The organism is Streptomyces sp. NPDC093261 (assembly GCF_044753645.1).
Taxonomy (GTDB): domain Bacteria; phylum Actinomycetota; class Actinomycetes; order Streptomycetales; family Streptomycetaceae; genus Streptomyces.
Genome location: NZ_JBIVNO010000015.1, coordinates 145,238 through 200,793, shown reverse-complemented (window position 1 = coordinate 200,793; position 55,556 = coordinate 145,238). Strand labels below are relative to the sequence as shown.

45 protein-coding genes and 1 pseudogene (1 of these 46 cut by a window edge) are annotated in these 55,556 nt (G+C 71.7%); 22 read left to right on the top strand and 24 right to left on the bottom strand.

Annotation, left to right across the window (positions count from 1 at the left end; genetic code table 11):
- Positions 1-390 precede the first annotated feature (390 nt).
- Both ACIP94_RS27980 and ACIP94_RS27975 read left to right on the top strand, forming a co-directional pair.
- Complete coding sequence (locus tag ACIP94_RS27980) at positions 391-1,461, top strand: ATP-dependent DNA ligase (protein WP_402431352.1); 1,071 nt, start codon at positions 391-393, stop codon at positions 1,459-1,461.
- A 67-nt stretch (positions 1,462-1,528) separates the two neighbouring features.
- On the top strand, positions 1,529-2,500 hold the full coding sequence (locus tag ACIP94_RS27975; RefSeq protein ID WP_402431388.1) for a DUF3048 domain-containing protein: 972 nt from the start codon (positions 1,529-1,531) through the stop codon (positions 2,498-2,500).
- 37 nt (positions 2,501-2,537) lie between these two features.
- Here ACIP94_RS27975 and ACIP94_RS27970 read toward each other — a convergent pair whose 3' ends face one another.
- Together ACIP94_RS27970 and ACIP94_RS27965 are read right to left on the bottom strand one after the other, a co-directional pair.
- Positions 2,538-2,870, bottom strand: a complete 333-nt coding sequence (locus ACIP94_RS27970; protein WP_402431349.1) for a hypothetical protein — start codon at positions 2,868-2,870, stop codon at positions 2,538-2,540.
- A 220-nt stretch (positions 2,871-3,090) separates the two neighbouring features.
- The gene (locus ACIP94_RS27965) at positions 3,091-5,769 is read right to left on the bottom strand and encodes an ATP-binding protein (protein WP_402431346.1); all 2,679 of its coding nucleotides are present in this window, start codon (positions 5,767-5,769) and stop codon (positions 3,091-3,093) included.
- Between the two features lie 282 nt (positions 5,770-6,051).
- Between ACIP94_RS27965 and ACIP94_RS27960 the strand changes: the two genes are divergently transcribed.
- Positions 6,052-7,065 carry a DUF2510 domain-containing protein gene (locus ACIP94_RS27960; RefSeq protein WP_402431343.1) on the top strand — a complete coding sequence of 338 codons (1,014 nt, stop codon included), beginning with the start codon at positions 6,052-6,054 and terminating at the stop codon, positions 7,063-7,065.
- Between the two features lie 145 nt (positions 7,066-7,210).
- Here ACIP94_RS27960 and ACIP94_RS27955 read toward each other — a convergent pair whose 3' ends face one another.
- Positions 7,211-7,825 (bottom strand): TetR/AcrR family transcriptional regulator, encoded by a 615-nt coding sequence (locus ACIP94_RS27955; RefSeq protein WP_402431340.1) that lies wholly within the window; start codon positions 7,823-7,825, stop codon positions 7,211-7,213.
- A gap of 204 nt (positions 7,826-8,029) precedes the next feature.
- Here ACIP94_RS27955 and ACIP94_RS27950 point away from each other — a divergent pair, with 204 nt between their 5' ends.
- Both ACIP94_RS27950 and ACIP94_RS27945 read left to right on the top strand, forming a co-directional pair.
- On the top strand, positions 8,030-8,938 hold the full coding sequence (locus tag ACIP94_RS27950) for a phosphatase PAP2 family protein (protein ID WP_402431337.1): 909 nt from the start codon (positions 8,030-8,032) through the stop codon (positions 8,936-8,938).
- Positions 8,935-9,951, top strand: a complete 1,017-nt coding sequence (locus ACIP94_RS27945) for a DMT family transporter (protein WP_402431334.1) — start codon at positions 8,935-8,937, stop codon at positions 9,949-9,951. The genes ACIP94_RS27950 and ACIP94_RS27945 overlap by 4 nt, the downstream gene beginning before the upstream one ends.
- Before the next feature lie 375 nt (positions 9,952-10,326).
- On the opposite strand, the gene ACIP94_RS27940 is transcribed toward ACIP94_RS27945, so the two are convergent.
- The 11 genes from ACIP94_RS27940 to ACIP94_RS27890 form a co-directional block, all read right to left on the bottom strand.
- A complete protein-coding gene (locus ACIP94_RS27940) occupies positions 10,327-12,378 on the bottom strand; it encodes a phosphocholine-specific phospholipase C (RefSeq protein WP_402431331.1) in 2,052 nt (683 codons plus the stop codon).
- 308 nt (positions 12,379-12,686) lie between these two features.
- On the bottom strand, positions 12,687-14,870 hold the full coding sequence (locus tag ACIP94_RS27935; RefSeq protein ID WP_402431327.1) for a discoidin domain-containing protein: 2,184 nt from the start codon (positions 14,868-14,870) through the stop codon (positions 12,687-12,689).
- A gap of 53 nt (positions 14,871-14,923) precedes the next feature.
- Complete coding sequence (locus ACIP94_RS27930; protein ID WP_402431324.1) at positions 14,924-16,516, bottom strand: glycoside hydrolase family 13 protein; 1,593 nt, start codon at positions 16,514-16,516, stop codon at positions 14,924-14,926.
- Positions 16,517-16,555: 39 nt separating this feature from the next.
- Positions 16,556-17,431 (bottom strand): carbohydrate ABC transporter permease, encoded by an 876-nt coding sequence (locus tag ACIP94_RS27925; protein WP_402431321.1) that lies wholly within the window; start codon positions 17,429-17,431, stop codon positions 16,556-16,558.
- Positions 17,428-18,384 (bottom strand): carbohydrate ABC transporter permease, encoded by a 957-nt coding sequence (locus tag ACIP94_RS27920; RefSeq protein WP_402431318.1) that lies wholly within the window; start codon positions 18,382-18,384, stop codon positions 17,428-17,430. Before ACIP94_RS27920 ends, ACIP94_RS27925 begins: the two co-directional genes overlap by 4 nt.
- 5 nt (positions 18,385-18,389) lie before the next feature.
- On the bottom strand, positions 18,390-19,736 hold the full coding sequence (locus tag ACIP94_RS27915; protein ID WP_402431315.1) for an ABC transporter substrate-binding protein: 1,347 nt from the start codon (positions 19,734-19,736) through the stop codon (positions 18,390-18,392).
- Between the two features lie 110 nt (positions 19,737-19,846).
- Complete coding sequence (locus tag ACIP94_RS27910; protein WP_402431312.1) at positions 19,847-20,845, bottom strand: LacI family DNA-binding transcriptional regulator; 999 nt, start codon at positions 20,843-20,845, stop codon at positions 19,847-19,849.
- A gap of 103 nt (positions 20,846-20,948) precedes the next feature.
- A complete protein-coding gene (locus tag ACIP94_RS27905; RefSeq protein ID WP_402431309.1) occupies positions 20,949-21,764 on the bottom strand; it encodes an ABC transporter permease in 816 nt (271 codons plus the stop codon).
- Between the two features lie 32 nt (positions 21,765-21,796).
- On the bottom strand, positions 21,797-22,687 hold the full coding sequence (locus ACIP94_RS27900; RefSeq protein ID WP_402431306.1) for an ABC transporter permease: 891 nt from the start codon (positions 22,685-22,687) through the stop codon (positions 21,797-21,799).
- A 10-nt stretch (positions 22,688-22,697) separates the two neighbouring features.
- Positions 22,698-23,912: an ABC transporter substrate-binding protein gene (locus ACIP94_RS27895; protein WP_402431303.1), complete on the bottom strand. Its 1,215-nt coding sequence runs from the start codon at positions 23,910-23,912 to the stop codon at positions 22,698-22,700.
- Between the two features lie 30 nt (positions 23,913-23,942).
- The gene (locus ACIP94_RS27890; RefSeq protein WP_402431300.1) at positions 23,943-24,980 is read right to left on the bottom strand and encodes an ABC transporter ATP-binding protein; all 1,038 of its coding nucleotides are present in this window, start codon (positions 24,978-24,980) and stop codon (positions 23,943-23,945) included.
- Positions 24,981-25,093: 113 nt separating this feature from the next.
- Here ACIP94_RS27890 and ACIP94_RS27885 point away from each other — a divergent pair, with 113 nt between their 5' ends.
- Complete coding sequence (locus ACIP94_RS27885; RefSeq protein ID WP_402431297.1) at positions 25,094-25,840, top strand: FadR/GntR family transcriptional regulator; 747 nt, start codon at positions 25,094-25,096, stop codon at positions 25,838-25,840.
- A gap of 40 nt (positions 25,841-25,880) precedes the next feature.
- Positions 25,881-26,636, top strand: a complete 756-nt coding sequence (locus ACIP94_RS27880; protein WP_402431294.1) for a cache domain-containing protein — start codon at positions 25,881-25,883, stop codon at positions 26,634-26,636.
- A 74-nt stretch (positions 26,637-26,710) separates the two neighbouring features.
- On the opposite strand, the gene ACIP94_RS27875 is transcribed toward ACIP94_RS27880, so the two are convergent.
- On the bottom strand, positions 26,711-27,379 hold the full coding sequence (locus ACIP94_RS27875; protein WP_402431291.1) for a hypothetical protein: 669 nt from the start codon (positions 27,377-27,379) through the stop codon (positions 26,711-26,713).
- A 222-nt stretch (positions 27,380-27,601) separates the two neighbouring features.
- Between ACIP94_RS27875 and ACIP94_RS27870 the strand changes: the two genes are divergently transcribed.
- The 4 genes from ACIP94_RS27870 to ACIP94_RS27855 all read left to right on the top strand — a co-directional run bounded on the left by ACIP94_RS27870 (position 27,602) and on the right by ACIP94_RS27855 (position 31,092).
- Positions 27,602-28,258 (top strand): helix-turn-helix domain-containing protein, encoded by a 657-nt coding sequence (locus tag ACIP94_RS27870; RefSeq protein ID WP_402431287.1) that lies wholly within the window; start codon positions 27,602-27,604, stop codon positions 28,256-28,258.
- Positions 28,259-28,289: 31 nt separating this feature from the next.
- Entirely contained in the window at positions 28,290-28,823 is a 534-nt protein-coding gene (locus ACIP94_RS27865) for a toxin-antitoxin system, toxin component (protein ID WP_402431385.1), read from the top strand.
- A 21-nt stretch (positions 28,824-28,844) separates the two neighbouring features.
- Positions 28,845-30,020: an MAB_1171c family putative transporter gene (locus ACIP94_RS27860; protein ID WP_402431285.1), complete on the top strand. Its 1,176-nt coding sequence runs from the start codon at positions 28,845-28,847 to the stop codon at positions 30,018-30,020.
- Positions 30,021-30,129: 109 nt separating this feature from the next.
- Positions 30,130-31,092, top strand: a complete 963-nt coding sequence (locus ACIP94_RS27855; RefSeq protein ID WP_402431282.1) for a polyprenyl synthetase family protein — start codon at positions 30,130-30,132, stop codon at positions 31,090-31,092.
- A gap of 78 nt (positions 31,093-31,170) precedes the next feature.
- On the opposite strand, the gene ACIP94_RS27850 is transcribed toward ACIP94_RS27855, so the two are convergent.
- The 3 genes from ACIP94_RS27850 to ACIP94_RS27840 are packed head-to-tail and all read right to left on the bottom strand — an operon-like array spanning position 31,171 to position 34,217.
- Positions 31,171-32,364: a DUF6545 domain-containing protein gene (locus ACIP94_RS27850; protein WP_402431279.1), complete on the bottom strand. Its 1,194-nt coding sequence runs from the start codon at positions 32,362-32,364 to the stop codon at positions 31,171-31,173.
- A 55-nt stretch (positions 32,365-32,419) separates the two neighbouring features.
- Positions 32,420-33,634, bottom strand: a complete 1,215-nt coding sequence (locus ACIP94_RS27845; RefSeq protein WP_402431276.1) for an MAB_1171c family putative transporter — start codon at positions 33,632-33,634, stop codon at positions 32,420-32,422.
- Between the two features lie 4 nt (positions 33,635-33,638).
- Entirely contained in the window at positions 33,639-34,217 is a 579-nt protein-coding gene (locus ACIP94_RS27840; protein ID WP_402431273.1) for a toxin-antitoxin system, toxin component, read from the bottom strand.
- Positions 34,218-34,838: 621 nt separating this feature from the next.
- Between ACIP94_RS27840 and ACIP94_RS27835 the strand changes: the two genes are divergently transcribed.
- On the top strand, positions 34,839-35,060 hold the full coding sequence (locus tag ACIP94_RS27835; protein ID WP_402431270.1) for a hypothetical protein: 222 nt from the start codon (positions 34,839-34,841) through the stop codon (positions 35,058-35,060).
- Positions 35,061-35,448: 388 nt separating this feature from the next.
- Complete coding sequence (locus tag ACIP94_RS27830) at positions 35,449-36,543, top strand: glutamate--cysteine ligase (protein ID WP_402431267.1); 1,095 nt, start codon at positions 35,449-35,451, stop codon at positions 36,541-36,543.
- Between the two features lie 135 nt (positions 36,544-36,678).
- Here the strand turns inward: ACIP94_RS27830 and ACIP94_RS27825 are convergent, their stop codons facing one another.
- Positions 36,679-37,380, bottom strand: a complete 702-nt coding sequence (locus tag ACIP94_RS27825) for a 4'-phosphopantetheinyl transferase (protein WP_402431264.1) — start codon at positions 37,378-37,380, stop codon at positions 36,679-36,681.
- On the bottom strand, positions 37,325-38,233 hold the full coding sequence (locus tag ACIP94_RS27820; protein WP_402431261.1) for a metallophosphoesterase family protein: 909 nt from the start codon (positions 38,231-38,233) through the stop codon (positions 37,325-37,327). Before ACIP94_RS27820 ends, ACIP94_RS27825 begins: the two co-directional genes overlap by 56 nt.
- A gap of 372 nt (positions 38,234-38,605) precedes the next feature.
- On the opposite strand from ACIP94_RS27820, the gene ACIP94_RS27815 reads away from it, so the two are divergent.
- The 3 genes from ACIP94_RS27815 to ACIP94_RS27805 all read left to right on the top strand — a co-directional run bounded on the left by ACIP94_RS27815 (position 38,606) and on the right by ACIP94_RS27805 (position 41,814).
- Positions 38,606-39,733: an ATP-grasp domain-containing protein gene (locus ACIP94_RS27815; RefSeq protein ID WP_402431258.1), complete on the top strand. Its 1,128-nt coding sequence runs from the start codon at positions 38,606-38,608 to the stop codon at positions 39,731-39,733.
- A 141-nt stretch (positions 39,734-39,874) separates the two neighbouring features.
- Positions 39,875-41,560 carry a carbohydrate binding domain-containing protein gene (locus tag ACIP94_RS27810; RefSeq protein WP_402431255.1) on the top strand — a complete coding sequence of 562 codons (1,686 nt, stop codon included), beginning with the start codon at positions 39,875-39,877 and terminating at the stop codon, positions 41,558-41,560.
- Between the two features lie 104 nt (positions 41,561-41,664).
- Positions 41,665-41,814 (top strand): hypothetical protein, encoded by a 150-nt coding sequence (locus tag ACIP94_RS27805; protein ID WP_402431252.1) that lies wholly within the window; start codon positions 41,665-41,667, stop codon positions 41,812-41,814.
- Between the two features lie 5 nt (positions 41,815-41,819).
- On the opposite strand, the gene ACIP94_RS27800 is transcribed toward ACIP94_RS27805, so the two are convergent.
- Positions 41,820-43,160 (bottom strand): 6-phospho-beta-glucosidase, encoded by a 1,341-nt coding sequence (locus ACIP94_RS27800; RefSeq protein WP_402431249.1) that lies wholly within the window; start codon positions 43,158-43,160, stop codon positions 41,820-41,822.
- Positions 43,157-43,921, bottom strand: a complete 765-nt coding sequence (locus tag ACIP94_RS27795) for a DeoR/GlpR family DNA-binding transcription regulator (protein WP_402431382.1) — start codon at positions 43,919-43,921, stop codon at positions 43,157-43,159. The genes ACIP94_RS27800 and ACIP94_RS27795 overlap by 4 nt, the downstream gene beginning before the upstream one ends.
- A gap of 241 nt (positions 43,922-44,162) precedes the next feature.
- On the opposite strand from ACIP94_RS27795, the pseudogene ACIP94_RS27790 reads away from it, so the two are divergent.
- Positions 44,163-44,429, top strand: a pseudogene (locus ACIP94_RS27790) (LamG-like jellyroll fold domain-containing protein); the annotation flags it as partial.
- Positions 44,430-44,520: 91 nt separating this feature from the next.
- Here ACIP94_RS27790 and ACIP94_RS27785 read toward each other — a convergent pair.
- On the bottom strand, positions 44,521-47,196 hold the full coding sequence (locus ACIP94_RS27785) for an FAD/NAD(P)-binding protein (protein ID WP_402431246.1): 2,676 nt from the start codon (positions 47,194-47,196) through the stop codon (positions 44,521-44,523).
- A 444-nt stretch (positions 47,197-47,640) separates the two neighbouring features.
- Here ACIP94_RS27785 and ACIP94_RS27780 point away from each other — a divergent pair, with 444 nt between their 5' ends.
- On the top strand, positions 47,641-49,044 hold the full coding sequence (locus tag ACIP94_RS27780) for a glycoside hydrolase family 16 protein (RefSeq protein WP_402431243.1): 1,404 nt from the start codon (positions 47,641-47,643) through the stop codon (positions 49,042-49,044).
- A 46-nt stretch (positions 49,045-49,090) separates the two neighbouring features.
- Here ACIP94_RS27780 and ACIP94_RS27775 read toward each other — a convergent pair whose 3' ends face one another.
- Positions 49,091-49,978, bottom strand: coding sequence for a helix-turn-helix domain-containing protein (locus tag ACIP94_RS27775; protein WP_402431240.1), 888 nt, complete (start codon positions 49,976-49,978; stop codon positions 49,091-49,093).
- Positions 49,979-50,123: 145 nt separating this feature from the next.
- Here ACIP94_RS27775 and tkt point away from each other — a divergent pair, with 145 nt between their 5' ends.
- The 4 genes in view from tkt to opcA are tightly spaced (at most 19 nt apart) and all read left to right on the top strand, a layout consistent with a single transcriptional unit that may run on beyond the window.
- Positions 50,124-52,199, top strand: coding sequence for a transketolase (gene tkt / locus ACIP94_RS27770; RefSeq protein WP_402431237.1), 2,076 nt, complete (start codon positions 50,124-50,126; stop codon positions 52,197-52,199).
- Positions 52,200-52,218: 19 nt separating this feature from the next.
- The gene (gene tal / locus ACIP94_RS27765) at positions 52,219-53,364 is read left to right on the top strand and encodes a transaldolase (RefSeq protein WP_402431234.1); all 1,146 of its coding nucleotides are present in this window, start codon (positions 52,219-52,221) and stop codon (positions 53,362-53,364) included.
- On the top strand, positions 53,361-55,124 hold the full coding sequence (gene zwf / locus ACIP94_RS27760) for a glucose-6-phosphate dehydrogenase (RefSeq protein WP_402431231.1): 1,764 nt from the start codon (positions 53,361-53,363) through the stop codon (positions 55,122-55,124). Before tal ends, zwf begins: the two co-directional genes overlap by 4 nt.
- Positions 55,121-55,556 carry the 5' portion of a glucose-6-phosphate dehydrogenase assembly protein OpcA gene (opcA, locus tag ACIP94_RS27755; RefSeq protein ID WP_402431229.1) on the top strand. Its footprint extends 500 nt past the window's final position, so 436 of the gene's 936 nt are visible here — the first part of the coding sequence; the start codon lies at positions 55,121-55,123; the stop codon falls past the right edge of the window. Before zwf ends, opcA begins: the two co-directional genes overlap by 4 nt.

Here is a 55,556-nt window from a genome sequence, read left to right as displayed (position 1 = left end):
TCGGGTCAGCCCTGGACCGGCGGCGGTGGCCCACGCTCCGGTGAGGCCTGAAGCCTTCGGCGGTGGCCCGCGCTCCGGTCAGCCATGGGCGCTCGGCGATCGCCCGGGCTCGGGTCAGCCCTGGACCGGCGGCGGTGGCCCACGCTCCGGTGAGGCCTGAAGCCTTCGGCGGTGGCCCGCGCTCCGGTCAGCCATGGGCGCTCGGTGATCGCCGGCGCTTCGGTCAGCCATGGGCGCTCGGCGATCGTCCGCGCTCCGGTCAGCTCTGGACCGGCGGCGATCGCCCGCGCTCCGGCCCTGCGGAGCGGATGGCGGACGCCGCGCCCGGCCCGGCTTGACGGGCGCGTACTCGACAGGCGGGGGCCTGGATCCGCTCCTAGAGTCAAAGCCATGGATCTGCCGGTGATGCCGCCCGTCAAGCCCATGCTCGCCAAGCCCGTGGCGAAGATCCCGCCGGGCATGCAGTACGAGGCGAAGTGGGACGGGTTCCGGGCGATCGTCTTCCGCGACGGCCCCGAGCTGGAGGTGGGCAGCCGTACGGGAAAGTCGCTGACGAGATATTTCCCGGAGTTGGTGGAGGCACTGCGGGAGCGGTTGCCGGAGCGCTGCGTGCTGGACGGGGAGGTCGTGATCGTCCGGGAGGGGCACCTCGACTTCGACGCGCTGACGGAGCGGATCCATCCGGCGGACTCCCGGGTGCGCACCCTCGCGGAGCGCACCCCGGCCTCGTTCGTGGCGTTCGACCTGCTGGCGCTGGACGACCGGTCGCTGCTCACCGTCCCGCTGAGCGACCGGCGCCTGCTGCTGGAGGAGGCGCTGTCGTCGGTGACGCCACCGGTGCACCTCGCGCCCGCGACGACGGACCGCGCGGTGGCGGAGCAGTGGTTCCGGCAGTACGAGGGCGCGGGCCTGGACGGGGTGATCGCCAAGCCACTGTCCGTGCCCTACCGTCCCGACGAGCGCGCGATGTACAAGATCAAGCACGAGCGCACGGCGGACGTGGTGGTCGCGGGCTACCGCTTCCACAAGACCGGTCCGGTCGTGGGCTCCCTGCTCCTCGGGCTGTACGACGATCGGGGCGCCCTCCAGCATGTGGGGGTCTCCGCCGCGTTCTCCATGAAACGGCGCGCGGAGCTCGTGGAGGAGCTGGCACCGCTGCGGATGGACGACGTCGGGGGCCATCCATGGGCAGCCTGGTCGCAGGAGGCGGCGCACGAGACGGCCCGGTTGCCCGGTGCGCCCAGCCGCTGGTCGGGGAAGAAGGACCTGTCCTGGGTGCCGCTGCGGCCCGAGCGGGTGGCGGAGGTGGCGTACGACCATATGGAGAACGGGGTGCGCTTCCGGCACACCGCGCGTTTCCGCCGCTGGCGCCCGGACCGCACCCCCGAGAGCTGCACCTACGCCCAGCTGGAGGAGCCGGTGCGGTACGACCTCGCGGAGATCCTCGGCACTCCCGGCTGACTCCTGACGGGTGTGGATGGGTGCCCGATCGTGTGCTTATGGGTTCGGTGTGGGCATGCGCTTCTGTATGGGCGTGCGACAGACCGCGCGGAGACGGCGCGGCAGGACGACGGTGGCGCTGCTGACCGTCGCGATCATGGGTGGCCTGGCGGCCGGCTGCGACACGGGCGGTGCTCCCACGGACCACGGGCAGGACGGCGGCCGGTCCTCCGCCCCCTCCTCGTCCTCCGGCTCGGTGCTCGCCGTGAAGGTCGACAATGCGGCGGCGGCACGACCGCAGACGGGTCTGGATCAGGCGGACCTCGTCTATGCCGAGCAGGTCGAGGGTGGGCTCAGCCGGCTGATGGCGGTATTCGCGACGAAGCTGCCGAAGGCGGTCGGCCCGGTGCGCAGTGCGCGCGAGTCGGATCTGGAACTGCTGCGCCAGTTCCACCGACCGACGCTCGCCTTCTCCGGTGCGCAGCACAAACTCCTGCCCCTGATCGACAAGGCGCCCCTGACCGCGGTACCGCCGGAGAGGAACTCCGACGCCTACTTCCGTGACGTCGGGAAGGCCGCGCCGCACAACCTCTATCTACGACCACAGAGGCTGATGAGGTCCGCGCCCGGAGCCGCCGCGCTGACCACCGGCTTCCGCTTCGGCGCCGCGCCGACGGGCGGCACCCCGCAGACCACACGCACGGTCCGCTTCCCGTCCGCCAGTTTCACGTTCAGCTGGTCCGCCGAGCGGCACCGCTGGCTGGTGGCCATGGACGGGACGCCGACGGTGACGGCGGACGGGGCGCGCGTGGCTCCGGCGACGGTGGTGGTGCAGTACGTACGGGTGCGCACATCCGGCCTCCACGACGTCCTCGGCAACAACTCGCCGTACTCGGAGACCGTGGGTTCCGGGAAGGCTCAGGTGCTGCGCGACGGACGGGTGTTCGACGCTCAGTGGCGGCGGGCGTCGGCGGCGGACGGTACGCGGTTCACGACGGCGGACGGCACACCGGTGAACTTCGCGCAGGGGCAGGCCTGGGTCATGCTCGTGAAGGAGTGAGCCGGGGCGGGCGAGCCACCACGGCCCTCGGAGCCCGCTACGCCCGACGGCCCAGCCGGCGTTCGATCGCCGTAGCGGCATCACGGCGGGCAGGGGCGAGCGCCGCCCGGGCGTCGTCGGCCGAGCCGAGTCCCAGCGCCGCCGCGATCGCCTCCCAGGCGACACCGCCTTCGATCAGCGCCTCCACGGCGGCACCGACGGCGACGACCGTGTCCCTGCGGGCCCGGTCGAGTTCGGCGAGCGCACGCAGCAGGTCGGGCGCCGTCGCAACGTCGGACAGTCCGCTCTGCGCCGCGTGCCGCGCCTGGTCGGCGGTGACCCACCACTCGGCGGCCGTGTGCGGGGAAGGAGTGACGAGGGTCCGGTCCACGGGATGCCGCCTTCCTTGCCGGGTGCGCATACGGGGGCTGCCGTGGCCGCCAGTCTAGGTCGGTGATCCGATGGGCGGTGCGCACCGTCCGCTGAACGGACCAACGCGCGCGGGCGGCGCCGACAGCCCCTCCGCGGAAGAGGAACCCGCCGGGGGGTGGCCCAGGCGCCCCTTGCCTCGGGGTCGGCCGGGGGTCAACCGCACGTGCGGCGGCCGAGCGTCACGCGAGCCCCGGGCCGCCCAGCGCCTCCTGTGCCTGGGCGGCCAGCCCGTCCGCCCCGCACGACTGCGCCAGCGTCAGCCCCCTCTTCAGCTCGGCCGCCGACCGGGTGGCCACGCCGTACTCGACGCGGGCCAGCGCGTGTTCGTAGGCGCAGGGTGACGCCTCCAGATAGGTCACCGCACGGGCGTACAGGGCAGCGGCGCGCTGCCCGGTCTCCAGGGCGGCGGCCACGCGCAGTGCCTCGCCGATCGCGGTGTCCGTGCCGGACAGCTCGGCCTGCCGGCGGGCGGTCACGGCGAGTTCGGCGGCACGGCGCGGATCGTCGGCGGCCAGCGCACGGGCGAGGTCGGCGGCCCAGGGAGCCAGCACGGTGTTGTGACCGCGCCCGGCGGCCGCCTTCTCGGCGGCCTCCAGTTCGCCCACTCCCTCCTCGGTCCGGCCGACGGCGAGCAGCAGCCGGCCGCGGACGCATCGGGTGTCGGGCAGCACGATGGTCGAGGGGTACGGCGGCGCGAAGCCATACCGCTCGGAGACCGTCCAGGCCTCATGGACATGCCCGCGGGCGAGCAGGGTGTCCACGAGCCCGCAGGTCGCCGACCAGTACAGGGGCAGTCCGCGGCCGACGCGCTCCGCGAGGCGCAGGGACTCACGCAGGGAGGTCTCCGCCTCTCCGAGCCGGCCCCGCCTGCGGTGGGCCAGTCCGACGTAGGCATGCGCCAGGGCGAGATGGCCACCGCTCCACCCGGCGGACTCGTAGGCGCGCAGGGCCTCCGTGAACAGGCTTTCCGCCCGGTCGAGGCGGTCGGTGTAGGCGTAGGCGCTGCCCAGCATCAGCTCGATGCCCCACTCGGTGTCGGTCCAGCCGAGTCCCGGGGCGAGGCGGCCGTTGACGAGGGCGCGGTCGCACAGCTCCACGACCTCCTCGGCGTTCTCGCCGTGGGTCATCGCGTCGAAGCCGCGCAGAATGAGCAGGGCCCGCTCGGAGTTGTCCTTCCCGGTGCAGGTGCGGGCGAGTTCGGCCAGCTCCCGCGAGCGGTCCGGGGAGTCCTCCTCGGCCGCGTGGATGCCCTCCCACATGTAGTGCACGGCCTGGAGACGCATCCGGGACGGCCCGGGTTCCAGGCGGGCGGCCTCCGCGTCGACGGTGCGGACCGCCTCGTCCAACTGGTCGTTGTGCAACAGGGCCTGGGAGAGGCGGCAGACCGCGTCGACGCGCACATCACCCTCCAGCCCGGGCATGGCGAGGGCCGCCTGGAGGTAGTCGATGGTGGTGGCGGGCGAGGTCAGCAGGGTGGCACAGCCCAGTTCGTAGAGCACATGGGGGTGGACCTCGGGCAGCGGCGGCTCCAGCAGGGCCCGCTCCAGACAGCGGCGGGCCGCTTCCGGGGCACCCACGGCGAGGTGTTCGCGCGCCGCCTCGCGCATCTGCTCCACGAGTTCCTCGTCGTCGTCCGGATGGACCTCGAGGAGGTGACGGGAGGCGGCCGCGGCGCCGAGTCCGGAGTCGGTGACGACCTGGGCGGCGATACCGTGCATCGCGGTGCGCAGCCCGTCGGGGATGGAGCGGTAGACGGCGCTGGCGATCAGTGGGTGGACGAACTCCAGCTCGCCGTCGGCCGCCTGACGGCCGGCCGGATCGGGCTCGGCCAGGATACGGGCCGCGCCGAGGAGTTCGGCGCACCGCACCGCCTCGTCATGGCGCATGGTGGCGAGCCGGGCCACCAGGTCCACGGTGATGCCGGTGCCGAGGATGGCAGCGGCCCAGGCGAACCGGGTGGCTTCGATGCCGAGGCTCTCCAGGCGGGCGACGAGGCCGTTGCCACGGGCCGAGCGGTTCAGGGCGCGCAGTTCGACGGCCGACGCCTCGACCGGTTCGAGCCGGCTGTCCTGCACCTTGGCGAGAAGTTCGACGGTCTCGTAGGGATTGCCGCCAGTCACGGCCCACACCTCGCGGCAGAACGGGGCGTCCGCGTGCGCGCCGAGGGTGGCGCGGGTGAGTCCGGCGGTCGCCTCGGGGGTGAGTTCGCTCAGCGTGCTGACCGGCCGGCGGGCGGCCGCGGCGATCGTGTCGAGGTAACGCGCGGTGTCCCCGGTGGCCTCGCCGGTGCGCAGGGCGACCACGACCAGGACGCGCAGCTCGTCGAGGCGCTCGCAGAAGGCGGCGAGCCAGTGCAGGGTCTCCTGGTCGGCCCACTGCGCGTCGTCGATGAGCAGGACCAGCGGCCACTCCCGTTTGGCGAGCCGGGAGACGGCGACGACCAGGCCGTCGCACACACCCTGCGGGTCGGCCTGCCGTTCGCCCGGTTCCGTTATGCCGAGAGCGGGGCCCGCGACGTCGTACCAGTCGCCCAGGTACTCGCGCGCCTCCTCCGGCATCAGGGAGAGCAGCGCGGGCTGGAGCAGTTGCCGTACGACATTGAAGGGGACGGATGTGACGGTCTCGCCCCCGCGCGTCGACCACACCGTGCAGCCGCGCCGCTCCGCGATGCGGCGTGTCTCGGAGAGCAGCGCGGTCTTGCCGATGCCGGCCTCCCCGCCGATCACCAGCAGGCTCCCCGACGCGGAGGGCGAGGTGCCGTCGCGCAAGGCGTCCACCGCCTCGGTGACGACGGCGAGTTCCGCGTCGCGTTCCCACAGGGAAGCCGAGGCGGCCGCTGCGGGCCGTGCCTCCGTCATCCCGGTACCTCCCCAGGTCGCCCAAACGACGTACAGACATCGAGCCTAGCCGTCCCCGGGCTCCGGCGGAGGCGGGTCGGGGCACCTGTTGCCGTGATGGGTGACTTGCGTTGTCCTGGGGCGACGCGAGAGGCCGCCGACCAGCCGGGGAAAGGTTTCATCGGTCAACTTCTCGTAAAGTCGGCCCCATTGGCGACCGCCGGCGGTCCGCGGGAACGGGCGGGCGGGATGGACCGGGGAGGCTCTCATCCCTCTTTCACGCATGCCTCCTACGGTGGTCCCATGACGCAGGTGACTCCTCCCGGGTGGTACCCCGACCCGGGGCAGACAAGTGACGGACCCACCACCGAGCGCTGGTGGGACGGCAGGGTGTGGACGGACCGGACCCGGCCCGCGGACCGGGCCGGCGCATGGGGTCCCCCGGCGCAGCCGCCGGGCGTCGGCGCGTATCCGGGCGGGCCGTTCGCCGCCGCACCGTATCCGGCCGTTCCGCCCGCCCCGGCGCGGCGCGGACTGCGGACCGGGATAGCCGTCGCGGCGGCGGTCGCCGTGCTCGCGGGCATAGGCGGCGGTGTCTACGCGCTCACCGCGAACAAGGGCGGCGGGAACACCGCGCGTTCCCAGGGATTCGGGGGCCCGGGCGGCTTCGGCGGTCCGGAGGGCCCGGGGGGCCAAGGGGGCCAGAACGATCCCTTCGGCGGCCGGGGCGGGTCGGGCGGCTCCGGGGGGTCGGACGGCCGGCCCGGACAGCCGGGCACCGAGGACGGGTACGCCACCGATCCGTTCAACGGCATCAGCATCCCCGTACCGGACGGCTGGAGCGGCAACCTCATCGAGGGCGGGGCGGCGATCCAGTCCAAGGACGAGTACAAGTGCCCCGGCGACACCGCGAAGACGTGCAACAGCGGCGGGGCGTACTCGGCGTCGGCGCGGGCGCAGGGGCTGACGGCCACCACGGCGGAGGCGGCGGCCAAGCAGGACATCGCCAAGAACGCCGAGGAGTCCTACGGCGGCGCGAGCTACGGCGGCATCACCTCGCACCAGGTGCTGGCCTCCAAGGCGGTGACGGTGGCCGGACAGAAGGGCTATCTGGTCCGCTGGAAGGCGGTCACCGGCAAGGGCGCGGACGGCTATGTCGAGTCACTCGTGTTCCCCTCCCCCGCCGAGCCCGGACAGCTCGTCGTCGTCCGCTTCGGCATCGACGTCGGCTCGAACGCGCCGAAGCCGTCCGTCCTCGACCAGGTCGCGGCGGGCATCAAGGCGGCCTCCGGCGGCGGCGACGGACAGAACGTCTGAACCCCGGCCGGACGTGATGCGACCGGGCGGGGCTCCCCTCCGCTCAAGAGGAACCCCACCCGGCCGGGTGCGCGCCGCCCCCGTCCCCACGGTGCGGCGCGATCAGGGCCGACGTCCGGTCATCCCACGGACGGCGGCCCGGTCTCTAGGTCAGCCCCAGCAACGGGAGCACCGCCACCTCGACGAAGCGCGCGAGGTACTCCTCGTCCGCGTACTGCCCCTCCAGCATCGGCCGGGCGCGGAGCACACCCAGCAGCTGGGCCGGGATGTACTCGAGGGCCGGGTGGTCGGCGGCCACCTCGCCGCGCTCGACACCGCGCCGGAGGATTTTCTGAAGCGCCCTGATCTCGGGCTCGACGAGCGCCTCGCGCAGCGCCTGGGCGAGTTCCTGGTCCTGCATGACGGCGGGACCGAGGGCCTGGAGCAGCTTGGTGTCACGGCGGGACCACGCGGCCGTGGCCCGCGCGGCGGCGCGCAGGTCCCCGGCGAGGGAACCGGTGTCGACGCCCGCGATCCGCACACAGCGGTTGGACCTGAGGGCGGCGGCCACGAACTGGGGCTTGGTCTTCCACTGCCGGTACAGCGTGGACTTGCTGCACCGGGTGCTGGCGGCGATGCCCTCCATGGTGACCGAGTCGTATCCGCATTCACGGATCTGCTCGAGCACGGCGTCGAAGAACTCCTGTTCGCGCTCAGGCGTGATCTTGGAGCGGCGCGAGGTGGCAACCGTCTCCGGTGCGTCCGCTGCCTGCGACGTCATGGCTGGCTCCTCCTCCGTCGTGCGCCCGGCCCGTGGGCCGCTTCACATCAGTATATCGATACGCGAGTGTACCGGTACGCGAGCGTATCGGTACACTCGCGTATCGATGAGCCTTGGACAGGACCCACTCGACTGTCGCGTGGATCCTTTCCTGGGCTCACCAGGCACCACCTCACGCAAGACCATCAGCAAAGGGGCCGGGGGATGGATTCCCGTACCGAGCCTGAAAACGAAGGGGCAGCCGCGATACGCCGGCCGCCCCTCGTTCGTGAGCTCCTGCTGGTAGGCGGGCTCTTCCTCGTCTACAAGCTCGGGCGACAGCTGGCGAACGGCCACACCGCCGAGGCCTACCGCAACGCGCACCGCGTATGGGGCTGGGAGCGCTCCCTGCGTCTGCCGGGCGAGGGCGCCGTGCAGTCCGCACTGCTGCACGGCCACACCCTCGTCCGCGCCGCGAACCTCTACTACGTGGCCGTCCACTTCACGGCCACCGCCGCCTTCCTGGTCTGGCTGTACCTACGGCGGCCCGGGCACTACCTGTGGGCCCGGCGGGTCCTCGCCCTGGTCACCGGCGCCGCGCTGGCGCTGCACCTGACGTTTCCGCTCGCCCCGCCGCGCATGCTGGACGTGGCTCACCTGGTGGACACCGGACACGTCTACGGCCCCACGGTGTACGGAGCCCACCCTGAGACCGACTCGATGGCGAACCAGTTCGCCGCCATGCCGTCGCTGCACTTCGGCTGGGCCCTGATGGTCGCGATCGGCCTGATCGTGGCCACCCGGTCGCGGCTGCGCCGGCTGTGGCTGCTGCATCCGCTGCTGACCCTGGTCGTGATCGTCGGCACGGCGAACCACTACTGGCTCGACGCGATCGTGGCGAGCGCCCTGCTCGCAATCGCGCTGGCGGTGGTCCGCACGCCGTCGCCGGCGCCGGACGGATCGCCCACGGCACCCCGCACCGTGCCCGCGCCGAGGCCCGCACCGGCCGCTCAGCGCGCGGCCTCTTCGGTGAGCACGCCGGCCACCCGGTGCTCCCTCGAACTCCTGCCCGACGCGCCGGCCGCCGGGCCCTCGGCGGCCGAGGGTCCCGGCCTGGTGGGAGCGGGCCGATGAGCGCCCCGCTCCTCGCCGTCGTCCTGTCCCTCTTCTCCGCTGTCGCCTACGCGGCCGCCGCCGTGGCCCAGGAACGACTGGCCGCCCGGTCCTCGGCCGCCGGCACGCTGCGGCTGTTCACCCACGGCGCCTGGTGGTGGGCGGTCGTCCTCAACGCCTCCGCCGCCCTGCTGCACGTCGCCGCCCTCAAGTTCGGCCCGCTGACGCTGGTCCAGCCCCTCGGCGCGCTCACCCTGGTCGCCGCGGTGCCGCTCGGCGCGCGGGCGGCGGGACGCCGGGTCAGCGCGGTGGAGTGGCGGGGCACCGTTCTCACCCTGGCCGGTCTGGCCGCGCTGCTGGTGACGGCGTCCGGACCGGAGCCCGACCATGTGCTCAGCCTGCCGGAGGCACTGGCCGTGGCGGGAACGACCGCGGGCCTCATCGGCACACTGGCCCTCCCCCACTCCGGGCCGCTGGGCGGCCGTCCCGGTCTGCGGCACGCGACCGCCTCCGGAGTGGCGTCGGGTGTCGCCTCGGCGCTGACGCAGACCGTGACGGTGGCGGCGACGGATCGCTCGCAGTCGGTGCTCAGTGTGCAGGTGGTCGTGGTGGCCCTGCTGGTCGCGGTGTTCGCGACGGGTGGTCTGCTGTTGTCCCAGACGGCCTACCGGGACGGCCTCGGCGCCCCGCTCGCGGTGGTGACCCTCGTCAATCCGGTCGCCGCCGCGGTGATCGGCCTCTCCTTCCTGGGCGAGCACCTCCAGGGCGGCGCGACGGGACTGCTGCTCACGGCGGTGGGCACGGCTCTGGCGTCCTGGGGCGTGGTGGCGCTGTCGCGGTCGGCCCCGGCCCCGGCGGCGGATGCCGACCCGTCGTTGCCCGGCCGGGGCGCCGAAGGGGCGGTGCCCGGGGCGGACGCCGACCACCCCCTGGCCGCGGTGCTCGGGCTGGAGCCCGAGCCGGTGCCTCATGAGCCGCCGTTGCTGCCCCCGCAGCCGGCGCCCCCGTCACCGGGGCACCTCACCGCGCTGTGAAACGGGTGGAGGCCGGCACGCAGGCGTACGTGCCGGCCTCCGCCGTTGTCCTGTCCGGGGTTGAGTGCGCCGGCGCCCCCGGGGCAACGGCTCGGTTCCCCGGTGGCCGTGGGCTCAGCTCGGCTCCATCCCCGGTAGTCCTGCTTGAGCTCGGTGTCCAGCCCGGCGGAGTCCGGCCTGGCCTCCGGCTACGGGGCACACCCCGCCGTCCCCGTCACACGCCACCGCCGCTGCCCCCGGGACCGCCGCCGAGGCTCGCGCGGCGGTCCCGGGTCACCGAGTCACCGAGTCACCGAGTCAGCGAGTCAGCGAGTCAGCGGTGCACGGTCACCGCTTCACCAGGTCGGCGGTTCACCGGGTCAGCGGTTCACCGCTTCACCCCGTGACGATCGCCGGGTCGCTCACGCCCGGCCGCCCGTTCTCGACGTGTCCGGCGAAGCGGCGCAGGAAGGCGGGGTCGGCCTCGGACGTCACAGTGAGGTCGTACCAGCGCTTGCTCGCTCCGAGGGCGAAAGTGCGCCGCAGGGTGGCACCGGCGCGGACCGAGACGGCCTGCGCATGGCCGCCGTACGCGCAGACGACCTTGAGCCGCACCGTGCCCGAGCCCTTGTTGGTGAAGGTCAGCTCGACGTCCTCGCCGGTGTGCCGTGCGGTGACCTCGGCGCCGGCCGCCTTGTTCGGCCCCCGGAAGACGCGCAGGAAGCCGTTCGGGCCGTGCACGGTCAGGTCGTAGGAGCCGCCCGAGTAGGCCGAGTTCCAGGTGTCCGAGACGGTCTTGCCGGCCTCGGTGGTGTAGGTCCAGGGGCCGTCGGTGCGGTTGCCGGACGTGACGAGGAAGGCGGCGCCGGCCCGCGCGCCGGAGGCGAAGGCCAGCGTGAACGTCCCGGCCGCCGTGTCCGCGGAACCGTCCACGACGGGCGCGTACATGAGCGGACGGGTGGGGCGCGAGCCGCGCTCCTGCCGGGGCAGGACGGGGTTCGCGGGTGGGGTCGGCACATAGTCGGGGTGCCGGTTGTGGTCCGGCGGCTGGTAGCCGTCCGTGGCCGGCAGGGACACCGGCTTGGTGTCCTGGCGGGAGAAGTCGAACGCAGAGGTCAGGTCGCCGCACACCGCGCGGCGCCAGGGCGAGATGTTCGGCTCGTGGACGCCGAAGCGCCGCTCGATGAACCGGATGATCGAGGTGTGGTCGAGCGTCTCAGAGCAGACGTATCCGCCCTTGCTCCAGGGAGAGACGACCAGCATCGGCACGCGCTGCCCGAGTCCGTAGGGACCGGCCGGGTGGCCGGCGTCGCCCTTGAAGAGGTCGGGGCCCGCGTCGACCGTGGACTTGCCCTGTGCGGCGGAGGCCGGCGGGAAGGGCGGGATCAGGTGGTCGAAGAAGCCGTCGTTCTCGTCGTACGTGATGAACAGGGCCGTCTTCGCCCACACCTTCGGGTCGGAGGTGAGCGCGTCGAGCACCTGGGAGACGTACCAGGCACCGTAGTTGGCGGGCCAGTTGGGGTGCTCGGTGAACGCCTCGGGGGCGACGATCCAGGAGACCTGCGGGAGTTTGCCGGACTTCACATCGGCCTTGAGCCGGTCGAAAAAGCCCTCGCCCGTGCGGGCGTCGGTGCCGGTGCGGGCCTTGTCGTAGAGCGGGTCGCCGGGCGCCGCGTTCTGGTACTGCTTGAAGTAGAGCAGCGAGTTGTCGCCGTAGTTGCCGCGGTAGGCGTCCGGGATCCAGCCCCACGAGCCCTTGGCGTCGAGGCCGTCACCGATGTCCTGGTAGATCCTCCAGGAGACACCGGCGGGCTCCAGGCGCTCGGGGTAGGTCGTCCAGTTGTAGCCGGCCTCGTCGTTGCCGAGGACCGGGCCGCCGCCCTTGCCGTCGTTGCCGGTGTAGCCCGTCCACATGTAGTAGCGGTTCGGGTCGGTGGAGCCGATGAACGAGCAGTGGTACGCGTCGCAGATGGTGAAGCTGTCGGCAAGCGCGTAGTGGAAGGGGATGTCCTCGCGGGTCAGATACGCCATCGTGGTGGCGGACTTGGCGGGCACCCACTTGTCGTACCTGCCGCCGTTGAAGGCTGCGTGCCCGTCGTTCCAGCCGTGCGGAAGATCCTGGATGAACGCGAGGCCCAGGTCGTCGGCGTCGGGGTGGAACGGCAGGATGTCCTTGGTGCCGTCCGACTGGTGCCAGACCGACTTGCCGTTCTGGAGGGTGACCGGGCGCGGGTCGCCGAAGCCCCGGACGCCTCTGAGCGTGCCGAAGTAGTGGTCGAAGGAACGGTTCTCTTGCATGAGGACGACGATGTGCTCGACGTCCTCGATGGTGCCGGAGCGGTGGTGCGCGGGGAGGGCCGCGGCACGCTCGATGCTGCTCGAGAGCGCGCTGAACGCGGCGGTGCCGCCCGCCAGCTGGAGGAAGCGGCGCCGATTCACTTGAGGCATGACGGAGTGACCCCTTGTCCTGAGCGGGCATGGGACGCCCGGTGATGAGAGGACCTGCGCGAAGCGAGTGTTCCAGGGACACCAAACGTCAGGAAAGGGTGCGATGGCGCCCATGTGAAAGGCGCCGGTACGGCAGATGCGCCGGGGCCGAGGCCTCCCCGAGATCCCGCCAAGCCCGCCGACGCCACGGCACCGGGTACCTCGAATGGCGCGGGCCGGCCCGGAGCGGGGTGCGCCGGCCGCCCGCCCCGCCCGAGGCGAGACGGACGGCCGAACCGCTCCTCAGGGCCTCACTGCTCCTCGCGGGGTCACGACAGGTACGCCTCCACCTCGCTGAACTGGGCGGCCGGCCAGCCGGTGTTGGCAGTCACGTTCAGCCGCAGATAACGCAGGTTCGTGCCGCCGGGCAGGGTGACGGTCACCGTGTTGCCGGTCGCCGGGTCGAAGCGGTAGCCCGCGGAACCGAGCACGGTCGTGTACCCGGATCCGTCGGTGCTGCCGAGTACGGACAGGGTCTGGGTGCGTGCCTGCCAGACCGTGAGCGGCGGCAGTCTCAGCACCAGCCGGCGCACCGGCTGCGACGATCCGAGGTCGACGGTGAAGGACTGCGGGAAGGCGTTGTTGGTCGACTCCCAGTAGCTGCTCGCGTCCCCGTCGACCGCCTTGCCCGGAGTGTAGATGTCCTGGGAGCCGCTCGCGGTGGCCGGGCGGCCCTTGGCGAGGTTGCGGCCTGGGTCCGGGGACGGGTTGCCCTGGCCCGGCTGCGGCCAGGTCGAGCAGTCCGACCAGGTGCTGTTCCAGCCGGAGTTGCCGCCGCCGTCGGTGAGCGCGAAGGCACCGGAGTTCGCCGGGTAGGGGCAGTTGTAGACGCCCGCCGAGCCCACCCCTGCGGCGGTGACGTTACGGAAGGTGGCGGCGCCCTGGGCCTCGGCCTGTACGACGACGGTGCCGGTGTTGCGCACCGTGGCACCGTCCACCGTGACGTTTCCGACCGGGTAGCCCTGCCCGCCGCCGGAGACGAACTCGAAGGCGCTGTAGGGGCTGTCGCTGATCGTGGTGTTGGTGATGTTCACGGTGGCGTTGATCGCGCTGTCGTAGGAGTCGACGCGCAGCGCGCCCATCGGGTGGTTCCAGTTGGGGTTCATCGCGCCCGTGCGCACGAGGGTGTTGCCGTCGACGGTGATGGTGCCGGCCAGCGGGAAGAACGGGTCCAGGAACTTCTGGTTGGAGATCGCGATACCACTGCCCAGGGCGTTGGTGTCGGAGATCAGGTTGTTCCGCACGGCGAGGTCCGTGCCGCCGTAGATCGCGATGCCGTTGGCGAGGTTGGGCTGCGAGATGGTGTTGTTCTCGAAGCTGCTGTTCGTGTCCGGCGAGTACAGCGACCACATGGCGAGCGCGTCGTCGCCCTGGTTGCGCAGGAAGTTGTCGCGGACCCGCACGCCCCTGGCGGTGCCGTTGAGGTTGAGTCCGTCGGCGGTGGTGTCGAGGATGCGGTTGTTCTCGACGACCAGGTTGTCGTTGTTGCCGGTCAGCCACAGGCCGACCTTCAGATGCTGGATCCACATCCCGGAGACGGAGGAGTTCGGGCCCAGCGAGCCGTTGACGAAGTTGTCGGGGCTGGAGTCCACCCGCTCGGTGACCTCGCCGAGGACGGCGAAGTCCTTGATGTGGACGTTGCCCAAGGAGCCGGACTGGTCGATGAAGCGGGAGGTGTGCACCACGGAGTACCAGCTGCCGGCGCCCTGGAGGGTCACGTTCTGCACCCCGCTCAGCGAGGACGTCAGCCGGTAGTCACCCGGCGGGATCCAGACCACTCCCCCCTGGGCCGCGGCGATGGCGTCGCGGAAGGCCTGGGTGGAGTCGCCCTGGCCGCTGGGGTCGGCGCCCTTGGAGGTGACGGAGACCGACCCGGCGGGCTGGGTCGCGGCGCCGGCGACCTGCTCGAAGTCGGCGACGTCGACGGTGACCTGGGTGCCGGTCGACTCGAAGGCGACCCTGTCGCCCGGCTGGACGTTCTGGCCCAGCAGCAGGCGGGCGTCGTCGAAGAAGTGGTGGGTCCTGGCGCCGGGGATCCAACCCGTGTCGATGTAGGAGTACTTGGAGGTGACGGCCAGGGTCTTCGCCAGCCTGGTCCCGTTGACATACACGTTGAGCGTGCCGGACTGGCCGTCCGGCACGCTGTAGGCGAGGTTCACGGCGTTGGCGGCCCGGGGCACGGTGAACTCGACGCGCTGTCCGGAGGTGAGCCGGACGGCTTGGCGGCCGGAGGCCTCGGAGGCCAGGGTGCCCTGGGTGTAGTCGGGGCCGATCCTCGTTCCGGTGGTGATGGCGGACTCGGCCTCGACCGAGGTGAAGGGCAGGGTGGCGCCCGCGGCCGCGTGGGCGGCGGGCGCGCCGAGGCTGACGAGCATGCCGGCGGCGAGGGCGACGGCCGCCGCGATCACCGGTATGCGCCTGACAGGTCTGACCGTGTGGGTGGTCCCGTGCATGTGCCGATCCCTTCATGGTGGGGGTGGTGGGACAGCGCGGTGCGGGACGGCGGTCAGGCGCGCAGCCAGACCGCCGTGTCCTGGGGAAGGCGGCCCTGTTCATCCAGGGGGCCGCTGGCCAGCAGGGGCCGGGAGCCGGCGGGCAGTTCGGCGGGGGCGGCGGCGAGGTTCACCACGCAGAGCACGCCCTCGGCGCGGGTGAAGGCGAGGACGCCCTCGGGGGCAGGCAGCCAGGTCAGCGGGCCGTCGCCGAAGACCGGGCGGATCCGGATCGCCGCACGGTAGAGGCTGAGCATCGAGCCGGGGTCGGCCGCCTGGAGGTCCGCCGCGTACGCCGGCCAGTACGCGGGCTGCGGCAACCAGGGCTCGCCGCCGAATCCCGCGTGGGGTGCGCCGGCCGTCCACGGCAGCGGCACCCGGCAGCCGTCACGGCCCGGGTCGGTGCCGCCGGAGCGGAAGTACATCGGGTCCTGGATGCGGTCGAGGGGGACATCGGCCTCGGGCAGGCCGAGTTCCTCGCCCTGGTAGACATAGACCGCGCCCGGCAGGGCCAGCGACAGCAGGGCGGCCGCGCGGGCGCGCCGGGTGCCGAGGGCCAGGTCGCTGGGGGTGCCGAAGGCCTTGGCGGCGAAGTCGAAACCGCTGTCCTCGCGGCCGTAGCGGGTGACCGTGCGGGTCACGTCGTGGTTGCACAGCACCCAGGTGGCCGGGGCGCCCACGGGGGCGTGCTCGGCCAGTGTGTCGTCGATCGACTGTCGCAGCCGTCGCGCGTCCCAGGGGCAGGAGAGAAAGGAGAAGTTGAACGCGGTGTGCAGCTCGTCGGGGCGCAGATAGCGGGCGAAGCGCTCGGTGTCGGGGAGCCACACCTCGCCCACGAACACACCGCCGTACTCGTCGGCCACCCTGCGCCAGGAGCGGTAGACGTCGTGGAGTTCGTCCCGGTCGACATACGGGTGCGGATCGCGGCCCTCGACGAAGTCGGGCAGAGCGGGATCCTTGACCAGCAGGGCGGCCGAGTCGATGCGGACGCCCGCCACGCCCCGCTCGAGCCAGAAGCGCAGGATGTCCTCGTGCTCCTGACGGACGGCGGAGTGGGCCCAGTTGAGGTCGGGCTGCTCGGGCGCGAAGAGATGGAGATACCAGTCGCCGTCGGGCAGCCGGGTCCAGGCGGGACCGCCGAACTGGGAGGTCCAGTCGTTGGGCGGAAGCTCGCCGAGCGCGCCGCGGCCCGGCCGGACGTGGAACAGCTCCCGCTCGGGGCCCCCGGCGAGGGCCGCGCGGAACCAGGGGTGCTGGTCGGACACATGGTTAGGCACGATGTCGACGATCGTGCGGATGCCCAGCTCCTGTGCCTCGGCGATCAGCTTCTCGGCCTCCGCGAGGGTGCCGAAGGCCGGGTCGATGGTGCGGTAGTCCGCGACGTCGTAGCCGCCGTCCTTCATCGGTGACAGGTACCAGGGGTTGAACCAGAGGGCGTCCACGCCGAGTTCGGCGAGATACGGCAGTCTCGCGCGGACGCCCGCGAGGTCCCCGGTGCCGTCGCCGTCGCCGTCCGCGAAGCTGCGGACGTACACCTGGTAGATGACGGCCGAACGCCACCAGTCACGGTCGGTCCGGACGGTGCGGGCAGGGGTGGGCTGTCCCACGGGGCGGGCCTTTCTGTGTCGGGGGGTCCAGGGGCCGGTTCAGCCCTTGGTGCTGCCCGCGCTGATCCCGGCGATGATGTGCCGCTGGAAGACGAGGAACAGCGCGACCATCGGGATGCCGGCGATCACCATCGCGGCGATGAGCACGGTGAGCTGGATGTTCTGCGAGAGCTGGACCAGGGCCACACTGATCGGCTGTTCGTCGGTGTCGGAGAAGACCATCAGCGGCCACAGGAAGTCCTGCCACACCGCGACCAGCGCGAAGATCGACACCACGCCGAGCACCGGCCGGGACATGGGCAGGACGACCGACCACAGGATGCGCAGTCTGCCCGCGCCGTCGATCTCGGCGGCCTCCAGGACGTCGCGCGGCAGCTGGTCGAAGAACCGCTTGAGCAGATACAGGTTGAAGGCGTTGGCGACGGCCGGCAGCCAGATGCCGAGGGGGTCGTTGAGCAGACTGGTGTGGATGAGCGGCAGGTCGGCGACGGTCAGGTACTTGGGTACGACCAGCGCCTGGGCCGGGACCATCAGGGTGGCGAGGATGCCGCCGAGGATCACCTTGCCGAAGGCGGGTTTCAGCTTGGACAGGGCGTAGGCGGCGGCCGTGCAGAACACCAGCTGGAACGCCCACGCGCCGGCCGCCTGCACCACCGTGTTCCACAGGTGCTGCGGCAGCTGCATCAGGTCCCAGGCGTCCGTGTAACCGCTGACGTGCCAGTGCTTCGGGATCAGTGTCGGCGGGGTCCGAGCGATCTCGTCCGGTGACTTCATCGCCCCGGTCACCATCCAGTAGACCGGGAAGAGGAAGGCGAGCGCGAAGAGCACGACGACACCGGTGAACACGGTCCAGTAGAGGGCTTTGCCGCGGGGCCGGGCGAGCGTGGCCGGCGAGATCAGGGTCCGGGTGCTCATACGGCCTCCTCCCCGGAGCGGGTGAGCCGGAGACAACCGGCGGAGAAGACGCCGAGCAGCACGAGCAGCATGACGCTCAGCGCGCACGCGCCGCCGAAGTCGTTGTAGAGGAAGGCGTACTTGTAGATGAGGTACAGGACGGTGACCGTGGCGTTCTCCGGTCCGCCGCCGGTGATCACGAAGGGCTCCGTGAAGACCTGCATGGTCGCGATGATCTGAAGAAGCATCAGCATCAGGATGACGAACCTGGTCTGCGGGATCGTCACGTGGCGCACGCGCTGGAGGAGGTTCGCGCCGTCCAGTTCGGCGGCCTCGTACAGCTCCCCGGGGATGGACGCGAGCGCGGCCAGATAGATCAGCACGGTGCCGCCCATGTTGGCCCAGGTGGCCACGAGCACCAGGGACACCAGGGCGGTGTCGGCGCCGTTGGTCCAGTTGGAGGTGGGCAGGTGCAGAAAGCGCAGCGTCTCGTTGGCGAGGCCGGCCCCGGGGTCGTAGAACCACTTCCACAGCAGGGCACTGACCACCGGCGGGATCATCACCGGCAGATAGACCACGACCCGGAAGAAGGCCCGGGCGTGGCGCAGTTCGTTGAGGACGAGCGCCAGCACGAAGGGGATCGCGAAGCCGATCAGCAGGGCGAGCAGGGTGAAGGTGAGCGTGTTGCGCCAGGCGGCCCCGAACTCCGGGTCGTGCAGCACCCGGGTGAAGTTGGCGGTGCCGACCCACGCGGGCGGGGAGCCGGGCGTGTACTTCTGGAAGGCGATCACGACCGCGCGGATCGCGGGGTACCAGGAGAACAGCGCGAAGCAGACGAGGCCGCCGAGCAGGAAGCCGTAGGCGCGTGCCTGGTCGGCGAGGCGGCGCCGCCTCCGGCCCCCCATCGGGGGCGGCGCCTGCGGCGGGTGGACGGCGACCGTCTCGACGGGCCGCCGTGCGGCGGTCCGCGTCATCGGGGTCAGCTCCGGGCCAGGATGGTGTCGATCTTTCCGCCGGCGTCCTTCAGGAGCTGGTCGATGTCGGCGTCCTTCTTCGTCAGCACGGCGGAGACGGTGCCGTCGAGGACGGAGTAGATCTGCTGGGCGTTCGGCGGCTCGATCTTCATCTGGAGGGTGTGGTTGCCGTCGAGGAAGGACTGGTAGTTCGCCACGGGCACATTGGCGTTGGCCTTCTTCGCCTGCTGGTCCTGGGCGTCGGCGGCGCCGGTGAACAGCCGGGGCTCCGGCAGGCCGACGGGGGCGTTGTTCTTCTTGGCGCGGGCGTAGTCGCCGAGGAAGCCCCTGCCCGGGGTGAGGAACATGTGGTCGAGCCACTTCAGGCCCGCGCGGATCTGCGCCGGGGTGTCCTTCTTGTTGAACATATAGCCGTCGCCGCCGATGAGCGTGCCCTTGCCGCCGGGCATGGGGGCGATGGCGAGGTCGTCGTAGTTGCCGCCCTTCTCCTTCACGAGGATCGGGATGTTGTCGGGGGCGGCGAGGTACATGCCGAGCTTTCCGGAGCCCATCATCTGCTGGACGTCGTTGATGACGAGGAGCTGCTTGCTGCCCATCGAGTTGTCGATCCAGCGCATGTCGTGCAGGTTCTGCAGCACGGCGTGCCCTTCGGGGGTGTCGACGGTGGCCTTCTTGCCGTCGGCGTCGACGACCTCTCCGCCCTGGGAGTACAGCTCGGCCGTGAAGTGCCAGCCGCCCTGGTTCTGGGCGCTGTAGTCGGCGTAGCCCACGGTCCCGTCGCCGAGCGCGGCGATCTTCTTGGCGTCGGCGCGCACTTCGTCCCAGGTCGTGGGCGGCCGGTCGGGGTCGAGGCCGGCCTGCCGGAAGAGCTTCCTGTTGTAGATCAGGCCCATCGAGTAGCCGGTGCGCGGGATGCCGTAGATCCTGCCGTCGACGGTGTAGATGTCGCGCAGCTGCTGCTGAAGGGTGCCGTAGCTCTTCAACTCCTTGACGTACAGGGTGAGATCGGCCGCCTGGCCGGTGTCGACGACATGCTTGACGTCGGTGAAGTACGTGTAGAACACGTCCTCCATCTGGCCGCCGGCGAGCTTGGCGTCGAAGGTCTTGGGGTCCTCGCAGGGGAACGCGTCATGGGCGACGACGTCGATGTCCGAGTGCTGCCTCTCGAAGGAGGCGATGTCCTCCTCGAAGAACCGGCGGTCGACCTTGGCGCTCCGGGGCGGCTCGCAGTTGACCGTGATGCGCGTCTTGCCGCTCGCCGCGTCGTCGTTCGATCCGCACGCGGCGGCGGTGAGGGCGAGGGAGCAGACGCCGATCGCGGCGAAGGTACGGCGGAACCGGGTGCTTCTCATCGGTGGACCCCTCTGGGCAGGAGCGGTGGGCGCCGCACACTCAAGCACCGCCGACATCCCTTCGCAAGATGTCGCGCAGAATCTGTAATTATTCGACAGTAGAGTGGATCTCAGACACGAGGCGCTTGCGCCGTCGACCCGCGCACCACCAGCTCCGGCTCGAAGAGCAGTTCGTCGGCCGGTACGGACCTCCCGCCGATCTGGGCGCCGAGGAGCTCGACGACGGCCCTCCCCATCGACTCGATGGGCTGGCGGACGGTGGTGAGCGGCGGTTCCGTGCAGTTCATCAGCGCGGAGTCGTCATAGCCCACGACGGAGACCTGGGAGGGCACCTCGAGTCCCTTGCGGCGGGCGGCCCGTACGACGCCCAGGGCCAGTGGATCGCTGGCGCAGATGAACCCGGTGACCCCCCGGTCGATAAGCCTGGCGGCCGCCGCGTGGCCGCCCTCGATCGAGAACATGGCCCGGGCGACGAACTCGTCCGGCAGCTCCCCGGCGATCGCCCGCGCCGCCGCCAGCTTGCGGGCGGACGGCACATGGTCGCCCGGACCGAGCACCAGGCCGATCCGCTCGTGCCCCAGCGAGGCGAGGTGGCGCCAGGCCTGCTCGACGGCCACGGCGTCGTCGCAGGAGACGCCCGGGAAACCGAGATGCTGTATGGCCGCGTTGACCAGGACCACCGGGATGTTCCGGTCCGCGAGCAGCCGGTAGTGGTCGTGCGGGGCGTCGGCCTGCGCGTACAGCCCGCCGGCGAAGACCACCCCGGAGACCTGCTGTTGCAGCAGAAGCGCCACATAGTCGGCCTCGGAGACCCCGCCCTTGGTCTGGGTGCACAGCACCGGGGTCAGTCCGAGCTGGGCGAGCGCGCCGCCGATCACCTCGGCGAAGGCGGGGAAGATGGGGTTCTGCAACTCCGGCAGAACCAGGCCGACGAGCCGCGCCCGCTCGCCGCGCAGCTGGGTGGGCCGCTCGTAGCCGAGGACGTCGAGCGCGGAGAGCACCGCCTGCCGGGTGGCTTCCGAGACCCCGGGCTTGCCGTTGAGCACCCGGCTGACCGTGGCCTCGCTGACCCCGACCTTTTTCGCCACTTCAGCAAGTCGTCGCGTCATGGCCGCAAGAATAGCGCAAGCAATGCAAACCGCTTGCGCCAGCGGTGGTCGCCCGCCGGAAGCGGCTGTCCGGAGCGTCTCCCGTTCCCGGGGCCGCCCTCCGTCAGATCCGGCTCTCCGTCGCGGTGTCCGCCGAGAGCCGCTGGGCGACGTAGATCGGGACCACCGACAGCACGACGAGCACCGCCGCCACGACGTTCACGACCGGTGCCTGCTGAGGACGGGTCATGTTGTCGAAGATCCAGATCGGCAGGGTCTCGATGCCGGGGCCGGCCGTGAACGTCGTGACCACGATCTCGTCGAAGGAGAGCGCGAAGGCGAGCAGTGCGCCCGCGAACAGCGCCGAGCGCACCAGCGGGAACGTGACGTCGAGGAAGGCGCGGAAGGTGTCGGCACCCAGGTCCATCGCCGCCTCCTCGTAGGAGCCGGAGGTGCGGCGCAGTCGCGCGACGACGTTGTTGAAGACCACGACGACGCAGAAGGTGGCGTGGCCGACGATGACGGTGAACAGTCCGAGCCCGACCCCGAGCGGTTCCAGGACCGTGCCGAACGCCGAGTTGAGCGCGATCCCGGTGACGATGCCGGGCAGCGCGATCGGCAGCACGACCACGAAGGAGACGGCATCGCGGCCGAAGAAGCGGTGCCGGGCCACCGCGAACGCGATCAGCGTGCCCAGCACGAGCGCGATCGCCGTGGCGCCCAGACCCGCCTTGACCGAGACCCACAGCGCGCTGCGGGCCCCCGCGTTCTCCCAGGCCACCGACCACCAGCGGGCGGTCCATCCGGGCGGCGGCCAGCTCGCGCTGCGGTCCGGGTTGAAGGAGTTGACCAGGACGAGGGCGAGCGGGACGTAGATCACCGCGAAGCCGAGGCCGGCGGCGATGCGCAGCGCGATACGGGCGGAGCGGGACAGTTGCATGACGGGGTACCCCTGCGGGAGGCTGCGGAGTTCTAGAGGCTGCTGAGGGCGCCCGTGCGGCGCATCGCCAGCAGGTACAGCACGATGACCAGCACCGGAACCGTGCCCAGGGCGGCCGCCATGGGCAGGTTGAGCTCGATGTTGGAGTAGACGAGGTTGCCGATCAACTGGGTCTTGCCGCCGACGATCTGCACGGTGATGTAGTCGCCGAGGCTGAGCGAGAAGGTGAAGACCGAGCCGGCGGCCACGGACGGGAGCACCATCGGCAGCACGACCGAGCGGAAGGTGCGGCCGGGGTGCGCTCCCAGGTCGGCCGAGGCGTCCACCAGGCCCGTGGGCAGCTGTGCGAACGCCGTGTGGATCGGCAGGATCATGTACGGCAGCCAGAGATAGGTCAGCGTGATGACGGCCGCCGGGAGGCCGAACCCGGGTCCGCTCAGCCCGAACGGCCGCAGCATCCAGTCGGCGAGCCCGCCCTGGGACAGGATCAGCCGCCACGCGTACACCTTGACCAGGTAGCTCGCCCACAGCGGGGTGAGGATCGCGACCACCAGCAGCGGGCGGTACCGGGGCCGGGCGACGCGAGCGGTGTAGAAGGCCAGGGGGAAGGCGATCAGCGCGCACAGGACGGTGACCGCGAGGGCCACGCCGATGCTGCGCAGGATGACCTGGCGGAAGACGGGCGTGGTCAGCAGCGCCTGGAAGTTGTCCGTGGACCAGACCTTCACCACCTCGGAGGTGAAGGAGTTCGTCGTCCAGAAGGCGGAGACGAACAGCACGCCGAGCGAGCCGAGATAGAGCACGGCCAGCCAGAGCAGGGGCGCGGTCAGCAGCAGGGACAGCCGCAGCCGCGGGCGGCGGTGCAGCAGCCCGGCGAGCCGCCGGACGGGGGTCCGTCCGGCGGCCGGCACGGTGGCGGTCATGGTCGTGTCCTCAGCCCTTGATCTCGGTCCAGGCCTGGACCCACTTGGCGTACGGCACGCACTTGACGTCCGTACGGCCATCAAGGCACTGCTCGATGGGCGTGTTCCAGAAGGCGATGTTCTTCCAGTAGGGCGTGTCGGCCGCGTGGTAGGTGGCGCAGAAGCTCTTGTCGCTGGTCTCCTCGCACGCCTTGGCGTTGGACGGGGCCTCGCCGAAGTACTCGGCGACCTGGGCGTTGACCTTCGGGGAGATGATCCAGTTCATCCACTGGTAGGCGCAGTTGGGGTGCTTGGCCTTGGAGTACAGCATCCAGGTGTCGGACCAGCCGGTCGAACCCTCCTTGGGCACGAAGGCCTTGACCTTGGCGCCCTCGCCCTGTGCGAGGCTGGCGATGACCTGCCAGGTGGTGCCCACCACGGAGTCACCGCTCTTGAAGGCGGACACCTCCTTGAGGTAGTCGCCCCAGTACTCGCCCACGTTCGCGTTCTGCTTCTTCAGCAGGTCGACGGCCGCGTCGAACTGCTTCTGATCGAGCGCGTACGGGTCCTTGATCCCCAGTTCCGGCTTGGTGGCCTTCAGGTAGAGCGCGGCGTCGGCGATGTAGATCGGGGAGTCGTACGCGGTCACGTGGCCCTTGTACTTGGACGCGTCGTCGAAGACGGCGGACCAGGAAGTCGGCGCCGGCTTGACCTTGTCCGTGTTGTACATCAGCAGGTTGGCACCGCGGCCGTGCGGGATGCCGTAGGCCTTGCCCTTGACGGAGTTCCACGCCTGGAGCTTCAGATCGCCGAAGACATCCTTGTAGTTGGGCACGAGGTCGGTGTTGACGGGTGCCGCGTCCCCGGAGGCGATCAGGCGCAGGGAGGCGTCGCCGGAGGCGGAGACCGCGTCGTACTCGCCGGTCTTCATCAGCTTGACCATCTCGTCGGAGCTGGCCGCGACCTTGGAGTGAACCTGACAGCCCGTCTGCTTCTCGAAGTCGCCGACCCAGTTCACCTTGGGGTCGTTGGAGCCGTCCTCGACATAGCCGGCCCAGGCGACGAGGTTGACCTGCCCCTCGGACTTGCCCAGCTTCGACTGCGCCTTCAGATCCGGCGGGTTGAGGCCGGTGGACGAGGAGGAGCCGCCCGAGCCGGACGAGCCGCAGGCGGTGGCCGCGAGCAGCACCGCGGCAGCGGCGGCGGCCTTGAGGGTACCGATGGTGAGACGCACGTCGTTCTCCATACGTGACGGTGGGGGCTGGTGCGGGGGGGGTCAGCGGGAGTCGGGGACCCGGACGGCGTGGCGACGGTGCCACTGGAGGCGCACCCGGGTGCCGCGGTAGGCGGCGACGTCGTCGGAGGAGGTCTCCAGGTTCTGCTGGAGCGCGGTGAGGCGGCCGCCCGCGTCGAGGTCGACGAGGAAGCGGGTGGCGTCTCCCAGGTAGACCACCTCGGCGACGGTGCCGGTGGCGGTGGAGTGCTCCGGCTCGTCCGCCTCGGCGGACTCCTTCAGGACCCGGATCTTCTCGGGCCTGATGCTGTAGGTGCCCGCGGTGCCGACGACCCGCTCGGCCGCCGCGCCCTCGAGCAGGTTCGAGATGCCGACGAAGGAGGCGACGAACGCGGTGGCGGGACGCTCGTAGATCTCGGCGGGGGTGCCGACCTGCTCGATGCGGCCCTGGTTGAAGACGGCGATGCGGTCGCTCATCGTCAGGGCCTCCTCCTGGTCGTGGGTGACGAACACGAAGGTGATCCCGACCTCGCGCTGGAGCGCCTTGAGTTCGACCTGCATCTGCTCGCGCAGCTTGAGGTCGAGGGCGCCGAGCGGCTCGTCGAGGAGCAGCAGACGGGGGCGGCCGACGAGAGCGCGGGCGAGGGCGACCCGCTGCCGCTGGCCGCCGGAGAGCTGTCCGGGCCGCCGCTTGCCGAAGGCTTCCAGGCGTACGCCGGCGAGCGCCTCCCGGGCCCGGGCGAGCCGCTCGCCCTTGGGCACCTTGCGGACCTTGAGGCCGTAGGCGACGTTCTGCTCCACGGTCATGTGCGGGAAGAGCGCGTAGTCCTGGAAGACCGTGTGCACGTCCCGCTCGAAGGGCGCGAGCCCGGTGACGTCCTGGCCCGCCAGTTCGATGGCGCCGGAGGTGGGGCTCTCGAAGCCCGCGATCATGCGCAGGACGGTGGTCTTGCCGGAGCCGGACGGGCCGAGCATCGAGAAGAACTCACCGTCGGCTATCTCGAGGTCGACCCCGGCCACCGCGGCCGTGTCACCGAACTGCTTGCGCAGCCCCCGCAGCCGGATCGCGCTTCCCTCCATGGACGGGAACCTTTCTGGTGCACTCTTCCGTTCTTACTCTGGATCGAAAAGATATGAACTTATAGTTCAAAGCTCAAGACCCCCTTAAGGTAAAGGTTGAGTCAACGCACAAGGTGGTGGCCGTGAAGCACAACTGGGGCGGCGGGGCCCGGAGAGCCGTCTTCTCTCCGGTGGACACCCGCGCGCGCGTGGAGACGGTCGTCCGCCGCCTCGGCGACGCCATCGAACTGGGGCTGCTCGCCGACGGGGAGCAGCTGCCCGGCGAGAGCGAGCTGGCGGGACGGCTCGGGGTGTCCACCGTGACCCTGCGGGAGGCCCTCATGGCGCTGCGGCAGCAGGGTCTGGTCACCACCCGGCGGGGACGCGGCGGCGGCAGCTTCGTCTCGTTGCCGGCGGACCCGGCCGAGGAGCGGATCAAGCTGCGGCTGGCCGGCTGGAGCACGGAGGAGCTGCGCGACCTCGGCGACCACTGGGCGGCCGTCTCCGGCGCCGCCGCCCGCCTCGCCGCCCAGCGCACCGGGCCGGACGACCTCCAGCCGCTGCGGCGCACCCTGGAGGAGTTCGCGGCGGCCGACGACGCGGCGGCGCGCAGCCGGGTCTACGGCCGGTTCCATGTGGAGCTGGCGGCGGCGGCCCAGTCCGCCCGGCTCACCCGGGAGCAGGTCGCGCTCCAGACGGAGGTCGGGGCGCTGCTGTGCCTGGTCCTCGGAGACGACGCCTATCGCGAAGAGGTGGCGGACCGTCACCGCGCTGTGATCTCGGCGGTGCAGGATGGGGCGCACGATTCGGCCGGGGAGCTGGCCGAGCGGTGCGTCCGGGAATCGACGGCACGGCTCATCGCGCTGCGCCTCGGCCTCTGAGGACGCGCCGGGATCCGGTCGTGTGCGCGGGAGGGCGCCGATGAGCACGAGCCCCGGTCTGGTCGCCCCGCCCGAAGTGGAGGTGACGATCCGGGTGCGGTCCGCTCTGGAGGCGGTGTTCGACGCCGTCGCGGAGACCCGCGCCGACACGACGGCGCTGCTGGCACGGGTGGCCGGCCGGGGCCTCAGGCCCGCGACCGCGGACCTGGCCGCGCTGCGCCCGGGGCTCCATGCCCGGCTGCTCCGGCAGGAGTTGGTGTCCGGGGTCGGGTTCGTGGCGGCCCCCGGTCTGCTGAGCGACGTACCGGCATGGCTGGAGTGGTGGCAGACCGGCGCGAGCGGTGACGTACGGCCCCTGCTGCCCGACCTGGATCCGGCGCACTCGGCGTATTCCGACTACACCCACTGGGACTGGTTCGCGCTGCCCCGTGACACCGGGCGCCGGGCAGTGGCCGGACCCTATGTGGACTACCTCTGCTCCGACGAGTACAGCCTCACCCTGTCGGCCCCCGTGCACCTGGCGGGGCGCTTCGCGGGGGTGGCCGCGGCCGACGTCTATCTGCGGCACTTCGAGGCGGCGGTGCTGCCCCTGCTGCGCGCCCTGCCAGGGCCCGCCCATCTGGTCAACGCCCGGGGCCGTGTGACGGCCTCGGCCGACCCTGCGCATCTGGCCGGATCGCTCACCAAGGGGCCCGACTTCGCCTCGGTCCTGGAGGGGGCCCGGCCGGGTGTCTGGGCGGGGCTGCGGCTCGTGCCGTGCGGCGGGATTCCGCTCGTACTCGTCGTGGGCCGCTGAGCCGGGCGGGCGCCGCGGGCCCCGGCGCCGTCGGTGACCTGAACACCGACGGAGCCGGGGCGCTGAGGAGGGTCTCAGTCCGGCTGTGCCGGCACCACGCTGAGGTGGCCCGTGGTGCGGCGGATGCGGCGCGGGCCCCGTCCGGGGGGCGCCGGGCGGCGCGCCTCGCGCAGCACCAGCGTCAGCTTCGAGTAGCCCATGGTCTGAAGGGTCCGGGGCGTCTCCCCCACCACCCGGCAGTCGCGGCCCCAGCGCGGGTCGGGGTGCAGCAGCGGGCGCACCGCCCCGTCGTGCTCCACGGCGCCCGGGCCGGCCACGCGAATCCAGTGCGGCAGGCCCTGCCGGTAGGCGGCGTCCATGATCGGGTCCTGGGCGATGTCCCGGCGGATCGCCTGGAGTCCATGGTCGTGGCCGTGGCGCTCCAGCGCCGCCGCGAAGTGCGCCAGCATCGGCAGGCACCAACTCGACTCGTGCTCGCCGAGGATCGTGCCCGCGTCCGGGTGGAACAGCACGAACCGCAGGAAGTTGTCGCCGGGCATGGCCGTCGGGTGCGGTCCCACCCCGCGGAAGAGGGCCTCGAACGCGGTGTTGGCGAGGACGACGTCCCAGCGGTGGTCGAAGACGACGGACGGAAAGGGGACGGCCTCCAGGAGCATGGCGTAGTCCTGCAGGTACGCCCTTGCTTCCGGACTCTCGGGGACGGGCCGCGGCTGCGACCGCTGCCCTCCTGCCTGAAACGCCATCGGGAGGTCACCCCTCTTGCCCTTGCGGCCTGCACGCGGCGCCCTGATCCTGCTGCCCCGGATCGAGCTGTGTCAACTATCGTGGCATTTGGCGTCGGTTGACGGCCGAATCTCGCCACAGTTGTGGCGAGACCTGGATGCGAGTTCGAAACAACGGCTAATCTCCGGGTGGTTCCGGACGACCATGAGAACGATGTGAGAAGAGACGTAGGAGATCTGTCGGTGACGGATGGCTTCGAGGTTCCGGGCGCCACGGCGACGGGTCTGCTGCCGGCCGTCGTGGCCCGTGTCACCGCCCTCGCCGACCGGATGGGGGTTCCGCACGAGGAGATCTTTTCCGTGGCGCGCCTGTCGGTCGCCTCCGGCGTCCCGGAGCCGGTGGTGAAGGCCCTGCTGAGCGGGGTCCCCGCCGGGGAGCCGGATCTTCAGGCGCGCTTTCTGCAGCGGCTAGACCTGCTGCGCCGCACCCGGCTCAAGCCCAACGGCCGCAGGTACACCCAGCAGGAGATCGCCGACGGCGCGGGCATGTCGCGCCAGCAGGCGGGTGCCCTCATCAACGGCGACCGGCGCCCCACCATGGAGCACTGTGACGCCATTCAGCGCTTCTTCAGGGTGCATGCCGGGTTCCTCACGGCCGAGGACCCCGAGGCACTCGCGAACGCCCTCCAGCGCTCGGAGCAGGAACTCCTCCAGCAGCTCGCCGACCGCGAGCGCGCGGCGGCCGACACCGCCGACGACCCGCTGGAGCGGCTGTTGCAGGACCACGGTGTCCGCGGCATCGCCTGGCGGGCGGCCCAGCTGCCCACCGACCAGCACCGCGACAAGGTCGCCGAGTGGCTGGACATGCTCCTGGAGAGCGTCAAGCGGCCGGAGTCCTGATCCAGGGAGAACCGTGGGCATCGGAAGGGAAATGCGCCGCCTGTGCGGCGAGTTGACAGCGGAGCTCTCGCTCCCCGCACCGGCGGCACCCGCCGACCTCTACACCGCGCTGTGCGCGGGCATGAGCAGACGCCGGGGCCGTCCCGTCCGGTTCCGTATGGCCCCCTTCCCGCCCGGTACCGCGAGCGGCCTCTGGCTGGACATGGCCGACCAGGACCTCGTGGTCGTCGAGGAACGCACCGCACCGGACCACCGGTTGGTGATCCTCGGCCATGAACTGTGGCACATGAACGCCGGTCACCAGGGCCACCCCGTGGAGGGAGCCACGGTCGCGGCGCGCCTGCTGAGCGACACCACCGATCTCCAGGCCACCGTCCGCAAGGTCGCCGCCCGTACGCACTTCGACCTCTCCGACGAGCAGGAGGCCGAGAGCTTCGGTCTGCTGCTGGCCAGCAAGTGCCGTACGTGGCTGGCGGGCTCGTCGCTGCGCGGGCCCGTCCAGCGGGACGATCTGGCGGGCCGGATCGAGGCGTCGCTCGGCTACGGCGGACCACGGGTCCGCTGAGCGGCCCGGGACACCGACACGATGGACGGTTCGAGCTACTACATACCCGCCACCGCGCTGGCGGTCGCCTTCGCCTTCAAGGCACCCGCCCTGGTGCGCTCCTGGCGCGACCCGCTGCTGCGGTCCGTGTGCGCGCTGCTCGCGCTGGCGGGGGCGGTGTTCTTCTTCGCCGCGCCGCCGACCATCGTGAAGGTCAACGGCCTCGCCGGCATCACCAATGTCTCCGCCCCGCTGGTGTACGCCCTGCTGAGCGCGTTCAGCGCGGCCTGCCTGGTGCTCGTCGTCAACTGGCGGGGCGGGCCGCCCGCCGTCACCCGCGTCCTGACCCGGCGGATCACCGCGGGATACGGCGTGGTGATCGTCGCCCTGGTCGCGCTGTTCGCCCTGGGCGACGCGCCGGTGGAGCGGCTTCGGGACTTCGACACCTACTACGCCCGCACCCCGTTCATCCGCGAGATGATCGTGCTCTATCTGGTGGCGATGACCGTGGCGGGCCTCGCGATGACCGTGCTGTGCTGGCGGTGGGCTCTCCAGGTCCACGGCTGGCTCCGGGGCGGGCTGCTGATCATCGTGACCGGCTACATGTTCGACATGGCCTATCTGGCGGCCAAGTTCACGGCCGTGATCGCCCGCTGGAGCGGCGGGAACCTCGACGACCTGAGCACCTATGCCGCGCCCGCGCTCGCCTCCGTCGGCGGCCAGATCAGCGCCGTGGGCTTCTGTCTGCCGCTCGCCTGCCGGCGCGTCGGGGACCAGTGGAGCACCTGGTCGACCTACCGCCGGCTGGGACCGCTGTGGCGCGAGCTGAGGCCGGTGTGCGCCCATACCGGCCGCGAAGGGCGTATCTCCTGGTGGTCGGCTGCGGAACTCCAGGTCACCCAGCGGGAGTCCGACATCCATGACGGCATGCTGAACCTGTTCCCGTACTTCGACCCGGACCTCCGCGCACACGCCTACGACGCTGCCGTCGCGGCGGGTTCCGACCCGGCCCAGGCCCGGGCGGAGGCCGACGCGGCGATGGTCACGGCGGCGGTACGGGCCAGGGCGGGAGACCCGGAGGGACGGGTCATCAGCGCGGCGGAGGCCACCACCGGGCCCCACGACGCCCCGCGTGATCTGGTGCGCATGTCCCTGGCGCTGCGCAGCTCGCCCGTCGTCGCGGCCGTCCGGGGCACGGCCGGAATGCGGCTTTCATGACCGGCCCGCCGACGGGCCGAGAACGCATCAGCCGTGCCCGGATCCTGACCGGGCCCGCTCTCCGCGGAGAGCGCGCATCACGCCGACCGCAGGCGCATGGGGGTGCCACGTGAAGACGTATCTGGATCTGCACCGCGAGTTCTCCGCCGGTATCGAGGCGGAGCTCGAGGCCGCTCTCGCCCGGACGGGCGGTTCCGCGCCCGCCGTCCGCGACGCCGTCGGCCGGCTGCTGCGGCACCAGCCGATGAAATACCCGCTGGCCGTGCTGCCGCTGCTGGTGCACGGAGCGGAGACCGGTGCCCCCGCACCGGCCCTGCCGCTGTCCGCCGTGCACATCCTGTGGTGGACGTCCGCCTGCTACCTCGACGACCTGGCCGACGGACAGGGCGCCACCCTTCCCGCCGGCCTCGGCCTGCACGAGGCGCTGCTGGCGGCCATCGTCGCCGGGCACCTGCTCCCGCTTGAGGTCCTGGAGTCGCCCGGGGTCCCGGCCGCCGCCCGGCCCGCGTTGACGGCCGAACTGGTGGCGTGCGGGACCACGGCCGCCGAAGGACAGATGGAGGACATCCGCAAGAACACCGGCGAGGCGAGCCGGAGCACGGTCCTCGCGGCCTACCGCGGCAAGTCCGGCGCACCCTTCTCCATGATCACGGCGATGGCCTCGATCCTGTCCGGGGCGAAGGACGAACGCACGGCCCGCTGGCGGGAGTTCGGGGATGTCTTCGGCATTCTGTGGCAGATCTTCAACGACTACGAGGACCTCGCCTCGGGCCGCCACGAGGACCTGCGGAACGGCACGGTGACCTACGCCCTGGCCTGCGCCCTGGAGGAGGCGTCTCCCGGCGAGCGGCGGCGGATCCTGGACCTGCACGCCGGCGCCCGTACGTCCGCCGGGGCCCGGTCGGATCTCGCCGGTCTCCTTCTCGGCCCGTCGGTCCTGGCCTACTGCGAGAAGGACCTCGGGGAGTTCCGCGACACGGCGTACCGCCTCCTGGACGAACTGGGCGGCGACGAGGCCCATGTGTCCGTCCTGCGCGGGCTCGTGGACCAGACGTCCCGACTGCGCCCTTGACCGGGCGGATGCCGGCCCGGCGGACGTCCGGCCCGCGCGGGTACGGCCACGCCGATGGCCCCGCGGTATACCGACGGTTCAGGTCGCGGCCTGTCGGCGGTGGACCCTGTGGCGCCTGCGGATGTCCTTGACGACGCGGGTCCGCAGGGCGCGGGAGAGCCGGGCCAGGTCACCCGTCGTGGGCGGCGGGCCGGGCGCGCCGGTGGGCTCCTGGCCGGCCGGGGGTTCGTCGCCGACGGCGCTGTACGTGTCGACGGCGGCGGCGATCATCGCCGCCTCCGCGATGATGTCGGCGGTCTGCGCGCCCGAGCCCCGTGCGCGGGCGGCGGCGTGCGCCTCGTTCCATATCCGGTGGTCGAAGTAGCCCCGGCACGCCACGATGCGGTCGGAGATATAGGTCTGACGCTGCGTCAGCCGTAATCGGAACTCGAGTGTCCACCAGGGCAGGGGCAGCAGGGTGAGGCCGGGGGCGCCGGGGACCTCGCTCAGGGTCCGGGCGAGCGGGCCGAGCTGCCAGTAGCGGACGGCGTCCTCGCTGCGGCGTCCGACGAGCGGGAGGATGAAGCCGACGGCGACGAGGAGGGCGCTGGGCTGGCCCATGCTGGGCGCGACACCGGTCGCCAGGACGTCCCAGTCGTGCCCCGTCCAGCGGGCGCCGATCGCCACGAGTTTGGCCCCGTCGTAGCCGACGTAGTGCATCAGATAGCCCAGGGCGAGGGCGCGCAGGCCGATTCGCATGGTGCCGTGCACATCGCGCGACCAGCGCCAGCACAGACGGCTGCAGATATAGGACGCCAGTCCGTGGGCGAGGAGGTACAGCAGGATCATCTCGCGGATGTAGGGCGTGCCGGAGTAGTACACATCGAAGTCGGTGCGTCGTTCCACGGGGGCGTCGCCCAGTGCGTACAGGGTGATGATCAGTACCCAGACGAGCAGATACAGCGCGATGATCCACTGGGACAGGCGCCGGGTGTGGCCCTTGTCGGAGCCGCCGCGCCAGCTCAGGACGAGCACGACCGAGGCCGCGGAGAAACCCGTGAGCGCGCAGTAGACCAGCGGGGCGGAGAAGTTGGACACCCCGGTGGTCCGGTTGACCAGGATGATCGTCCGGGGCGCGGAGGTGAACAGGACCCCGGATCCGACCAGGAGCAGGGCGCAGATCGAGGACAGCAGCCAGTCCCGGCCACGGGCGCGGATCAGGGCGGGTAACTTGAGCAGGCAGGCCAGGAGCAGCAGCCCGCCGGCGACGTAGAAGCCGAGGCTGGCCTTCATGGTGTGGCGACCCCGGGGAACGTGGTGGGGCGGGGCGCCGCCTGGGTGCGAGAGGTCATGTCCGTCGGCTCTCCGGCCTGCCGCCGTCCCGCGGCGTGTCGGTGGCGATGAGGGTGTGGACGGCCTGGGAGACCCGGACGAGGTCGCCCAGGGTGCCGTCGAGCGCGGTGGGAACGTATCCGCCGGGCGAGGGATCGTCCGGTGTGCCGTCGAGCGCGGTGGGAACGTGCCCGCCGGGCGGGGGATCGTCCGGTGTGCCTGGCTGAGAGGCGGCGACCACCATTGCGGCGGCGGCGATGGCCTCGGCCTCCGGGGCGCTCGCCCCGGCCGAGATCGCCCTGCGGTAGGCGCGTTCGCGGACACGGGTGTCGAAACGGGGTTCCAGGCGGGTGATGCCGTCGCGGATCCCGGTCTCCCGCTGGGTGAGTCTGAGGTCGATGTCGCCCAGCGAACGCCAGGACAGCGGCACCCAGTACCGCTTGTCGGCGGGGTCGACCAGGAGTTCGAACAGCGGCCGGAGCCGCGCGTACGCGGTGACGCTCTCGATGCGCGGGGCGACCAGCGGCAGGGCGTAGCCGACGGTGACCAGGGCGGCCGCGACGGCGGCGACCCCGGGGGCGAGATCGGTGCTCAGGCTGTCCCAGTGCCGTCCCGTCCAACGGCCCGCCACGGCGGCCAGTTTGACCACCCCGAAGGCTCCGTTGAGCAGCCAGCCCAGCACGAGGACGCTGAGCCCCCAGCGGGTCCAGCCGGTCACCTTCCGGGACCAGCGCCAGCACAGCGTCGTCGTGGTGAACGCCGCGATCAGATGAGCCACCAGATACAGAGTGATCATCTCGGCGAGGCCGGGGGTGGTGGCGTAGTAGGTGTCCAGGTCGGTCCGGCGCTCCACGGGTGCGTTGCCCACCGCGAACAGCACCCACAGGGCGACGATGACGAGGGCGTAGGCGGTCATCCACCTGCGGGCCACCCGGCGTACGTGCCCCGGCTCGCCGCCGCGCCAGTGGACGATCACGACGAGGCAGGCGGCGCTGAAGGCGGTCACCACGGTGTAGACCAGCGGTGCGGCGATGTTCGGGATCCCCGTCAGGTGGTTGACGGCGGCGACGCTGGCGGGAGCGGACAGGGTGAAGGAGACCCCGGCGGCGAGCACGACGGCGCACAGCGACACCAGCGCGGGGTCGCGCCGGCTCTGCAGCAGCCTCGGAATCCTGATGGCGAGGCCGCTCCACAGGAGCAGGGCCGTCAGGTAGTAGATCCGACCGTCCACGACTTCAGACCCAGAGACCTCTGCCCAGCGAGTCCTCGATGCGCCCGGCCACCTGGCCCAGGTCGGCGCGCCAATGAGTCCTGCGGAAGGTGCGCAGATCGGTGCCCAGCCGCAGACCGAACATCTCGGCCTCCGCCTCGTGCCGGTCGTCGAAGCGGGTGCGGGCGGCGATGCCGAGCTGGGGCGCGCCGAGCCCGCCGAGTCGTGCGTCCCGGGAGGCGAGGAGCCGGCGGACGACGTCGTCGACGGCGCCGGCCTCGAAGCTGTGCGCCCGCGCGGCGGCCCGGCCCGCGGGGATGTGGGCTCCGCAGTGTCCCTCGAACATGTGCCAGATCTCATGACCCAAAATGACGTGCTCGTGCTCGCTGTTGGTCGTGTCGTCCCGGACGGCGACGATGTCCATGTCCTCGAGGTCGAGCCAGAGTCCGCTCGCCGTGCCGGGCGGAAAGGTGGTCCGCTTCAGCACCACCGGGCGGCCGCGCCGGCCGGTGAGGATGCCGCCGAGCGCCGCGAATATCTCGTCGTCGTCACCCGGCGCGGCCTGGGCGAGGCAGGTGAGCAGTTCGGCGCTGAGTTCTTTCATTCTCTTCTCGCGCCTGGTCTTCACGTCGTCACTCCCCGTTCTTCGACGTCGGTCTCCGAAGCCGCCCGGCGGTCGCCCGCGACAGGACGGTGACCGGTCCGCACGGTCCGTGGAACATCCAGGTCGCCACAGTAGCCACTTCTCCGTGGTCCTCACCCGACCTCTGGCACAGAGGCACAGGGACAAGGCCGTTCATGCCGGACAAACCCCTTTCTGTCCCCCCGTCAGCCTGCCGGGTCGGCCTGCCTCGTGCGCCTCCCGCGGCCCACGCGGAGGAGTTCGCGTGTTCGCGTCGGCGGACGCTTGACGGACATCGTGTCCGGCGCAACGCGCGAGGGCGGCAACTCCGCGCGTCCGGGCCGGGATCGGTGTCCGGCGGCCGCACCGGGCAGGCGGACCGGCCCACTTACGGGCACCCGCCCGCAGGTGGAGGGCGCGGTTTCGGCTCCGCTGAGCGGGCGAACCCGTGCCATCGGCCACGGGATTGTCAGTGGCGGGCGGCAAGCTGGGGGTGCGCCACCGCTGCGCGCGGCGCCCGGCCGCGTACGGGGGGGCGTGCACCGTGCATGTACCGCCACGCCCCCTGCCGGGCCGCGTGGCCGAACCGGGGAGAGCCGACCGATGCCGACCGCCGTACTGACCGACCGCCAACGCGCCGCCGTGCAGGCCTATCTGCGCCTCCTCCACACCGTACGAGCGGCGTTCGACGGGCCGCCGGATCCACGCCGACCACCAGTGGTCCCGACCGCCGCCCTGGCCGAGGCGGACCGGGCCCTGGCGGAGGCGGGGCTCACGGGCACCGAGGAGGAGTTCTTCCACCTGTGCGGGCAGTGGTGTCCGTGAGCGGGGTCGCGCGGGACCCGTCCACCACGGGGGCGTGCGGGCCGTCGAGGAGACCACGGGGCCGATTCCCGGGTCCGTGACCTCCTCCCGGCGAGAAGCCACCGCTCCCGTGCCCGGATCACACAGGCCGCCGCCACGGCGGTCCGCGCGGCGATGCCGCGCACGGCGCGCTTCTCCCCGCCGCGAAGATCGCCGGCGGAGGACGCCGCGTGGGCAGACCACGGGCCGCAGCCGCCGCGCGGCCCGGTTTGATCCGGCTCGCTCGCGGAACTTGTTCTGCGCCCCCTCGGGCAGACGGGCCGGTGACGGGCGTATCGCGCGCCCGGAGCCTGGCGGGCCCGTCCCCCGCGGGGCTGGTAACCGGGCGCGGGGGAGGGAAGGGTCGGCGATGACGACGGTCGGCGTGGAAGAGGAGTACCTGCTGATCGACCCGGTCACGGGTCGTCTGGCGGCACGGGGAGCGAAGGTGCGGGCCGCCGCCGGGCTGGCGCCCTTCGTCGCCGACAACGAGATCCAGGCGGAGCTGTTGCAGGCGCAGGTCGAGGTGGCCACGCCGGTGTGCGCCACGCTGGAGGAGGTCGGCGGGCATCTGCTGCGTCTGCGGCACGCCGTGGCGCAGGCGGCGCAGGCCTGTGGTTGCAGGATCATCGCCGGAGGGACGCCGCCGCCGGCGGAGGGGCTGCCTGTGCCCGTCACCGACAAGGCCCGCTACCGGGAGATGCAGCGGCAGGCCCCTCAGCTGGTGGCCGAGCAGATGGTCAACGGCATGCATGTGCATGTCGCCGTGCCCGACCGCCATATGGGCGTCGAGGTACTCAACCGCATCCGTCCGTGGCTGCCGACGCTGACGGCGATGTCCGCGAACTCCCCGCTGTGGGAGGGGCACGACACCGGGTTCGCCAGCTGGCGCACCATCGTCTTCGACCGCTGGCCGGTCAGCGGTGTGCCGCCGTACTTCGCCGACGAGGCGGACTACGACCGGCGTGTGGAACGACTGCTGTCGGCGGGCGTGATCAGCGACACCGGTCAGCTGTACTGGCAGGCCCGGCTGTCCGACAACTACCCCACGGTGGAGGTCCGCTGCCTGGACGTCCAGCTCCGCGCGGACGACGCCGTCATGTTCGCGGGCCTGATACGCGCCCTCGCCGACACCGCCATGCGCGAGGCCGCGGCAGGCCGCACGGCACCCGAGGGCGAGCCCGAGTTCGTACGCGCGACGATGTGGCAGGCCGCCCGCCACGGGCTGAGCGGGGAGCTGGTCGACCTCGGCGGCCGGCGCCGTCCTGCCGACGAGGTGGTGTACGGGCTGCTGGAGTACGTCGGCCCCGCGCTGGAGGCCTACGGGGACACCCGGGAGGTGACCGCGTTGGTCCACCGGCTGCTGGAGCGGGGCACGGGCGCGGAGCTCCAGCGCAGGACGCTGGCCGAAGGGGGCCTGGACGCCGTCATCCGCATGATCGTCGACGCAGCGGTCGCGCCCTAGCTCACGCGCCCCACTCGCGGTCCTCGGGAAGCGCCCCTCCCGGTCCTTGGGAAGCGCCCCACGCCCTGGTCCTTCGGAAGCGCCCCCTGCCCCGGTGCTTGGAAGCGCCCCGTGCCTGGCCCGCGCCCCGGTCCCTCAGCAGCGCTCCCCGCCCTGGGGGCGGGGTACGGCGATGGCCGTCGCGGCCAGCCCCCGCTCCGTCGTCCACCGGCCGTCGAAGATCTCGATGCGGTGGCCGTCGACCACCGGCCCCGGGACCAGCAGACGCGCCCGGAAGCGGCCGGGGGCGCCGGGCACGGCGCCCGGGTCGATCTCTATGTCGGCCTCCAGGAAGTCCAGCCACTCCCCGGTCAGGGGGAACCACGCCTTGTAGACCGACTCCTTGGCGCTGAACAGCAGCCGGTCCCAGTGGATGGACGGGTGGCTGTGGGCGAGGGCCTCCAGCCGTGTCTGCTCGGCGGGCAGCGCGACCGCCTCCAGGACCCCTTCCGGCAGCCGGTCGTGAGGTTCCGCGTCGATGCCGACCGAGACCAGCTCGCCGACGTGCACCAGCGCGGCGGCGCAGTAGTCCTCGCAGTGGGTCATGCTGCCGATCAGGCCGTCCGGCCAGCGGGGTGCGCCACGCTCACCGGGCACGATGGGCCCCGGCGGCACACCGAGCTTCTCCATGGCCTGCCGCGCACAGCCCCGCGCGGCCCGGAACTCACGCCGCCGCTTCTCGACGGCCCGCACCACGACGGCCTCTTCCTCCGGGTAGAGGAGGACGCCGTCGCCGAGCGCGTCACGTCCGCGTGCCTCCACGACCGCGACCGAACCCGGGAGCAGCTCCTCGATCACCTGCTGGGACCTCCATCGGCAGAATACGGCGCAGCCGTCCGGGGGGTGTCGCGCGCGGACGCCATTCCCGGGGATAGCCCACCGACACCTCTTCGAAGCGAACGCCGTCGTGGTGGGTGGTGCGCGGAATGTGCAGATGACCGTAGACCATGCAGGCGACCCGGAAACGGCGGTGCCAGTCGGCGGTCAGCCGGGTGCCGCACCACATGGCGAACTCGGGGTGGCGCAGGACCTCCGTGGGATGCCGGTCCAGGGGGTAGTGGTTCATCAGCACGGTGGGAAGATCGTCGGGGATCTTCTCGAGCCTGCGCTCGGTCTCGGCCACCCTGGCCCGGCACCACGCCTCGCGGCTCGGGTAGGGATCGGGGAGCAGCAGATACTCGTCGGTGCACACGATCCCGGTGCCGTGGGCGTACTCGAGCCCCTGCTCCTTGGTCGTGCAGCCCTGCGGCAGGAACGAGTAGTCGTAGAGCAGGAAGAGCGGCGCCACGGCCACCGGACCGCCCGGCCCCTCCCAGACCGGGTAGGGGTCCTCGGGTGTGGTCACGCCCAGCTCCCGGCACAGGGCGACCAGGTGTTCGTAGCGCTCGACGCCGCGCAGGGTGACGGTGTCCCTCTGGTGGGTCCACAGCTCGTGGTTGCCCGGCGCCCAGATCACCTTCCGGAAGCGGCCGGCCAGCAGTTCCAGGGCCCAGCGGATGTCGGCGACGGTCTCGGCCACGTCACCCGCGACGAGCAGCCAGTCCTCGTCCGACGCGGGCCGCATGTGCTCGACGAGGGCACGGTTCTCCGGATAGCCGATGTGCAGATCGCTGATGGCGAGCAGCTGTCCACGGCCGTCCGTCGACTCCACCCTCGCCCCTTTCGAGAACCGAATGGGAACACAAGACCACATCGGGCCGCCGAGGGACAAGGGCGACCCGCGCAGGGGGCCGATGCCTCCCGGGAAACGGCCGGAAACGGCCGGATTCCCTCTACCCACAGCCCGGCAAGCCGTCGTCACCCCCGCCCGGGGAGCCCGGAAATCACCCCTGCCGTCGAGCCGGGAGACGGGGGGGAATCCGTAACCCACGCGTAGCACCGGGAGGGTCCGGGAGGCCCTATGATCGCCCCAACACCTCCGCCACGGACGCCTTCACGCGTACGGCGGTTCGGTGTACCTCCCTCCCCCTTGGCCGGGCACGGCCTGCTCCGCCCTGCCCGCGCACCGTGAAAGGCGGCCTGCATGGTCTCTCGCGTACGCGTCTGGCTCAACCGCACGTACGCGGAGAACGTGTTCTTCATGGATCAGCTGCGGAGAAATCCCAGCGCCCGGGCCGTCGAGATCCATGCCACGCACGGCGATCCCGACTCCCCCGTCCTGGCCGCTGCGGACACCGCCGATCTGGAGCCGGAGGGCCTGTCCCCGGCCGCGTATGTGGAGTACGCCCTCGACCAGTGCGTGCGCCGCGGCATCGACGTGTTCGTGCCGCGGCTGCACCAGGAGGCGATCGTCGCGCACCGCGCCGAGTTCAAAGCGGCCGGTACGGCGCTGCTGGCGCCGCCCGCCGAGGCGGTCGCGGTCTTCCGGGACAAGGCGACGGCGTACCAGGCCGTGCAGTCGATCGGGATTCCGGTGCCGCCGTGGTGGCGGGTGACGACCGGGGACGAACTCCTCGCCGCGGTGGCGGAGTTGGAGGCGGGTGGCCACAAGGCTTGCTTCAAGCCGGCGGCGGGCGCGGGCGGGGTGGGCTTCCGGATCATCACGCGGGCCCCGTTCTCCATGACCCACCTGAGCGGTTTCCCGGGTCCGTATGTGCCGCTGGACCTGGTCGTCCGGGCGGTGCGCGAGGCCGAGGAGCCCGTCGACTGGCTGGTGATGCCGCGACTGGAGCAGCCGGAGGTGTCGGTCGACTGTCTGACCGGTTCCGACAACCTGGTCCGCATGGCGGTGGCCCGCACCAAGAACGGGCGCCGCCGGGGCTTCTCGCTGCACGAGCGGTGGCTGGAGCCGGCCAGGCGGCTGGCGGAGGGTTTCGGACTGCACTACCTGTCCAACATCCAGTTCCGGATGTACGGCGAGGAGCCGGTGCTCCTGGACGTCAACACACGTCCGGCGGGCGGACTGCACCAGCTGTCGCTGTGCGGGGTCAACGCCCCCTGGGCGGCCGTGCAGTTGGCGCTCGGGGAGGATCCGGGGCAGGTGGTGCCGCCGTTCCTGGGCACGGACTACACGGTGGTGTCGGGACCCCGGCCGGTCCGCTCGGCCTCGCTGCCGCAGCAGCGGATGGACGAGGCGGAGCAGCCACCCGTGCTGCCCGCCGTGCCGGTCGGCCCGGTCGAGGTCGGCAGGGCACAGGCCCTGCCCCTGTAGCCGTTCCGACCGCCACCCCACCGGTCTGGACCAATCCTCTCCCGAGCCCTTGACAGCGGGATTGGTCCATACCAACTTGGTGGGCGCACCCTTCTGCACTTCCCTGCCCTCCCGAACCCCCATCGTCTTCAGGGAGATCGCGTGCGCACACTCCTCAGACGTTCCAGACGTGCCGTCTTCGCTCTCATCGGTTCCGCCGCCCTGGCGCTGGGCGGGGCGGTCGCCCTCCCCGGGACCGCCCAGGCGGCCAACATCCTGTCCGACCCCGGCTTCGAGTCGGGCCTCTCGCCCTGGTCCTGCACCGGCAATCTCGGCTCGGTCGTCTCCAGCCCCGTCCACGGCGGCTCCAAGGCCCTGGCGGGCGCGGTGAGTTCGAGCGACAACGCGCAGTGCAGCCAGACCGTCTCGGTCCAGCCGAACACGACGTACACCCTCAGCGGCTGGGTCCGCGGCAGCTATGTGTACCTCGGAGTGAACGGCGGCGCCTCGACCTGGACCACGTCCCCGTCGGCGTACAGTCAGCTGTCCGTCTCCTTCACCACCGGCGCCTCGCAGACCAGCGCCACCATCTATGTGCACGGCTGGTACGCCCAGGGCACGTACTACGCCGACGACATCAGTCTGGACGGACCCGGTGGCGGCGGTGGCGGCTCCGACACCCAGGCACCGACCGCCCCCACCGGCCTGACCTCCACCGGGAAGACCTCCTCCAGCGTGTCGCTGCAGTGGAACGCCTCGACGGACAACGTCGGTGTGACCGCGTACGACATCTACCGCGGCTCCAGCCAGGTGCTGAGCGTCTCCGGCACGTCCGCGACGGTCGGCGGGCTGTCGCCCAGCACGGGCTACACCTTCACCGTGAAGGCGCGGGACGCGGCCGGGAACACCTCCGGGGCCTCCAACTCCGTGACGGTCACCACCGACACGGGCAGCGGCGGCGGCACCGGCTTCAAGCAGGCGGCGCCGTATCTCTACGAGGGCTGGGGCGACCCGCCGAACCCGAGCACGGTGATGAGCGCGACCGGCATCAAGTGGTTCACGATGGCGTTCGTGCTCGACTCGGGCGGCTGCACCCCCGCCTGGGACGGCAGCCGCCCGCTGACCGGCGGCGCCGACCAGAGCGCCATCAACCAGATCCGCTCCGCGGGCGGTGACATCGTCCCGTCCTTCGGTGGCTGGCAGGGCAGCAAGCTCGGCGCCAACTGCTCCTCCGCGAGCGCGCTCGCCGGAGCCCTGCAGAAGGTGATCGACGCCTACTCCCTGAAGGCGATCGACATGGACATCGAGAACTCGGACGAGTTCGAGAACGAGGCCGTGCAGGCGAGGATCCTGACCGCCCTGAAGACGGTCAAGGCCAACAACCCCGGCCTGAAGACCATCGTCACCTTCGGCACCTCGACGACCGGCCCGACCTACTACGGCAACCGGCTGATCGAGCAGGCCCAGTCGCTCGGCGCGAACATCGACGTCTTCACCATCATGCCGTTCGACTTCGGCGGCGGCTCGGACATGTACGGCAACACGGTGAACGCGGCCGAGGGCCTGAAGGCCAAGCTGAAGTCGACCTTCGGCTGGGACGACGCGACGGCCTACGCGCACATCGGCATCTCCGGCATGAACGGCCTGTCCGACCAGCAGGAGAACACCACCCCGGCCATCTGGACCCAGATCCGCGACTGGGCGAACTCCCACCACATCGCCCGGCTCGCCTTCTGGGCGGTCAACCGGGACCGGCCGTGCGCGGGCGGCGGCGTGGTGAGCAACTGCTCCGGGATCAGCCAGAACAACTGGCAGTTCACCTCCATCACCGCCGGGTTCACCGGCTGAGCACACGGGGTGGGGGGTGACCGGAGAGCCGGGCACCCCCACCCTTTCCCGGAAGCGGCCCGAGCCCCCATACAGCTCCGGTTCGCCGTCCGGCCGAGGCCGAGGTGCCGCACCTCCTCGTCCAGGACGGCGATGTCGGCGCGCCGGAGGGTGGAGAGCGGCTGGTCGCCCGTCGTGAGCACATCGCCGCGCGCGGCCGGGCCCGCGAAGTCGTCGGCGAGGGTGCCCGGGTGGGAGGCCGGCGGGTCTTCTGACGGGATTACCTGAGGTATCCGAGGCCGGGGTGGACGGCGGTGTAGCCGTCGACGAGCCGCCGGGCGACATTGACGGAGTCGACGAGCGGGTGCAGTGCGAACGCCTTCACCGCCGTCGCGCGGGAGCCGGACTCGGCCGCGGACAGCACCTCGCGCTCGACCGCCTTGACCGAACAGACCAAGCCGGTGGCGTGCCCCGGCAGCGGGTCGGCCGTCAGGGGGTGTGCGCCGTTGGCGTCCACCAGGCAGGGGACCTCGACGACCGCCTCGGAGTCCAGCACGGACAGCGTGCCCTGGTTGCGCACATTGAGGATCAGGGTGGTGCGCTCGTCGCGGGCGATGCCCCGCATCAGGGCGAGGGCCACCTTCTCGTAGCCGCCGGAGAGGTCGTCCGCGTCGCGTTCACCCGCGCCCGCCGTCTCCCGGTTCTCGGCCATGTAGGTCGCCTCGCGCTCGGCCCGGGTGCGGTCCCAGGTCGAAAGGGCCGCGGCGTCCGGGCGCCTCATCTCCTCGTAGAAGCGGGCCTGCTGGTCGCGCAGGAAGGCGCCGCGGGTCTTCTCGGCCTCGCGGTACGCGCGGACGGCCTCGCGGTTGAAGTAGTAGTAGTGCAGATACTCGTTCGGGATCGCGCCCAGGGACCGCAGCCAGTCGGCGCCGAACAGCTTGCCCTCCTCGAACGAGCCGAGCAGTCCGGGGTCGGCGAGCAGCCGCGGCAGTTCGTCGCGGCCCGCGACGCGCAGGCCGCGCACCCAGCCGAGATGGTTGAGGCCTACGTAATCGACAAAGGCCTCGTGGGGGTTCGGGACGCCGAGCACACGGGCGATACGGCGGCCGAGCCCGACCGGCGAGTCACAGATCCCGATGACGCGGTCGCCGAGGTGGTGGGACATGGCCTCGGTGACCAGTCCCGCCGGGTTGGTGAAGTTGACGACCCAGGCGTCGGGGGCGAGGCGGGCCACCCGGCGCGCGATGTCGACGGCGACGGGCACGGTCCGCAGACCGTAGGCGATGCCGCCCGCGCCGACCGTCTCCTGGCCGAGGACGCCCTCCGCGAGCGCCACCCGCTCGTCGTTCGCACGTCCCTCCAGGCCGCCGACGCGGATCGCGGAGAAGACGAAGTCGGCGCCGCGCAGCGCCTCGTCGAGGTCGGTCGTGGCCGTCACCTCGGGCGCGTCCGGGGCGTCCGCGGCCTGTTCGGCCAGCACCCGGGCCACGGCGGACAGCCGGCCGGGGTCGAGGTCGTGCAGCACCACACGGGTGACCCGGCCCTCGGCGCGGTCCCCAAGGAGCGCCCCGTACACCAGCGGCACCCGGAATCCGCCGCCGCCCAGAATCGTCAGCCTCACGTCTCCGCCCTCCCTGCCACGACCACCTCGACGCCCGCCTCCTCGAGGGAGGACCGGGTCGCCGGGTCGACCGGCGCGTTCGTCACCACCACGTCCAGGTCCCCGGGCCCGCAGACCTTCGCCATGCCCGTCCCCGGGAACTTCGCCGAGTCGGCGAGCAGGACGACCTTGTCGGCGGCCTTGATCATGGCCCGCTTGACCGGCACCTCGACGACCGTCGTGTCCATCACCTGCCCGCCCGGCCGCACTCCGCTGGTGCCGAGGAAGAGCCAGTCGGCGTGGAGCCGGCGCAGGTGGTCCTCGGTGAGGAAGCCGACCAGGAAACGGTGCTCACGGCGCACCATGCCGCGGAGCAGCACCAGTTCGATGCCTTCGTCGTCGGCCAGTTCCTCGTACACGACCAGGTTGCCGGTGATCACGGTGAGCCGGCGTCCGTGCAGCCGCCGGGCCGGCCGGTAGGCGGTGGTGCCGACGTCCAGCAGCACCGACCGGCCGTCCGCGATCATCGCGGCCGCCCGCGCCGCTATGGCGTCCTTCTCGGGCACGCGCAACTCGGCGACCTCGGCGGAGGGCTGGTCGCCCTCGTCGGCGACGGCACCGCCACGCACCCGCGTGAGCAGGCCGTCCTCCTCCAGTTTGGCCAGGTCGCGTCGGATCGTGGCGGGGCTCACTCCCAGTGGCCCGGAAAGATGGGTCACGGCCGCGGGGCCACCGGAGCGCAGGGCTCGCGGGATGAGGTGATGTCGTCGTTCCGCCAGCACGCCATGAACATTACTCGTCACCTTCGATCACTCCTATGCGCAGTTCTGCACGACTGTTGACCACTCTCGAAGAGCAGCGCACGATTCCGTGCACCGAATGTGAACAGTCCTGACGAGGGACCGCTCTGACGAGAGGACGTGCGGGTGGACGACGACCGGCCGGAAGTGCCGCTGACCCCGCTGTCGCGCACGCCCCGTCCGGGGAACAGACCAAACCGCTGATCCGCCGCGCATACGGGGCACGCCCTGGGGCGACGAGACGGCACGGGAGAAGTGGTGGCACGTGGCTGCGGTCAACGACGGCCGGCAGACCACGCTGTATGTCGAGGGCTGCCCGGTGGCCCGCAACCCGAAGGCCGCCGCCATAGGCCTGAGCACGGTGGGACTGCCCTGGCTCCTGGGCGGCTACGAGTACGCGGGAAAGATCGACCAGATCCTGCACGGCCGGCTCGGCGATGTCCGGATCGTCGCCCGCGCGCTGCCCGTCACCTCCTTCATGAACCACTGAGCAGGAGGGCCCATGACGGAGCAGCAACTGCCCGGCTGGGCCGACCCGGCCGCCGGCGCCGCGGACACCGCGCGCGACGGCGTGCGTCCGGTCACCCCGGCAACGCGGCCAGCAGGCGGCGGTCCCGGGGCGCCGGTTTCCGGTCGAGGCGCTCGTCCAGCAGGCGGCGGGCGGCCTCGCAGCGGCCCGCCGACACCAGCGCGTACAGCAGCGTCTCCTCGACGACCTCGCGCTGGGCCGCGCTGCCACCGACCCTGCGCACCGCCGGCAGCAGAGCGGCGAGGCCGCGGGCCGCCTCGTGGAAGCGTTCCTCGACGAGCGCGGCCAGCGCCTCGCACAGCGGGACGACGACCTCCCGCTGCACCGCGTCGGCGCCCGCCGCGTGGTCGCGCAACCGGCGAAGGGCCGCCACATCGCCCGCGGCGGCGAGGGCGACGGCCGCGTGCAGGGCGGTGAACGCGGTCGCGGGCCGCTCCACGATGTCCCGGGCGACCGAGTCGAGCACCTCGGCGGCGGGCACCTCGCCCGGCCAGCTGTCGCTGAGCCGCGCCCGCCACAGCAGCGATCCCGAGTCGACGAGCGCCCGCACCCCGGACACCCGCCCCGGCGCGAGCTGCGCCAGCCAGCGCCTGCGGACGGCGGCCGGGTCGTCCAGCGCCAGTTCGTGCAGCGCGATGTGCCAGGAGAAGTGCGCGCGGTGCACCGCGCCGCGCCCACGCCCCGACACCCATCCGTCGAGCCAGTCACGGCCCGCCTCATGGGCGCCGCACTCGTAGTGGACATGGGCGAGCGCGTGTACGGCGTGCCCGGAGGCGGGCTCGGCGGCCAGGGCCCGGTGGGCGAGTTCGCCCGCCTCGTGGAAGCGGCCCTGCCCCTGGCGCAGAAAGGCCAGGAGGGAGGTGTGGAACCAGTGGCCGTCGTAGGCGGGTGAGGTGCGCTCCACCAGCCGCAGCGCATAGGTGTCATCGAGATCGCGGACCCCGGAGAAGGCGATGGTGGGTACCGCGGTGGCCAGCGCGAGCGCGTCGCCCGGGTGGGCGTCGAGGTGGCCGAGCAGCGCGGCACCGTCCGGGTCGGTGCCGTGGACGCGGCGGGTGACGACCTCCACGAACGAGCGCTCCCGCTCATCGGCCCGCTCCCGCGCGCACCGCTGCGCCTCCGCGAGTTCCCGGGGCACATCGACGCGCGCGCCGCTCTCATGGCCGAGCAACGCGAGCGCGGCATGTCCGAGGGCGAACCCGGGATCGAGGGCGACGGCCCGCCGGAACGCCTGCTCGGCACCGGATCTGACCTTGAGCACCCGGTCGAGCCCGGCGCGGTGGGCGGCGGCCGCCTCGGAGTGCGTGGACAGGGCGAGTCCCAGGGCGTCGACGGGGCGCCGCCGGCTCCCGCGCACCGGCGGGGCGAGCGGGGCCAGCAGCTCCCGCGCCAGCGCCGCCGCCTGCTCCCGGATCTCGGGGACGGCGGTGGTCTCCCACAGTTCGCCGCGGCGCGGGGCACCGAGCGTGAACAGCGCGCGGTCCGCCCGGCCGGCGGCGTCGAGGAGCCGGCCCTCCCGGGTGGCGACACCCATGCCGAGAGGCCCGGGCACGGCGGCGCCGGCGTCGACGAGCGAACGCCACAGGGGGTCGTCGAGGTGGTGGCCGGGGCCCGTGCAGTCGATGACCCAACCCACCCGGAGCGAACGGCCGTCGGCGAGGTCAACGCTCACCGTGCCGTCCGGTCCGGTACGGGCGGCGGCGATCCGGCCGGCGCGCACGCTCAGCCGCCGCGCGGCCCGCATCCGGTCCAGCGCCTCCGCCGTGGCGGGCGCCATGCGGTGCCGGTGGGTGTTCCACAGCGCTCCGTCCCGCCGGAGGAACTCGGCCCGTTCGCCGGGGGTCAGGCTCCGCCACAACTCCGCCGTGCACACGCGCAGGCCGTCGAGCGCGGGGCGCCAGTCGCCGTGGTGCCGGACCGCCCGGCCGATGTGCCGGAACACCGCCCGCCGCAGCCGGTCCAAGGGCGCCCCGGCCAGCCCCTGGGGCGGGGGAATGGACGGTTGCGGGCTCAGGGCGTGCGGCTGCGGCAGCAGCCCGTTGCGGGAGACGGCGTGGAGCACCCGGCCCGGGCGGTCCAGGGTCAGGGCCAGGTCGACGGCGGTGAGCCCGGTGCCGACCAGCAGCACGTCGGCGGTGTCGGAGAGCGGCCCCACGAGCGCACCCGGCGCCCAGGGCTCGGCGACGAAGCGCGGTGACGTCCGCAGCCCGGGCGGGGCCCAGGCGCCGTTCCCGGCGGCGGGCCCGGTGGCGAGCACCGCGCTGTCGGCCGTCAGGCACCCACCGTCCGCGAGCCGGAGCTCCAGCCGCCCGCCGGCGGTGTCCGCGCAGCCCTCCGCACGCGACCGCACCCGCCGCACCCGTACCACCCCATGGGCGCGGACGACGGCCTGGCCGAGGGTGTCGGCGAGGTAGGCGCCGTAGCGGTACCGGGTGACGAAGTCGGCGTCGTTGACGGCCGGTTCGCCATGGCGGCACAGCCAGCGGGTGAGGTGGCCGGGGTCGTCCGGGTAGCAACTCATGCCGCCCGCAGGCACATTGAGCCGGTGCCGGGGGTCTGCGGTGGCGTAGGCGACACCCCGCCCGGCCTCCGGCGCCGGATCGATGAGCACCAGGTCGAGGGGCGTACGGCGGCGCGTCGCCGTCTCACAGACCTGGAGGGCGGTCAGCGCACCGGCCGCACCCGCTCCGACGATGGCCACGGTGTGCCGCGCACCGGCTGGGATCACGTGTACCTCCGGCGATGGTCGGGTCCGGGGCCGCCCGGCGGGTGTCCGTTCCCTTTGTCCGTTCCTACTCTCTCCCCCTCCAACCGCCCCTGAGCAACCGTGGTTTCAGGCCGACTCCCGAACCGTGTTCGCAGGAATCTCCCGCAACGCCCCTTGGATTCAAGGGGTCAATGCACGCGACGGCCGCGGGATGAGCCGGACACGGGCGGCATCCCGGGCGGGACGACAGGGAGCGCGCCGCAGCGGCGGACGGCGCGGCCTCGCTTCGGCGCCTGAACTCCCGTACCGCGCGGAGACTTTCTCGGCTTTACCTCTTGACGGCCGAAGTGACCGAGAGCACATTGGCGGCGCGGCGCGTGAGAGCGCTCTCAAAACCACTCCGCACCTCGCCCCCGGCTCTCACGCGCCCCCGCACACCCCCACTCCGTACGAATGAGGCAGCCCATGAAGGACACTTCCGGCATACCCGCGAGACGCCGGCCCCTGCGCCGCGCCCTCGTCGCCGTGCTCGGCACGATGGGGCTGGCCGTGGCCGCCGCCACGGCCGCCACCCTGCCCGCGAACGCCTCCGCCCCCACTCCCCCGTCCGGCTGGACCCAGGTCTTCCTCGACGACTTCAACGGCGCGGCCGGCTCCGGCGTGAACACGGCCGACTGGCAGTACGACACCGGGACCTCGTACCCGGGCGGCGCCGCGAACTGGGGCACCGGCGAGGTCGAGACCATGACCTCCGCCACCAGCAACGTCTCGCTCGACGGCAACGGCAATCTGCTCATCACCCCGCGTCGCGACGCCGCGGGCAACTGGACCTCGGGCCGGATCGAGACCAACCGCACCGACTTCCAGCCCCCGGCCGGCGGCAAGCTGCGGGTCCAGGCCCGGATCCAGATGCCCAATGCGACCGGCGCCGCCGCCAAGGGCTACTGGCCCGCCTTCTGGATGCTGGGCGCGCCGTACCGGGGGAACTACCAGAACTGGCCGGGCGTCGGCGAGCTGGACGTCATGGAGAACGTCCAGGGGCTCAACACCGACTGGGCGACGATGCACTGCGGCACCAACCCGGGCGGCCCGTGCAACGAGACGTCCGGCATCGGCAACTCCACCTCCTGCGGCGGCACGACATGTCAGGCCGGCTTCCACACCTACGCCATGGAGTGGGACCGTTCGACCAGCCCCGAGGAGATCCGCTTCTACCTCGACGGCGTCAACTTCCACACCGTGCGGGCGAACCAGGTCGACGCGGCGACCTGGGCCAACGCCACCAGCCACGGCTTCTTCATCATCCTGAACGTGGCGATGGGCGGCGGCTTCCCGGCCGCGTTCGGCGGCGGCCCGGACGGCGGCACCGAGCCAGGCCACCCGATGGTGGTCGACTATGTGCAGGTGCTGCAGTCCTCGGGCGGTGGGAGCGGTACCACACCGCCGCCGTCCGGAAACCGGGACGCCTACGGGGCCATCCAGGCCGAGTCGTACGACAGCCAGTCCGGAGTGATCCCCGAGACCACCACGGACACCGGCGGCGGCCAGGACATAGGCTATCTGGCGAACGGCGACTGGGCCCTCTACAAGGGCGTGAACTTCGGCTCCACGGCGGCCACGCAGTTCTACGGGCGGGTCGCGAGCGGCGCGGCGGGCGGAGTGAGCGGGCTGGTCGAAGTGCGCCTCGACAGCCGTACGAACGCACCGATCGGCAGCTTCGCGGTGGCCGGCACGGGCGGCTGGCAGAGCTGGCGGACCGTACCGGCGAACATCGGGTCGGTCACCGGCACGCATGACGTCTATCTCACCTTCACCAGCGGCCAGCCGAGCGACTTCGTGAACGTGAACTGGTTCGACTTCGGCCACTGAGAACGTCGGCCACCGGCGGGGGCGGGCCCAATCGGCCCGCCCCGTGTCATCTCAACTCCGCCCGGAACGCCGCCGGTGTCGTGTCCGTGCGCTGGTGGAAGAACTTGGAGAAGTTCGCCGGGTCGGGGAAGCCGACGGCGGCGCCCACGCGGCCGATCGGCAGATCCGTGTGCGCGAGCAGGCGCTTGGCCTCCAGGACCACCCGCTTGTCGATGAAGGCCTTGGGCGTCTGGCCGGTGGCGGCGCGGACTGCGCGTACCAGAGTGCGGCGGGAGCAGCCGAGGGCGTCGGCGTAGGCGCTGACGCTGTGGTTCGTGGCGAAGCCCCGCTCGACGGCGTCCCGGAACCGGGTGAAGGTGGTGTCGGCCTGATCGCGCGCCGCCTCGGCGGAGCCGGCCGCGAGGTGCCCGAGGCGGAGCAGGAACGCGGTCAGGGAGTGCCGCAGCACCGCCGTGTGCAGACTCAGCGGCAGGGTGGCGGTGTCCTCGTACTCGCGTTGCAACTGCTCCAGGGACGCGCGCAGCCCGGCCAGCTCCGCGGGGCCGGGGTGCAGCAGCGGCGGCAGATCGTAGCGGTACAGGCCCGTGGCCTCCACGGTGGCGCGCGGCAGAAAACCGGGCTGCATGGTCAGCACGGTGCCGCGGTACTCGCTCGTCCGGGAGAAGCGGTGGATCTGGCCGGGGCGTATCCACAGAACGTCACCGGCGTTCGCCCGGTACTCGGCGAAGTCCACCATGTGCGATACGGGGCCGCCGTTGAAGAACATCACCACATGGAAGTCGATGCGGTGGACGCGGTGCAGTGGTGCGTCCTCGTGCCAGACGCGGCCGGGCTCCATCGGGCCCACCTGGATGCCGACGCCGCAGACGCTGAGGTCGACCGGAAACGGGTACGTCCTGATCCCGTCACCGTCTTGCGTACTTGTGTCCGCCATATTCGTTTCGTGCCGCCTCGGTCCCGCGTCGATGTCCCACTTTCACCGAAGGCTGACACAGGCACACCTTCCCCCGCAAAAGTCAGACTTTTAGGTTTGACGATGTTCCGCCAGAGATCATGCATCCAGTGAGGACTTCTTGAAGATGAGTGCGCAGAGCGCAGACGCATTCGAATGGACCGACCTCGACCGGCGAGCCGTCGACACGGCCCGTGTTCTCGCCGCTGACGCCGTACAGAAGGTCGGCAACGGCCACCCGGGCACCGCGATGAGCCTGGCGCCCGCCGCGTACACGATCTTTCAAAAGGTGATGAGGCACGACCCCGCGGACCCCGAGTGGACCGGCCGTGACCGCTTCGTCCTCTCCCCCGGTCACACCTCGCTGACCCTCTACACCCAGCTCTTCCTCGCCGGCTACGAGCTGGAACTGGACGACCTGAAGGCGTTCCGCACGCACGGTTCCAAGACGCCCGGTCACCCCGAGTACGGACACACGGCCGGTGTCGAGACCACCACGGGCCCCCTCGGCCAAGGCGTGGCCAACGCGGTGGGCATGGCGATGGCCGCCCGCTACGAGCGCGGACTGTTCGACCCCGACGCCCCCGAGGGCACCTCCCCCTTCGACCACACGATCTGGGCGATCGTCTCCGACGGCGACCTGGAGGAGGGCATCTCCGCCGAGGCGTCCTCGCTCGCCGGCCACCAAAGGCTCGGCAACCTGGTCTTCGTCTACGACGACAACCACATCTCCATCGAGGGCGACACCGCGACGGCCTTCTCCGAGGACGTGCTCAAGCGGTACGAGGCCTACGGCTGGCACGTACAGCGCATCGAGCCCGCGGAGAGCGGCGACATCGACGTCCACGCGCTGTACGCGGCGCTGAAGGCGGCGCAGGCCGAGACCGAGCGCCCCTCGATCATCGCGATGCGCACGATCATCGCCTGGCCCGCCCCGACCGCGCAGAACACCGAGGCGGCGCACGGCTCGGCGCTGGGCGACGACGAGGTCGCGGCCACCAAGCGCGTCCTCGGCTTCGACCCCGAGAAGACCTTCGAGGTGTCCGACGAGGTGCTCGACCACACCCGCCGGGCCCTCGACCGCGGTGCCGAGGCGCACGCCGCCTGGGACAAGCGGATCGCCGAGTGGCGCGAGGCCCAGCCGGAGCGCGCACAGCTGCTCGACCGCATCCTGGCGGGTCAGCTTCCCAAGGGCTGGGAGGACGCGCTGCCGGTGTTCGAGGAGGGCAAGGCGGTGGCCACCCGCGCCGCCTCCGGCAAGGCGCTCCAGTCGCTCGGCGCGGTCATCCCCGAGCTGTGGGGCGGCTCGGCGGACCTGGCGGGCTCCAACAACACCACCATCGACAAGAACAGCTCGTTCCTGCCCAGGGGCAACCCGCTGCCGGAGGCGAACCCGTACGGGCGCACCATCCACTTCGGCATCCGCGAGCACTCCATGGCCGCGGAGATGAACGGCATCGCCCTGCACGGCAACACGCGTGTCTACGGCGGCACTTTCCTCGTCTTCTCCGACTACATGCGCAACGCGGTGCGGCTGTCGGCGCTGATGCAGCTCCCCGTCACCTATGTGTGGACCCATGACTCCATCGGCCTGGGCGAGGACGGCCCGACCCACCAGCCGGTCGAGCATCTGGCCAGCCTGCGCGCCATCCCGGGCCTGAACCTCGTCCGCCCGGCCGACGCCAACGAGACCGCCATCGCCTGGGCCGAGATCCTCCGGCGGCACTCCACCGACCCGGCCCCGCACGGACTCGCGCTCACCCGGCAGGGGGTGCCGACATACGCCCCCAACCCCGATGCGGCCAAGGGCGGTTACATCCTGCGGGAGTCCTCCACCGGCACCCCCGACGTGATCCTCATCGCCACCGGTTCCGAGGTGCAGCTCGCCGTCGCCGCGCGCGAACAGCTCGAGGCCGAGGGCGTGGGCACCCGGGTGGTGTCGATGCCGTCCGTGGAGTGGTTCGAGGAGCAGTCCGCCGAGTACCGCGAGCACGTCCTTCCGCCGTCCGTGAAGGCGCGCGTGGCGGTCGAAGCGGGCATCGCCCTGACCTGGTACCGCTACGTCGGTGAGCGTGGACGCATCGTCTCCCTGGAGCACTTCGGTGCCTCCGCCGACGCCAAGACCCTGTTCGCCGCATTCGGCTTCACGGCCGAGAACGTGGCCGCCGCCGCGCGGGAATCCCTCGCCGCCGTCCGCGGTTGATCCGATCGCACGAAAGAAGATGATCACAGTGACCGAAGCAACCGCAGCCGCGGAGCCCCTGAAGCGCCTGTCCGACGCGGGCGTGTCGATCTGGCTGGACGACCTGTCCCGCAAGCGGATCGCCTCCGGCAGTCTCGCCGAACTCCTCGCAACCAGGCACGTGGTGGGCGTCACCACCAACCCGTCCATCTTCCAGGCCGCCATCGGCTCCGGGGAGGGCTACGAGGAGCAGCTCGCCGACCTCGCGGAGCGCGGCGTGACGGTCGAGGAGGCCGTCCGCATGATGACCACCGCCGACGTCCGCGCCGCCGCCGACATACTGCGGCCCGTGTACGACGCGACGGACGGCCGTGACGGCCGGGTCTCCATCGAGGTCGACCCGCGGCTCGCCCACCGCACCCGGGCCACCGTCGCGGAGGCCAGGCAGCTCGCCTGGCTCGTCGACCGCCCCAACGTGATGATCAAGATCCCGGCGACCGAGGCCGGCCTGCCCGCCATCACCGAGGTCGTCGGACAGGGCATCAGCGTCAACGTCACGCTGATCTTCTCGCTGGAGCGCTACCGTCAGGTCATGGACGCCTATCTGGCCGGTCTGGAGAAGGCCAGGGCCGCCGGGCTCGACCTGTCCGCCATCCATTCCGTGGCCTCCTTCTTCGTCTCCCGCGTCGACAGCGAGATCGACAATCGCCTGACGAAGCTGGGCACGGACGAGGCGCTCGCGCTCAGGGGCCGGGCGGCGCTCGCCAACGCACGGCTCGCCTACGAGGCGTACGAGGAGGTCTTCGCCGGTGAGCGCTGGCTCGCCCTCGCCGAGGCCGGGGCCGCCAAGCAGCGCCCGCTGTGGGCCTCCACCGGAGTGAAGGACCCGGCGTACAAGGACACGCTGTACGTCGATGAACTGGTCGCGCCGGGCACGGTGAACACCATGCCGGAGGCGACCCTCGACGCCACCGCCGACCACGGCGACATCCAGGGCGACACGGTGACCGGCGGCTACGCGCAGGCCCGCGCGGACCTCGCGGCCGTGGAGCGGCTCGGAATCTCGTACGACGAGGTCGTCAAGCAGCTCGAGGACGAGGGCGTCGCCAAGTTCGAGGTGGCCTGGCAGGACCTGCTGGACGCCGTCACGACATCGCTGAACAGCAAGGGGGTTGACGCAGCATGAGCAAGGAGCGCCCCGAGAAGAAGACGTCCTCGGCCGGGAAGAAGGCCGAGGGGGCCGCGGTGACGGCGCCCGAGGAGACCAAGGCCTCCTCCGGGGCGGCAACCTCCGAGGCGGCAGAGGCGGCCTCGAAGACCGGCGCCGCGGCGGGTAAGACCGGCGCCGCGACCGCGAAGACCCGTGCCGTGGCCAAGAAGGCCGACGCCGCGGCCGAGAAGGCCGGCGGGCCGGTCCCGGTCTCCGAGTGGACCAACCCGCTGCGCGACCCTCGCGACCGCCGGCTCCCCCGCATCGCCGGTCCCTCCGGTCTGGTCATCTTCGGTGTCACCGGTGACCTGTCCCGCAAGAAGCTGATGCCGGCCGTCTACGACCTCGCCAACCGTGGTCTGCTGCCGCCGGGCTTCTCGCTCGTCGGGTTCGCCCGTCGCGACTGGGCCGACCAGGACTTCGCCCAGGTGGTGCACGACGCCGTGCGCGAGCACGCCCGTACGGAGTTCCGCGAGGAGGTGTGGCAGCAGCTCGCCGAGGGGATGCGGTTCATCCCGGGCGACTTCGACGACGACACCGCGTTCAAGCAGCTGCGTGCCGCCGTCGACGAGCTGGACGCCTCCCGGGGCACCAGCGGCAACTACGCGTTCTATCTCTCCGTGCCGCCGAAATTCTTCCCGAAGGTCGTCCAGCAGCTCAAGAAGCACGGCCTTGCGGACGCGCCGACGGGCTCCTGGCGGCGCGCGGTCATCGAGAAGCCGTTCGGCCACGACCTGGAGAGCGCCCGCGAGCTGAACGCGATCGTGCACGACGTGTTCGACTCGGACCAGGTCTTCCGCATCGACCACTACCTGGGCAAGGAAACGGTCCAGAACATCCTGGCGCTGCGCTTCGCCAACCAGATGTACGAGCCGATCTGGAACCGGTCCTACGTCGACCACGTCCAGATCACGATGGCGGAGGACATCGGCATCGGCGGCCGGGCCGGCTACTACGACGGCATCGGCGCCGCCCGTGACGTCATCCAGAACCACCTGCTCCAGCTGATGGCGCTGACGGCCATGGAGGAGCCCATCGCCTTCGACGCCGAGGCGCTGGTCACCGAGAAGCTGAAGGTGCTGAAGTCGGTGCGGTTGCCGGAGGATCTCGGCCTGCACACCGTGCGCGGGCAGTACGCGGACGGCTGGCAGGGCGGCGAGAAGGTCGTCGGGTACCTCCGTGAGGAGGGCATCGACCCCCGGTCGAAGACCGACACCTACGCGGCGATCAAGCTGGAGATCGACAACCGCCGCTGGGCGGGCGTCCCCTTCTACCTGCGCACCGGCAAGCGGCTCGGCCGCCGGGTCACCGAGATCGCGGTCGTCTTCCAGCGCGCCCCGCACTCCCCCTTCGACGCCACCGCGACGGAGGAGCTCGGGCAGAACGCGATCGTCATCCGGGTGCAACCGGACGAGGGCATGACCGTGCGCTTCGGTTCGAAGGTGCCGGGTACCTCGATGGAGATCCGGGACGTCACGATGGACTTCGCCTACGGCGAGTCGTTCACCGAGTCCAGCCCGGAGGCGTACGAACGGCTGATCCTGGACGTACTGCTCGGCGACGCCAACCTGTTCCCCCGCACCGAGGAGGTGGAGGAGTCCTGGAAGATCCTCGACCCGATCGAGGAGTACTGGGACAAGCACGGCAAGCCCGCACAGTACCCCTCGGGCACCTGGGGCCCGAAGGAAGCCGACGAGATGCTCGCACGAGACGGACGGAGCTGGCGCAGGCCATGAAGATCGACCTGACCGACACCACGGCAAGCAAGATCAACAAGGCGCTGGTGCAGGGCCGCCGCGCCATCGGCACTCCCGCCGTGGGCATGGTCCTGACCATGGTCATCGTGACCGACGAGGAGAACGCCTACGACTCGGTCAAGGCGGCCGAGGACGCCTCCCGTGAGCACCCCTCGCGCACCCTGGTGGTCATCAAGCGGCATGCCCGCACCTCCCGGGATCGCACCGCCTCGCGACTGGACGCCGAGGTACGGGTGGGCGCGGACGCGGGCACCGGCGAGACCGTCGTGCTGCGGCTGTACGGCGAGGTGTCCGACCATGCCGACTCCGTGGTCCTGCCCCTGCTCCTGCCGGACGCGCCGGTCGTCGTGTGGTGGCCGGTGGACGCGCCGGACAACCCCGCCCAGGACCCCCTGGGCGCCCTCGCGCAGC

Bases quoted from the DNA above. Each gene is read 5' to 3' on its own strand.
- ACIP94_RS27980 (WP_402431352.1), top strand. From the start codon at position 391: ATGGATCTGCCGGTGATGCCGCCCGTCAAGCCCATGCTCGCCAAGCCC.
- ACIP94_RS27975 (WP_402431388.1), top strand. From the start codon at position 1,529: ATGGGCGTGCGACAGACCGCGCGGAGACGGCGCGGCAGGACGACGGTG.
- ACIP94_RS27965 (WP_402431346.1), bottom strand. From the start codon at position 5,769: ATGACGGAGGCACGGCCCGCAGCGGCCGCCTCGGCTTCCCTGTGGGAA.
- ACIP94_RS27960 (WP_402431343.1), top strand. From the start codon at position 6,052: ATGACGCAGGTGACTCCTCCCGGGTGGTACCCCGACCCGGGGCAGACA.
- ACIP94_RS27955 (WP_402431340.1), bottom strand. From the start codon at position 7,825: ATGACGTCGCAGGCAGCGGACGCACCGGAGACGGTTGCCACCTCGCGC.
- ACIP94_RS27950 (WP_402431337.1), top strand. From the start codon at position 8,030: ATGGATTCCCGTACCGAGCCTGAAAACGAAGGGGCAGCCGCGATACGC.
- ACIP94_RS27945 (WP_402431334.1), top strand. From the start codon at position 8,935: ATGAGCGCCCCGCTCCTCGCCGTCGTCCTGTCCCTCTTCTCCGCTGTC.
- ACIP94_RS27940 (WP_402431331.1), bottom strand. From the start codon at position 12,378: ATGCCTCAAGTGAATCGGCGCCGCTTCCTCCAGCTGGCGGGCGGCACC.
- ACIP94_RS27935 (WP_402431327.1), bottom strand. From the start codon at position 14,870: ATGCACGGGACCACCCACACGGTCAGACCTGTCAGGCGCATACCGGTG.
- ACIP94_RS27925 (WP_402431321.1), bottom strand. From the start codon at position 17,431: ATGAGCACCCGGACCCTGATCTCGCCGGCCACGCTCGCCCGGCCCCGC.
- ACIP94_RS27920 (WP_402431318.1), bottom strand. From the start codon at position 18,384: ATGACGCGGACCGCCGCACGGCGGCCCGTCGAGACGGTCGCCGTCCAC.
- ACIP94_RS27915 (WP_402431315.1), bottom strand. From the start codon at position 19,736: ATGAGAAGCACCCGGTTCCGCCGTACCTTCGCCGCGATCGGCGTCTGC.
- ACIP94_RS27910 (WP_402431312.1), bottom strand. From the start codon at position 20,845: ATGACGCGACGACTTGCTGAAGTGGCGAAAAAGGTCGGGGTCAGCGAG.
- ACIP94_RS27905 (WP_402431309.1), bottom strand. From the start codon at position 21,764: ATGCAACTGTCCCGCTCCGCCCGTATCGCGCTGCGCATCGCCGCCGGC.
- ACIP94_RS27900 (WP_402431306.1), bottom strand. From the start codon at position 22,687: ATGACCGCCACCGTGCCGGCCGCCGGACGGACCCCCGTCCGGCGGCTC.
- ACIP94_RS27895 (WP_402431303.1), bottom strand. From the start codon at position 23,912: ATGGAGAACGACGTGCGTCTCACCATCGGTACCCTCAAGGCCGCCGCC.
- ACIP94_RS27890 (WP_402431300.1), bottom strand. From the start codon at position 24,980: ATGGAGGGAAGCGCGATCCGGCTGCGGGGGCTGCGCAAGCAGTTCGGT.
- ACIP94_RS27880 (WP_402431294.1), top strand. From the start codon at position 25,881: ATGAGCACGAGCCCCGGTCTGGTCGCCCCGCCCGAAGTGGAGGTGACG.
- ACIP94_RS27875 (WP_402431291.1), bottom strand. From the start codon at position 27,379: ATGGCGTTTCAGGCAGGAGGGCAGCGGTCGCAGCCGCGGCCCGTCCCC.
- ACIP94_RS27865 (WP_402431385.1), top strand. From the start codon at position 28,290: ATGCGCCGCCTGTGCGGCGAGTTGACAGCGGAGCTCTCGCTCCCCGCA.
- ACIP94_RS27860 (WP_402431285.1), top strand. From the start codon at position 28,845: ATGGACGGTTCGAGCTACTACATACCCGCCACCGCGCTGGCGGTCGCC.
- ACIP94_RS27850 (WP_402431279.1), bottom strand. From the start codon at position 32,364: ATGAAGGCCAGCCTCGGCTTCTACGTCGCCGGCGGGCTGCTGCTCCTG.
- ACIP94_RS27840 (WP_402431273.1), bottom strand. From the start codon at position 34,217: ATGAAAGAACTCAGCGCCGAACTGCTCACCTGCCTCGCCCAGGCCGCG.
- ACIP94_RS27835 (WP_402431270.1), top strand. From the start codon at position 34,839: ATGCCGACCGCCGTACTGACCGACCGCCAACGCGCCGCCGTGCAGGCC.
- ACIP94_RS27830 (WP_402431267.1), top strand. From the start codon at position 35,449: ATGACGACGGTCGGCGTGGAAGAGGAGTACCTGCTGATCGACCCGGTC.
- ACIP94_RS27815 (WP_402431258.1), top strand. From the start codon at position 38,606: ATGGTCTCTCGCGTACGCGTCTGGCTCAACCGCACGTACGCGGAGAAC.
- ACIP94_RS27780 (WP_402431243.1), top strand. From the start codon at position 47,641: ATGAAGGACACTTCCGGCATACCCGCGAGACGCCGGCCCCTGCGCCGC.
- ACIP94_RS27775 (WP_402431240.1), bottom strand. From the start codon at position 49,978: ATGGCGGACACAAGTACGCAAGACGGTGACGGGATCAGGACGTACCCG.
- tkt (WP_402431237.1), top strand. From the start codon at position 50,124: ATGAGTGCGCAGAGCGCAGACGCATTCGAATGGACCGACCTCGACCGG.
- tal (WP_402431234.1), top strand. From the start codon at position 52,219: ATGATCACAGTGACCGAAGCAACCGCAGCCGCGGAGCCCCTGAAGCGC.
- zwf (WP_402431231.1), top strand. From the start codon at position 53,361: ATGAGCAAGGAGCGCCCCGAGAAGAAGACGTCCTCGGCCGGGAAGAAG.